A 57,006-nucleotide genomic window follows, 5' to 3' on the forward strand; every position below is an offset into this window, starting at 1 on the left:
GGCCGGCTACCTGTCCAGCGTGCCCGTCAACTGGGGCCTGGCGCTGGCCGTCACCGCGGCCGCCGTGCTCGGGAGCGTCCTCGGCGGGCGGCTCGCCGGACGGGTCCCGGCCAACCTGCTCCGGCAGGCGTTCGGGTGGTTCGTCGTGGTGATGGGCGTCTTCGTCCTCGCTCAGCAACTGCCGCCACGCATGGGACTCGGCCTGGCCGCGCTCGGGACGGTCGTCGGAGCCGGTACGGTCACGATGGTGGTGTGGGGCCGCCGGAGGAGGAGACAGAGTGGACAGCAGCGCCTGGGACGCCCGGTACGCGAGCACGTCGGGTCTGGTGTGGAGCGCTGAGCCGAACCGCTTCGTCGTCGAGTCGGTCACCGCGCTGCCCCCCGGCGCGGCGCTCGACCTGGCCGCCGGCGAGGGGCGCAACGCGATCTGGCTGGCCGAGCGGGGCTGGCGGGTGACCGCCGTGGACTTCGCGCCGGCGGCCGTCGAGCGGGGTCGCGACCTGGCCGGCCAGCGGGGCGTGACGGTCGAGTGGCGGGTCGCGGACGTGACCGCCTACCGGCCCGTGCCGGGCAGCTACGACCTGGTGCTGATCAGCTACCTGCACCTGCCCGCCGCCGACCTGGCCGCGGTGCTCGACTCGGCCCGGCGGGCGCTGCGCCCCGGCGGCGCCCTCGTCGTCGTCGGCCACGACCTCGCCAACCTCACGGGTGGCACCGGCGGCCCGCAGGACCCGAAGATCCTGCTCACCCCGGAGACGGTCGTCGACGGGCTCGCCGGGCTGCACATCCAGCGCGCCGAGACCGCCCGCCGCCCGGTGCCCAGCGCCGACGGCGGCACCGTCGACGCCCTAGACACGGTCGTCGTCGCCACCCGGCCCGCCGCCTGATCCGGAGCCGCTCTCGCCGGGCGCCCGGCTCACGGGCGCAGGACCAGGCGGATCGGGTTGCCCTGCTTCTCCTGCACCCGGCGCACCGCCGCCGGCGCGTCCGCCAGCGGCAACACGTCGCTGACCGACCCGGACAGGTCGAGCCGGCCCAGCCCGGTGAGCGTCACCAACTGCCCGACGTGCTCGGCCTCGGAGCCGTAGTGGCCGAGCACCGCCTGCCGGTTGTAGGTGAACCGGCTGTCCGAGGGGATGCTGACCGGCTGGTTGGCGATGCCGGCGAGCACCAGCCGGCCGTGCCGGCCGAGCACGGTCATGGCCTGCTCCCGCACGGCGTTGGCGCCGGCGAAGTCGAGCGCCACGTCGAGCCCCCGCGTGCCGACCAGTTCGAGCACGGCGTCCTTGAACCCGTCGTCCTTCGGGTCGAGGGCCAGGTCCGCGCCGAGGGCGAGCGCCCGGTCCCGGGCGGCCGGCAGCGGGTCCACGGCGATCACCGGCGCCGCGCCGACCAGCATCAGCAGCTGCACGGCGTGCGCGCCGAGGCCGCCGACGCCCCACACTCCGACCGCCTCCGCCGGCCGGACCCGCGCGGTGTCGGTCACCGCCGCCCAGGGCGTGGAGACCGCGTCCGGGATGATGCACGCCTGCTCGAACGGGAGCAGGTCCGGCACGGGGACCAGGGTGTCCTCGCGGGCCAGGGCGTACTCGGCCCAGCCACCGTCGTAGTCGACGCCCCGGGTGAGCACGAGGCCGAAGCGGTCCCGCTCCCCCGCCTGGAGCAGCACCCGCTGGCCGGTCTGCCAGCCCCGCACCCCGTCGCCGAGCGCGTCCACGGTGCCCGCGACCTCGTGACCGAGGGTCACCACGTCGCCGGACAGATACAGCGGGCTGAGGGTGCCGTCGATCAGGTGCACGTCCGACAGGCACACCCCGGCCGCGGCGACCCGGATCCGGACCTGCCCGCGTTCCGGCTCGGGCACCGGCACCGACTCCATCCGCAGCGCCCGCTCGGTCAGGTGCAGCCGTCCGGCCAGCATCTCCGCCACGCTCGGCTCCTTCCTCCGACGTCCTCGACCCGCGACGACTCCAGCTCGCCGGGCGTAGGCGTACCCGGGACGGGCCGGCCGATGCGGGAAATGCCGGAAAAAGGGACGAGGCCGACGGCGGGGCGGGCGGCCGGTAACATCCCGTGACGGGATCGGCGGAGAGGACCACCGGGTGGGCGCGCGATTCGAGGAACTGGCCTGGCGGGAGACCCCGATCGGCGAGATCAGCCTGCGCCGGCGCCGCGACCCTTCGCTCGACGTCGAGGTGTACGAGGTGAAGCTCGACGACGAGTTCCTGATGTCCAGCCTCTTCCCGGTCGCGGAGATCGAGCTCGCCCGGCTAGGCCTGGCGCCGCTGACCGGGGCGTCCCTGGACGTGGTCGTGGGCGGGCTCGGCCTCGGCTACACCGCGCGGACCGCGTTGGAGGACCCCCGGGTCCGCTCGCTGCTGGTGGTCGAGGCGATCGAGGACGTGATCGACTGGCACCGCCGGGACCTGCTGCCGTTCGCCGCCGGGCTGGCCGCCGACCCGCGTACCCGGTTCGTCCAGGCCGACTTCTTCGCGGCGGTCGCCACCGGGGCCGGGTTCGACCCGGAGTCGCCGGGCCGACGGTTCCACGCGGTGCTGCTCGACGTGGACCATTCACCCCGCCAGGTGCTGCACCCCAGTCACGCCGCCTTCTACACCGTCGAGGGCCTGCGCCGGCTCGCCGCCCTGCTGCACCGCGACGGGGTCTTCGCGCTCTGGTCGAACGACCCGCCCGACCAGGCGTTCCAGCGGGTGCTGACCGAGGTGTTCCCGACCTCGGTGGCGCACGTGGTCCGGTTTCCCAACCCGTTGCAGGGCCGCGAGGCCGCGAACACCGTCTACGTGGCCCGGCACTGACCGGCGCCCGGCGGGCATGGCGCGCCCCGGAACGGGAAAGCCCGGGCGCGCACGCTGGCGTGCGCACCCGAGCGAAATCTCAGCCCAGCACCCGTTCGGGGTTCGCCCGCAGGGCCGCGACGAGCGGCGCCGGGGCGGTGTGCGGGGACCCGGCCGGGTAGGGCGGCCGCGGGTCGTACTCGATGCCGAGCTGGACCGCCTGGGCGACTGCGTCCCCGGCGACCCGGCCGGCCAGCGCCAGCGCCATGTCGACGCCGGCCGACACCCCGGCGGCCGTGACGTACTTGCCGTCCACCACCACCCGCCGCTCGGTCGGCTCGGCACCGAACGCGGGCAGCTGGTCCACGGCCAGCCAGTGCGAGGTGGCCCGGCGGCCGGTGAGCAGCCCGGCCGCGGCGAGCAGCAGCGAGCCGGTGCAGACCGAGGTGGTCCAGGTGGTGGTGGCGTCGACGGCGCGCAGCCAGTCGAGCAGCCGGGCGTCGGTCATCCGGGCGATCTGCCCGGGACCGCCGGGGACCACCAGCACGTCGGGGCGGGTCACCTCGTCCAGGGTGGCGGTGGCGGTGAGGGCGAGGCTGCCCACGTCCGTGGTGACCGGGCCGGGCCGATCGGCCACGAAGACCGTACGGGCGCCCGGGAGGCGGCCCAGCACCTCGTACGGGCCGACGGCGTCGAGGGCGGTGAACCGGTCGAAGAGGAGGACGGCGATCTGCATGGCGTGTTCCTTTCCGGGGTGTGGGTCGGTCAGCGGGCGTCGACGGTGAACGGCACGGTGATCACGTGGCCGTCGGCGAGGCGGAACTGGCCCCAGAGCCGGTAGCGGCCCGGGCGGGGGAAGTCGACGTGCAGGTCCAGGTCCGGCCCGTAGGTCTGACCCGGCAGGGCGAAGACGGGCCGGCCGTCGGCGTCCTCGGTCTCGGCGTGTTCGTGGGCGAAGCTGTCACCCACCGCCGACATGATGACCACGTGCCCCGCGGCGGCCAGGTACGGTCGCAGCCCGGTCAGCGGCCGGCCGGTGGCCGCGTCGGCGAAGCGGTAGGTGAAGCGGCTGCCGCCGACCTCCGCGGTCCCGTCCAGGGTCACCCGCACGCCGTCGACGACCTGCTGCCGCCCGGACACCACCGGCCGCTGGTGGATGACCTCCGCGGGGTCGCCGATCACCACGTCGTGCCGCTGCAGCACGTCGGTCAGCTCGCCCTTGCGCCGGAACTCGGTGTGCACGATGTACCGGCCGGGGGTGGGGAAGGTGAGCGTCACGTCGAACTCGCCGGGCCGGCCCGTCGGCTGCGGGTGGACGTGGGCGAAGCTGGCCAGGTCGTCGCGGACGGCGATCAGGTGCATCCACGCCTCGTGGCTGCGCCCCACGTCCCGGACCGGCCGGCCGCTCTCCGCGTCGGTGACCCGGATCCGCAGCGTGGCGGGCCGGCCGGGCACCACCGCGGCGGGCATCGCCACGTCGACCCGGACGCCGGCGTCCGCCGCGGGCACCGGTTCCGTCTCGGCGATCATCATGGTGCTCATCGCCGGCCGCATCGGCATGCCGGTGTTCTGCGTCCAGGCCAGCACCCCGTTCATTCCCCGGGCGGCGGCGTCGGTGCGGCTGAGCGCGGTGAAGCCGGCGCCCACGGCGAGCGCGAGCGCGGCGACTCCGGTCAGGTACGCCCACTCGCCGAGCCGGGCACCGAGGCCGGGCCGCAGCGCGGCCGCCGTCTCCGGGCGGCGGAAGCGGCGCAGCCGCAGCGCGTTGGTGACGACGCTGACCGAGCTCATCGCCATCGCGGCGGCGGCCAGCGACGGGTCCAGCAGGATGCCCCAGGTCGGGTGGAGCACCCCGGCGGCCACCGGGATGAGCAGCAGGTTGTAGCCGAACGCCCAGCCCAGCCCCTGCTTGATCGTGGTGACCGTGCGCCGGGACAGCGCGATCGCCGAGACGATGCCGCGCAGGTCCCCGCCGACCAGGGTGATGTCGGAGGCGGCGATCGCCACGTCGGTGCCGGTGCCGATGGCGATACCCAGGTCCGCGCGGGCCAGCGCCGGCGCGTCGTTGATGCCGTCGCCGACCATCGCCACCACCGCGCCCTGCTCCTGCAGGGCGGCGACCCGGGCGGCCTTCTCCTCCGGCCGCACGTCGGCGATCACGTGGTCGATGCCGACCTCGCCGGCGACCACCCCGGCGGTGACCGGATTGTCGCCGGTCAGCATCCACACCTGAAGGCCCAGCGCCCGCAACTGCGCCACCGCCTCGACGGACTCGGGCCGCAGCGTGTCGGCGACCCCGGCGACGCCGGCGAGCCGGCCGTCGAGGGCGACGTACACGGGGGTGCCACCGGCGGCCGCGACGGCGGTGACCTGGCTGGCCAGGGCGGTCACGTCGACGCCGTGGCGACGCATCAGGGCGGCGTTGCCGATGAGCACGCCGCGGCCCTCGACCCGCGCCTCGACGCCGTGCCCGGGCACCGCCGCGAAGGAGTCCGCCGCCGGCACGGCGAGGTCGCGGGCGCGGGCGTGCCGGACGATCGCCTCGCCGAGCGGGTGCTCCGAGCCGGTCTCGGCCGCCGCCGCCCAGGCCAGCAGCTGGTCGGCGTCGACACCGGCGACGGCGTGCAGCACGGTGACGTCGGGACGGCCGCGGGTCAGCGTGCCGGTCTTGTCCAACACCACCGTGGTGATCCGCCGGGCCTGCTCCAGCGCCTCGCCCCCGGAGATGAGGATGCCCAGCTCGGCGGCCTTGCCGGTGCCGACCATGATCGCGGTCGGGGTGGCCAGGCCGAGCGCGCAGGGGCAGGCGATGATGAGCACCGCGATGGCGGTGCCGATGCCGAGGGTCAGCCGCCCGTCGGCGGGTCCGGCGACCGCCCAGACGGCGAAGGTGAGCAGCGCGAGCCCGAGCACCGCCGGCACGAACCAGGCGGAGACGGTGTCGACCAGCCGCTGCATCGGCGCCTTGCTGCCCTGGGCCTCGCGGACCAGGCGGACGATCTGAGCGAGAGTGGTGTCCTGGCCCACCGCGGTGGCCCGGAACACCAGGGAACCGGTCCGGTTGACGGTCGAGCCGATGACGGCGTCCCCGGCGGTCTTCGACACCGGCATGCTCTCGCCGGTCAGCATGCTCTCGTCGACGGTGGAGGCGCCCTCGGTGACCGTGCCGTCCACCGGCAGCTTCTCGCCGGGTCGGACCCGGACCAGGTCGCCCACGACGACCGAGTCGACCGGCACCTCGATCTCGACCCCGTCGCGCAGCACCCGGGCGGCCCGCGGGCGCAGCCCGAGCAGCGCCCCGATCGCCGCGCCGGTCTGCCGGCGCGCCCGGGCCTCCATCCAGCGCCCGGTCAGCACCAGCGCGATGACCACCACGGAGATCTCGAAGTAGACGTGCAGCGGCAGGCCGAGCCGTTCGGCCGTCGCCGGCCACAGCGTGACGAAGGCGCTGTAGGCGTACGCGACCGTGGTGCCCAGGGCGACCAGGGTGTGCATGTTGACGCCGCCGTGCCGGGCCGCGGCCCAGGCCGCCCGGTAGAAGGGCCGGCCCGCCCCGAACTGCACCACGGTCGCGACGACCAGCAGCGCCGGCATCAGCCAGTCCATCGCGTCGATGGACAGCGGCAGGTACATCAGCACCATCATGGACAGCCCGGTGGCCAGGGTGAGCTGCCAGGTCCGCTTGAGCCGGGTGACCTCCCGCTCCCCGGCCCGGTTCCGCTCGGCGTCGTCATCCGCGCTCTCGGGGGCCGGGAAGTCCGGCCGGCGGGGCTCGTCGGCATGGACGGTGGCCGTGTAACCGGCCCGCTCCACCGCCGCGATCAGCGCCGGCGGGGTCACCCGGGCCGGGTCGTAGACCACGGACGCCGTCTCGGTCGCCAGGTTGACCTCGGCCCGGGTCACCCCCTCGACCCGGCTCACCGCCCGCTCCACCCGCCGGACGCAGGACGCGCAGGTCATCCCGCCGATGTCCAGGGTGCCGGAGACGACCGTCGGTGTCGTCATCGCACTGCTCCTCTCGTACCGGGCGTCGCAGGCGCCCTCACTGGTCCGGCGGCCCTCGCCGGCCGGTGACGCCACGCTCCCGGCCGCCGCTGTCCGGCCGCTGTCCGCGACCCGTCGGCCCGTCCCGGCGTACGTGACAGGGCGCGGACAGCGCTCCCCGGCACGGTTCGAACCGCCGGGTCGCCGGGAGGGCGGCCCGCCGAACGAAGGAGTGAACCGTGAACCAGCTCGTGCTCTCCGTGCCGAAGATCAGCTGCGGCCGCTGCGTCGAGGCGATCCGGGAGGAGGTCGGCCTGGTCGCCGGGGTCCGCGCCGTGGCGGTGGACCTGGCGACCCGTACCGTCCGGGTCGACGGCGACGCCGACCGGGCCGCGGTGGTGGCCGCCATCGGCGAAGCCGGCCACCAGGTCGCCTGACCGGCACGAGGGGAGACGGACCGATGGACCTGGACACCGTGATCGTCGGGGGCGGTCAGGCCGGGCTGGCGCTCGGCCACCACCTGCGCCGCGCCGGCGTGCCCTTCGCGATCCTCGACGCGCACGCCCGGGTCGGCGACGCCTGGCGGCACCGGTGGGACTCGCTGACCCTGTTCACCCCGCGCCGGTTCTCCGCCCTGCCGGGCCTGCCCCTCCCCGGCGACCCGGACGGGCACCCCGGCAAGGACGAGGTCGCCGACTACCTCGCCCGGTACGCCGCGCACTTCGACCTGCCGGTCCGGCTCGGCTGCCGGGTCACCTCGGTCCGCCCCGGCACGGCGGGCGGCTTCACGGTCGACACGTCGACCGGAACCCTGCGCGCCCAGCGGGTGGTCGTCGCCGCCGGGGCGTTCCACACGCCCCGGATCCCCGACGTGGCCCGGACGCTCGCGCCACGGGTCGCGCAACTGCACAGCAGCCGGTACCGCCGGCCCGGCCAACTGCCGGGGCACGACGTGCTGGTGGTCGGCGGCGGGAACACCGGGGTGCAGATCGCCGCCGAACTCGCCGACGACGGCCGCCGGGTGGTGCTCGCCGCGCCGACCCTCGGCCCGGTGCTGCCGCAGCGCTGGCTGGGCCGGGACATCTTCTGGTGGTTCTCCCGGCTGGGCACCATGCGGTTGAGCCCGGAGAGCCGGCTGGGCCGCCGGATCGCCGCCCAGAACCCGGTCATCGGCACCGATGTGGCCGGGTTGCTGCGCCGGGTGGACCGGGTCGGTCGGGTGGTGGACGCCGACGGGGACACCGTCCGGTTCGCCGACGGCGGGCGACGGCGGGTGGACGCGGTGGTCTGGGCCACCGGCTTCCGCCCGCACTACCCCTGGCTGGAGGTGCCGGTGCTGGACCCGTCCGGCGCGCCCGTCCAGCGGGATGGCGTGACGGACTGGCCGGGGCTGTACTTCCTCGGCCTGCCCTGGCAACGCGCCCGGGGCTCGGCGGTGCTCGGCTGGGTCGGCCGGGACGCCGAGGTGCTGGCCGCCCGGCTCGCCGAGGACCGGCGGCCCGCACCGGCCCGGCCGGTGGTCCCGGCCTGATCGGGGTAGCTCACCGCCGCTCGGATGATCGTTCCGAGGACGGTCGGGACGTACCATGGGGCCCGCCCGGGCGGTCGTCCGGCGACCGGAGCGGGCCCCGGGGCGTCCGCCGCGGCGGACGGGAGTGCGATGAGCCGGGACAGCGAGCCCACGGTGAGCTTCGGGATGCTCGGCACCGTCGAGCTCCAGGTGGCCGGCCGCCCCGCCACGCCGCTCGCCCCGGCGGTCCGCGCGCTGCTGGCCCGGCTGGTCCTCGCCGCGGGCCGGGTGGTCTCCGCGGACGCGCTGACCGACGCGCTCTGGGGTGAGCAGCCCCCGACCGACGCCACGAACGCGCTGCAGCTGCGGGTGTCCAAGCTGCGCCGCGCCCTGGTGGCCGCCGGGGCGGGCGGCGATCTGCTGGTCACCCGCGCCCCCGGCTACCAGCTCGCCGTCGCCGCGGACGCGGTGGACGCGAACCGCTTCGAACGGTTGCTGGAAACGGCGCGCAGCGCAACCACCGGCGCCGGGCCGGCCGCGGCGCTGGCCCGCTTCGACGAGGCGCTGCGGCTGTGGCGGGGGCCGGCCCTGGCCGACGTCGGGGACGCCGAGTGGGCCCTCGCGGAGGCGGCCCGCCTGGAAGAGCTGCGGCTCGGCGCGGTGGAGGACCGGCTGGAACTGTTGCTGGCGGCCGGCCGGCAGGCCGAGGCGGTGGCCGACCTGGAACGCCTGGTCGCCACCCACCCGCTGCGTGAGCGGCTGCACCGGCTGCTGATGCTGGCGCTCTACCGGGGCGGGCGGCAGGCGGACGCGATCACCGCGTACCACGCGCTGCGGCACCGCCTCGCCGATGAGCTGGGCATCGATCCGGCACCCGAACTCCAGGCGCTCGCCGAGGCGATCCTGCGCCAGCAGGTGCCCGCCCTGGCACCGGCCGCCGCGCCGGTGGCCGAGCCGGCCGGGCCGCCCGCCGCGGTGCCGGCCCGGACGGTGTCGGCGCCCCGGACGGCGGCGGCGGCGAACCCCACCCCCCGGGCGCCGCAACGCGGCGACCTGCCCCGCCGGCTCGCCTCGGTCATCGGCCGCCAGGACGACGTGCACCGGGTCCTCGACCGGCTGCGCGAGGCGCGGGTGGTGACGCTGACCGGACCGGGCGGCGTCGGCAAGACCACCCTCGCCCTGGAGGTGGCACGCCACGCCGACGACGCCCTCGCCGACCGGGTGCACCTGGTCCGGCTGGCCGCCCTGCCGACCGGGACGGACCTGCCCGAGGCGGTCGCCGGTCAGCTCGGCGTGACCGCCGGTGGGCCGGGACCGGCCGCGAGCGCCGCGCTGGTGGCCTGGCTCGGCGCCGACCGCACGCTGCTCGTGGTCGACAACTGCGAGCACGTCATCGACGACGCCGCGGAACTGGTCGAGCAGCTCGTCGCGGCCTGCCCGGCGGTGACCGTGCTGACCACCAGCCGGGAGGCGCTGGCCGTACCCGGCGAGACCCAGCTCGCGGTGGCGCCGCTGGGCGTACCCGACGGGCCGGCTGATCTCGCCCGGCTGGGCGACAGCCCGGCGGTGGCCCTGTTCGTCGATCGCGCGCGGGCGGTGCGTCCCGGGTTCGTCCTCGACGAGACGACGGCGCCGGTGGTGGCGGACATCTGTCGGCAGCTCGACGGCATGCCGTTGGCCATCGAGCTGGCCGCCGCGCGGGTCAAGGCGCTGCCGCCCGGGGAGATCGCGGCCCGGCTGCACGACCGGTTCGCGCTGCTCAGCGCGGGCGCGCGGACCAGCGAGGCCCGGCACCGCACGCTGCGGGCCACCCTCGACTGGAGCCACGACCTGCTCTCCGAGGCCGAGCGGGGGCTGCTGCGCCGACTGGCGGTGTTCCGCGGCGGCTGGGACCTGGCGGCCGCCGAGCAGGTCTGCGCGTTCGACGGCCTGGCCGCCGACGAGGTCCTCGACCTGCTCTTCCGCCTGGTCGACCGGTCCCTCGTGGTGCCGGACCCGACGACCGGGCGGTTCCGGCTGCTGGTCACCATCCGGGAGTACGCCGCCGCCCGCCTCGCCGAGGCGGGCGAGACGGAGACGGCCCGCGACCACCACCTCACCCACTTCACCGAGTTGGCCGAGCGGTACGGACCGCACGCCCGGTCCGACGCCGATGCCTGGGCGCGGTTGACCGAGGAGCACGACAACTTCCGCGCCGCGATCGACCGCTGCCTGGACCGGCGCGACGGGGTCGACGCCGGCCTGCGGCTGGCGGACGCCCTCTTCCTGTTCTGGAACTACGGCCCCCGGTACGAGGGGGTTCGCGCGCTGACCGCGCTGCTCGCCGCCGGTGTCCCGGCGCCCGCCGCACGGGCCGCCGCCCTGCAGCGGATCGGCCTGCTCGGCGTCTACTACCCCACCGCGCAGACCCGGGCCGCGGCCCGGGAGAGCGTGGTGGCGTTCGAGCGCCTGGGCGACCCGGTCAACACCGCCACCTCGCGGCTGGTCGTGGCGTGGGAGGGCCAGTACGACGGCGACCCGGACCGGTACCGGGCGATGGTCGCCCAGGCGATCCGCGAGCGGGGCGGCACCGACGACCCCTGGTGGCACGGGACCGTCCACTACGTCGAAGCGCTGCTGGATCTGCGGACCGGCGCCTTCGAGCGGTCCGCCGAACAGTGGGCCCGCAGCCTCGAGTGGACCCGGAAGGCGGGCGACCTGCTGCTGCCCGCCGGGATCCTGGCGCACCTCGGCATCGCGCTGCGCGAGGCCGGCCGGCCCGACGAGGCGATCGCCACGCTGGAGGAAGCGGCGGCCGAGGCGCGGCGCAACCCCTCCCCCCATGCGACGGCGTTCACCCTCGTGCAGCTCGCCCACACCCGGCTGGACCGCGGCGAGGTCGACGGGGTGGCGGCGATGCTCGTCGAGGCGGACGAGACCGCCCGCCGCAGCGGCAACCCGCGCTGCCAGGCCTGGGCCGCCTGGGGCCGGGCCCGGATCGGGTACGCGGAAGGCGACGCGGTCGGCGCGGCCGACGAGTGCCGCCGCGCCCTGGACCTGCTCCAGGAGCGGGAGTTCCCGTGGGCGCGGCGCCGGCTCTGGTCGCTGGCGGCCGACGCGGCGACGGCCGCGGGGCGGCCGCAGGAGGCGGACGCGGCCCGGCGGGCCGCCGCGGACCTGGCGGCGGGCCGCTAACCGGGACGGCGGCAGTCCGGGCCGTCCGGGCAGACCGCCAGGCCGGCGCGGCGCAGCGCGGCCGGATCCACCTCCCCGCCCACCCGCAGCGTGCCGGCGTCCACGTCGAACTCCAGCGACACCACCCCGGGCAGGTCGCTCACCCGTCGGCTGACCGCGCGGACACACCGCCGACACATCCCGGGCGGCAGCCGCACGGTTGTCACCCGCGTTGACGCCCCGGGGTCGTTCCGTTCCACCATGCCGCCAGCCTGGCCGGGGCCGCTGGCGACCGGCTGTCCATCCGCTGTCCGCCCCCGCCCGATCGACAGCCAGCGTCCGGACAGCGCGGCGGGCGACTCTCCTCAGGTCACCGATCCACACCTGACCGAGGAGTTGCCATGAACCACCTGCTCACCGCCGAGCTGTTCCAGCTGGAGCGCGCCGAACTGGTCCGCCAACTGCGCCGGGACCGGCACGCCGCCACCGTTCGCGCGACCCGCACCCCGCTGCACCGCCGAACCGCCCGCTGAGCCACCCGACCCGACGCACCAGCCAGGAGACCTCCGATGACCACGAGCATCGCCCCCGCACCCGCCACCACCGCCGCCGTGCAGGCCCGCGACGTCGTTCGCACCTACGGCCGAGGGGACGCCGCCGTCCGCGCCCTCGACGGCGCCACCGTGTCCATCCCGGCCGGCCGGTTCACCGCGATCATGGGTCCGTCCGGCTCCGGCAAGTCGACGCTCATGCACGCGCTGGCCGGCCTCGACACCGTCGACGCCGGGCAGATCCTGCTCGGCGGGACGGACCTCGGCCAGCTGACCGAGCGGCAGCGGACCCTGCTGCGCCGCGACCGGATCGGCTTCGTGTTCCAGGCCTTCAACCTGGTGCCGACCCTGACCGCGCGGGAGAACATCGTCCTGCCGCTCACCCTGGCCGGCCGCCGGCCCGACCCCGCGCGCCTGGCCCACCTGGTCGCCACCCTCGGCCTGACCGACCGGTTACGGCACCGACCCGGGGAACTCTCCGGTGGCCAGCAGCAGCGGGTCGCGGTGGCCCGCGCGCTGGTGACCCGCCCGGAGATCGTCTTCGCCGACGAGCCGACCGGGAACCTCGACTCGCAGGCGGCCGAGGCGTTGCTCGGCTTCCTGCGACAGGCCGTCGACGAGCTCGGGCAGACCATCGTGATGGTCACCCACGACCCGCACGCCGCCGCGTACGCCGACCGGGTGGTGTTCCTCGCCGACGGCCGGATCGACGGCGAACTCGACGCACCGACCGTGCCGGCCATCCTGTCCCACATGGCGCGCCTGGCCGCGCCCGCGGCCACCGGAGGGAACTGACATGTGGCGGCTGACCCTGCGTACCACCCTGGCCCGCCGGGCCCGGCTGGCGCTGACCCTGCTCGCGGTCGTCCTCGGCGTCACCTTCGCCACCGGCGGCCTGATCCTCACCGACACCTCCGGCCGGCTGCTGGACGACCAGTTCCGCACCGCGACCGCCGGCGTCGACCTGACCGTGCGGGACGCGGTCGCCTTCGACTCCGCGATGGGCGTCGAGGTCGCCCGGGACCCGCTGCCGGCGGGCCTCCCGGAGGAGATCGCCGCGGTGCCCGGCGTGGCCGCCGCCCGGCCGCTGGTCCGCGGCCAGGGCCTGCTGGAGGTGGACGGCACGGCGGTCGTGCCGAGCGGGGCCTCCGTGCTGTCCTCCTGGGTGCCGGCACCGATCGGCGCGTTCACCGTCCGCAGTGGCCGACCCCCGGCCGCCGACGACGAGGTGGTGATCGACGAGGACACCGCCCGCGGTCACCACGTCGGGCTCGGCGACACCGTGACGGTCCGGGCGACCGACATCGCCCGGCTTCGGGTGGTCGGACTGGCCGGGTTCGGCGCCCGGGGCGGCCTGCCGAACAGCACGGTCGCCCTGGTCACCCTTCCGTCGGCGCAGCGCCTGCTCCGGCTCGGCTCGGACGTCTCCGAGGTGGCGGTGGTCGCCGCGCCCGGCGTCGCCCCGGCGGACCTGCGGGTCCGCATCAGCAGCGCCGTCGGCGCCGGCTACGAGGTGGCCCCGAGCCGGGACATCGCGGCGGCCGGGGCGGCGGCCGCGCGGGACCAGCTCAGCTGGCTGCAACTGGTGCTGCTCGCCCTGGCGGCGGCGGCCCTGCTGGTCGGCGCGTTCCTGATCGCCAACACGTTCTCGATCGTCATCACCCAGCGCACCCGGGAGCTCGCCCTGCTGCGGGCCGCCGGCGCGACCGGCGGGCAGGTGCTGCGTTCCGTTCTCGGCGAGGCGCTGCTGGTCGGGTTCGCCGCCTCGGCCGTCGGGCTCGGCCTCGGCGTCGCCGCCGCCACCGGCATCCGCGACCTGGCCGGGGCGTTCGGCGTACCGCTGCCGGCGGGCGGGCTGGTGCTGACCGGCCGGACCGTGCTGGTGGCGTTCGCCGTCGGCGTCCTCGTCACGGTCGGCTCGGCGGTCGGCCCGGCCCGGCGGGCGGCCGCGGTGGCGCCGGTGGCGGCGCTGCGGGAGGCGGCTGCCGCCCGTACCGGACGGGTCCGGGCGGTCGCCGGTGCGCTGGCCGCCGCGGCGGGCCTGGCCGCGACGGCCGCGGTGCTCGTCGCGGACGCGCCGGTCCCGCTGCTCGGCGTGGCCGCGCTGGGCGCGGTCGGCGGCCTCGCGCTGCTCGGCCCGTCCCTCACCCCCGCCCTGGTACGCCTGGTCGGCCGGCCGCTGGCCGCCGCCGGGGTGACCGGCCGGCTGGCCACCGCGTCGGCGGCCCGCACCCCGCGGCGCACCGCGGCGACCGCCCTGGCGCTGGCCCTCGGGCTCGCGCTGATCAGCTTCATGGCCGTCCTCGCCACCTCGGTCAACAGTTCGGTCCGGGCGTCCTACGCCGAGGTGATCACCGCCGACCACGTGGTCGAGAGCGCCCGCAACGAGATGCTCGGTGGCCTCTCCCCCGTCGTGTACGACCGGGTGAGCCGGCTGCCCGAGGTGGCGGTCGCGTCCCGGCTGCGCTACGGCCACTGGCGCGACGGGGACGCCACCCAGGCCCTCACCGCCGTGGACCCGGCCACGCTGCCCCGGGTGACGTCCCTGCACTTCACCGCCGGCAACCTGGCGGCGCTGACCGGCGGGGGCGTCGTGCTGGCCGAGCACGTGGCCCGGGACCGGGGCCTGGCCGTCGGGGACGAACTGCCCATGACGTTCTCCCGCACCGGCACCCGCAGCCTTCCGGTGGTTGGCCTGCTGCGCGACGGGGACGCCCGGGCGCTCTCCACCGACTACCTCATCTCGCTGGACACCTTCGCCCGGCTCTACAGCGAGGAGATGGACGCGAGCGTGCTGATCCGCACCGCCGACGGGACCGACCGGGCGGCCGCGGAGCGGGCGATGAAGGCGGCCCTGGCCGACACCCCGACCGCCCAGCTGCGCGACCAGGCCGCCGCGGTGGCCGGCCGGACCCAGATGATCGACCAGGTGCTCGGGCTGGTGACGGTGCTGCTGATGCTGGCCGTGCTGATCGCCCTGCTCGGCATCACCAACACCCTCGCCCTGTCGATCACCGAGCGCACCGCGGAGATCGGGCTGCTCCGCGCGGTGGGGATGACCCGCCGGCAGCTCGCCTGGATGATCCGCAGCGAGGCGGTGCTGGTCGCCGCGCTGGCCAGCGTCCTGGGGATCGTGCTGGGCGTCGGTTTCGCCGCCGCCACGGTCCGCGCGCTGGGCCGGGACGCCCCGACCGTGTTGGCGGTGCCGGCCGGCCGGCTGCTGCTCGTGCTGGCCGTCGCCCTCGCCGCCGGCCTGCTCGCCGGCCTGCTGCCCGCCCGGCGCGCCGCCCGGCTGGACGTCCTCGCCGCCATCGGCACGCCCTGACCCGTCACCCCCGGGTGGCGTCGGCCTTCCGCCGGCGCCACCCGTCCGGTAAGGAGTAGACCATGACCGAAACCGTTACCATCCGACCGGCCGGCCCGGCCGACGCCAGCACCGTCGACACCCTGGTCCGCGAGATCGCCGCCCACGAGGGCGACGCCGCGCACGTCACCGTCACCGTGGACGGGTGGCGCACCCTGCTCGGCCGCAGCGACGTCACGGTGCTGCTCGCCGAGCGGGCCGGCGAGCCGCTCGGCTACGTCTCGGCACTGCGCCGCGTGCACCTGTGGTCGGGGCGCGACATCCTCGCGCTGGACGACCTGTGGGTCCGGGCGTCCGCCCGGGACGGCGGGGTCGGGCGGGCGCTGATGCTCGCGCTGGCCCGTACCGCGGCCGACGACGGGCTCGTCATCCGCTGGGAGGTCAAGCCGGAGAACGCCGGGGCGCAGCGGTTCTACCGGCGGCTCGGTGCGCGGCTCTTCCCCAAGGTGATCGCCGGCTGGCGTCCCGAGAGCTACCAGCCGGCGCTGTCGGCGGAGTGACGAACAACCTAAACCGCCGTAAGTTACCGGCGGGTTAAGGTGAGGGTGGCCGGCGGAGCGCGTCCGGCCACCATCACCCGACGAGGAGACGGCGAATGGACGCGACCGCCGAGCGGCCCTGGACGCGCAGCTACGCCCCCGGCGTACCGGCCACCGTGGAGGAGCCGGCCGGCTCGCTGGTGGACCTGCTCACCGACGCCGCCCGCCGGTTCGGCCCCCGGGTCGCGCTGGACTTCTACGGCGCCACCACCAGCTACGCCGAGTTGGCCGACGAGGTCTCCCGGGCGGCCGAGGCGCTGCGCCGGCTCGGCGTCGGCCGCGGCGACCGGGTGGCCCTGGTGCTGCCGAACTGCCCGCAGCACGTGGTCGCCTTCTACGCGGTGCTGCGCCTCGGCGCGGTCGTGGTGGAGCACAACCCGCTCTACACCGCCGACGAGCTGGAACATCAGCTCGCCGACCACGGCGCCCGGGTCGCCGTGGTCTGGGACAAGGTCGCCCCGCTGGTCAGCGGGCGCGGCGCGGTGGAGACCGTGATCGCGGTCGACCTGACCCGGGCGCTGCCGCGGCTCAAGCGCTGGGCACTGCGGCTGCCGCTGCCCAAGGTCCGCGCCGCCCGGGCCGCGATGACCGCCCCGGCGCCCGGCGCGCACTCCTGGTCCACCGTGGTCGCCGCCGCGCCGCCGCTGTCCGCCGACTATTCCGGGCCGGGCGTCGACGACATCGCACTGCTGCAGTACACCGGCGGCACCACCGGCGTCCCCAAGGGCGCCGTCCTCACCCATCGGAACCTGCGGGCCAACGCCGCGCAGGGCCGCGCCTGGGTGCCCGGCCTCCGCGATGGCGAGGAGACCGTGTACGCGGTGCTGCCGCTGTTCCACGCGTACGGTCTGACGCTCTGCCTGACCTTCTCGGTGAGCATCGGCGCCACCCTGGTCCTCTTCCCCCGCTTCGACCTCGACCAGGTCCTCGACGCGGTCCGGCGGCGGCCGCCGACCTTCCTGCCGGCCGTGCCGCCGATCTACGCGCGGCTCGCCACCGCCGCCCGGGAACGCGGCGTCGACCTCACCTCCATCCGGTACGCCATCTCCGGCGCGATGGCGCTGCCGCCGGCCACCGTGGAGCTGTGGGAATCGGTGACCGGCGGCCTGCTCGTCGAGGGCTACGGGATGACCGAGACCTCCCCGATCACGCTGGGCAACCCGGTCTCCCCCGCCCGCCGGCCGGGCACGGTCGGGGTGCCGTTCCCGTCCACCGAGGTACGCATCGTCGACCCGGAGGACCCGACCCGGGACCGCGCCCCGGGCGAGGCCGGCGAGCTGCTGGTCCGCGGCCCGCAGGTGTTCGCCGGCTACTGGAACCGTCCCGAGGAGACGGCGGCCGTGCTGCTGCCGGACGGTTGGCTGCGCACCGGCGACGTGGTCACCATGGACCCGGACGGCTTCGTGACCGTGGTGGACCGGATCAAGGAGCTGATCATCACCGGCGGGTTCAACGTGTACCCGTCCGAGGTGGAGGAGGCGCTGCGCCGCATCCCGGGCGTGCTGGACGCCGCCGCCGTGGGCCTGCCCGCCGCTTCGGGCGGCGAGGACGTGGTCGCGGCCGTGGTGCTGGACCCGGGCGTGGGTGCCGACCCCGACTCGGTCCGGTCCGCCTGCCGGCAGCACCTCGCCGGCTACAAGGTGCCCCGCCGGGTCGTGGAGCTGGACGACCTGCCCCGCTCGCAGATCGGCAAGGTGCTGCGCCGTCAGGTCCGGGACCGCCTGCTCGCCGAGAGCTGACCGCTGTCCTGCCGACATCAGAGCCGATGACAGTCAGGTCGAGCTCGGGCTGAATCTTGAAGTTGGGTCGGCGGCACGGACCGGCTCGGCCGGCCCACGATGCCGAAGGCGTCCGGTATCCGGCTGACCGTGGTTCCTATTCGCCTTTCCTGCTGGACCGCCGGTGGCTAGTGTGGGGCGGCGAGTGACCCACGAGGAGCTGAGACATGGTCGGTCGTCCGAGCACGCGTTGACGTCTTAGGCCGTGATCGGCCAGTCATCGCGTGCTGCCCTTGAATCGCGCAGCACAGCGAGCCTTCCCCACCTGCACCGTCAGTGCGTTTGTCGTACGGCGGTCGGTGCGCCTCGTCCGCAGCAAACCAAGGGGCTTCTGTGCCGTCCGGTTACTCTGCCGCCGTCGCCGATTCCGCTCGAACCGTCACGCCGCGCCTGTGGCGCAATTCCGACTTCCGCCGGCTTTGGGCAGGCCAGACAGCCTCGCAGCTGGGCGAGCAGGCGAGCCTGGTGATCCTGCCGCTGATCGCCGTCCTGACGCTCAACGTCGGCGGGGACGAACTGGGCGTTCTACGCGCGGTGGGGCAGGCACCGCTGCTGCTGCTCGCGCTGTTCGTCGGCGTGTGGGTGGACAAGTGGCGGACCCGAACCGTCATGGTCCTGGCGGACCTCGGCCGAGCCCTGGCGCTGGGCGGAGTCGCCGTGGCCGGCCTCGTGGGCGGCCTCGGCCTGCCGGCGCTGTTGGCTGTCGCCTTCGCCATCGGGGCTCTGTCGGTGTTCTTCGACGTCGCCTACCAGGCCTCTCTCGTACGCCTGGTGAAACGCGATCAGCTGCTGCTGGGCAACAGCGCGATCGAGGGAAGCCGGTCCGCGGCCCAGATCGGCGGTCCCGCCCTCGGCGGGATGATGACGTCCCTGCTGTCGGCGCCGATCGCCGCCGCCTCCAGCGCCCTGTTCTTCGTGGTGTCGTTCCTGAGCATCTCCCGCATCCGTCACCGCGAGTCGATCCCGGAGCACCCGGGCGGTCCCCAGCGGATCTGGCGACAGATCGATGAGGGCCTCCGCTTCGTCGTCCGCGACACCTCACTCCGTGCCGTGTGCCTCGCCTCGGCCGCATTCCAGTTGTCCTTCGCGGCCATGATGACCACCTACCTGCTCTTCCTGCCGCGGGAACTGCGCCTGTCGGGCACCGCGATCGGGCTGGCGCTCGCCGCGACGGGGCCGGGCGCGCTCGTGGGCTCCCTGCTCGCCGCCCGCCTCCCGAGCCGCCTCGGTTACGGAGCGGTACTCGTCGCTGCGGCGATCATCGGTGACGGCGTGATGCTGTGCGTGCCCGCGTTGCACGGCACCCCTGCGGCCACCATTCCCGCACTAATCGCGATCAACATCGTGTTCGGAGCCTTCGGCCAACTGGTCAACGTCGCTATCATGGCCGTCCGGCAGGCCGTCACCCCGGACACGATGCAAGGCCGCGTCGCCGCGACGATCACCTTCGCCGGCATGGGCCTGACGCCACTCGGCTCGCTGCTCGGCGGCGTCCTCGCAGAACACCTGGGGATACGCACGGCTCTCCTGGTCACGGCCGCCGGCATGATGCTGTCACCCGTACTCATGGCGCTGTCCCCACTCGCCCACCTGGGGCCGGCGCTTCCACCACCAGATACGGCTCATGATCAGACGCACTGATCTGCCGCTGACACGGGCGGTCCCCGACGATCCGGCCAGCTCGGCACCAGGAAAAATGGGTGGCCTCGCCAGCCCCTCCCGCCCTACCTTTAACTGGATCTTCGTCTCCGACCCACTCACGAGAGGACTTCACCCCGCGTGACGCCGCCTGCTCTTTAGCCCTGACACCTTCTCCGCGCATCGGTCGCCGACGTCGCCGTCGGCTCTTTTCCCATGCCTTCCGTCAGGTCTTCAGAGAGATCATGTCTACGCGTCCTCATATCGTGCTGTCCTGGACCCTTCGACGCACGCGCCTTCCCCTGCTCGAAACGTGCTGCGTCCACTGCCATTCCGGCCCCGCCAACACCGGCGACGGGAAGCTCCGCGTCAATGCCAACGACAAATTCCTCGACATCTGGCCCCTGGCCGCCTGCGTTTCCTGCAACCACACCAGCAAAATCACCGTTCACGATCGCGTCCCGGTCCGGTATCTGAATCCGATCATCGCCCAAGGGGCTGGGCATCAGCCGCGGGGAGATCGCTCGCCCCGTCAAGATCGGCATTCCGCTGAACCGCAGAACTCACCGGGACTTCTCGTTCCTCCTGCTATGAGCCGCCGCCGTGGGCCTGAGCCGGCGCGAGAGGCAAGGTGGCGGCCTTGCCCCGGACTGCATCACGCCGCGGTCCGCGCGCGGTCGCTCATGACCGGGCGCGAACGGAGGTCAGGGCCGGCCCGATACCGGCGACGAAGGTGAACGCCCCGACTCCATCGTCGACCCTGACGGGGTCGGGCCACGGATCGGGGGTTGAGACTGACTGACGACTGGCAGGCTCCGTTGAAGCGGGATCGGCGTCCGGTGCAGAGCCGGACGCCGATACCGGTCAGGTCAGGCTGGTGACGCGCCGGCCCGGGCGAGATGCCGGGCCAGGAATTCTCTGTCGACCCCGACCCAGCGCATGGCGCGGTGGGTGCCGGGGTTGGCGAGCAACGTCCTGTCCTTCGAGGCGAAGGCGTCGAACAGTGCGAGAACGGATTGGCGGTCGACGTACTCCTCGTCCAACGGGAGCAGGAACTGGATCGGGACGGTGATGCGTTTCGCCGCCTCGATCAGCGCCTGGTGCACGAAGAACCCGCCACCGAAGATGGCGGCGGTGATCCTGGGTTCGACCGCCGTCAGCGGGATTCCGATCGCGGTGCCCAACGACATACCGCCGCCGTAGCCGATCGGCGCTTCGGTGCCGATCTCGGGCAGTCTCTGGAGGGCGTCCAGGGTCGCCTGCCATTCCGGGACGGCACGCTCCGCCAGTGACGTGACGTAGCGGACGCTGACCGACTCGAAGCGCTCGGTGTCGCCTGCCGCCAGAGCCTGCTGGAGATCGGCGCGGGCCTGCTCGTCTTCGGCCGTGCGCGGGCGGTCGCCGTGTCCGGGCGCGTCGATGGCGACCACGGTGAAGCCCCAGGTGGTCACGGTGTCGTGGGCGCGGGCCAGGAGGCCCGGTGTCTTCTTGTGCAGGCCGCCGCCGTGACCCATCAGCACCAGGGGCGCGTGATCGAGGCCGGATGCGGGCGACCAGAGCACGCCGGGGACCTCGCCCACGGTGAAGTCGCGTTCGACGACACCGTTCGACGAGGTCTCCGCGGTGAAGCGCACAGAATGCATAGGTTGGTGCCTTTCGGGAGTGCCGTGATGTTGAGGCGCTCCCAGCGACCCCTACGTCAATCGCCTGACCGTGACGACGGGGGGAGCACCCACGTGCGTACAGCGTTCATGGGTCTCACCTCCTCGCGCGATGCCACGGTGTCGCGCACGGTATCAGCCCGAGCGTCGTCCCGCCCAGACCATTTCCCCGCCAAATACCTTGGCGGGGCGCCAGTCAAGCGCTGCCCGGGGCGGCTGGGAGCACTATCGTTCTGCCGTGCACATCCGTTTTGACGTCCCAGCCGATCCCGCCTACCCAGGCCGCGTGGCCGCTGCGCTCAGCAGTGTTCGGCTGCGCAAGTACGGTTATGTCGGCGCGGTGCTGGCGGCGGTCGGGGCGATCGGTTTCGCCGTCTCGCGGTGGTTCGCGTGGGGCGACCGGATCTCGCCGCTGTGCATGGCGATGGTCGTCGGTGGCCTGCTGTCGATGCTGTACTCGCCGTGGGTGCGGTTGCGTGCCCGGCGCCGCTCCAGTCGCTACGCTGTCGAGGGCGCCTACGACATCACCGACGACAACATCATGATGCGCAGCGGCTCGGAGTCCGGCGGCATCGCCTGGGACGGGGTCGCCCAGGTCAGGGACACCCCTGAGTTCTGGATCGTGTACGTCGGCCGGATGCCGGCGACCGTGATCCCACGCCGCTTGATGTCCGCCGAGGACGCCGAGACGTTGCGAAACTATATGGCCAAACGTGGGCTGCTCCAGCTTCGGTGAACTCATCTGCCACGAAGCGCTCGTCACGGACGATAACCGGATCGCGGGTGCCCGCATCCGGACGTGCCGATGAGGATCGGCCAGGCCCGAGGACCGGGCTTCGTCCCACGCCCGATACTCGCGGTCACCGCCTCGCGTTTCCAGTTCAGGTCGATGCGCGGATCCGCGTCGTCAACTGCGGCCATGCAACTCTTGCTCTAACATCGCGGGTCCCCCGCGATCAGTCGTCGTCGGGGGTCACCATCGCCGGTCAGCCTGGCGGAGCATCGCGTCTGTTTCGGGGTCGGGCATGAGCTGCCGGACCTCTTGCGCGCAGCGGCAAGCGCCGGCGATCTTGGCAGCCCACGTCAGCGCCTCCTCGTGTGAGGCCACGTCGACGACCACGAATCCGCCAATGACCTCCTTGGTCTCCGGGCAAGGGCCGTCGGTGACCATCCCGTCCGTGGCTACGACGCTCGCCCTCTGGCGCTCCAGTCCGGCGCCGAACACAAACACGCCGGCGTTCACGGCGTCCTGGACCACCGCGTGCGAGGCCTTGCCCACGTCGGGCATCTCCTCGTCGGGGATGTGGTCCATCGCGCCGTCATTGAACGAGATCAAGTACCGCGTCATCCCATGACTCCCTTGTCCCGGCGGCCTCTCCCGCCGCCTCTCACCTGTTCTACGAACGATCACCCTGGATCCGACGCTATGCCAGAGGAATTTCTCACGGGACCTCCGCCACTCGGCGCCCACAGGCGTCATGTCGCCCGTGTTCGTGGGGATCATTGCCGCCGCCACCGGCTACGAGTAGTCGCCGACCTGGGCGAGGAGCACGGCCACCGGGTACTGCGCGTGCGCGGCAAGGGCGGCAAGGTCGTGCTCGTCCCGCTACCACCCGCGGTGGCCCGAGCCATCGACCGGGCCGTTGACGACCGCACCAGCGGGCCGATCCTGCGCAACACCCACGGCCTGCGGATGGACCGGCACGCCGCCACCCGCCGACTCAAGCACCTGGCCCAAGCCGCCAGGATCCGAATGCCGAGGATGCATCGCCACATGCTGCACCACACATTCGTGACGACCATGCTCGACGCCCGCGTCAGCCTGCGCGACGTGCAGATCGCCGCCCGCCACGCCGACCCGCGAACCACCATGCGCTACGACCGCGCCCGCAAGAACCTCGACCGGCACCCCAACTACATCCTGGCCGCGTGCATGGCCTACGGGACATAGCCAGCACTCGCGGCTTTGCCGATGTCCGCTGGTTGCTCCTGGGCGACGGTCTGGAATGCTTCGCCCATGCCTTCCTACCCGCCCACCTTCGCCGACCAAGTTGTCGCACAGCCAGCCCGTGCCCAGTTCGAGGCGTTCCTCGACGAGCACCGCGGCGCGCTCAATGGCTGCTTGGACGGGCTGACAGAGGAACAGGTGCGCCGATCGTTGGTGGCCTCCCGGACCACGCTGCTGGGTCTTGTGAAGCACGCGACTTTCGTCGAGAAGGTCTGGTTTGACGAAGCCGTCACGTGCCGGTCGCGCGCTGAGATCGGCATCCCGGCGACGCCAGAGGAGTCGTTCATCCTTGATGACGACGACACGATCGCCACCGTCCAGCACGCACACCGCGAAGCTTGCGAAGCATCACGCCGTGCGACGTCATCCCTGGGTCTGGACGACATCCTTCACGGGCACCGGCGAGGCCCGCTTCCGCTGCGGTGGGTGTATCTCCACGTGCTGCGCGAGCTCGCCCAGCACTGTGGGCACGCAGACATTCTTCGAGAGCAGCTCATCAACGAGTAGTGGGCGGACGTCGCTCATAGCCGACAAGAGGGTTCCCACGGCGAATCCGTGCCATCGAGCGTGTGGCCATCCGTCGGGCCGGGTCGGGCAGCCCACGTAACAGTGATGAACAGCGATGGGATCTTGGTTGTACTAGTCTTCACACCATGGCCTTGCGCCCCGACCAGTTCTATGACCACGCGACGGCTGTCGCTGACAGCGAGCGGCGGCTTCCGCTGGCGCGCATGACGGGATGGGACATCAGCCCGTTCGAACAGGATGGACTGCGCGTCGCTCCGCTGCGCCCGCCGGTGCTGCCCGAGCCCGCCAGGCACGGCGAGGATCCGGCGGAGTGCCGGAACTGCCAGGAACGCGACCAGGGAATCTGGTTCAACGATCACTGGCGGCTGGCCCGTGTCCCGGGAGTGGGCGTACCGCTGGTGCTGATGCTGTACCCGCGCGATCACTATGACATGGCGGACCTCCCCGACGATCTCGCCGCGGAGCTCGGACTGCTGACCACGCGCATCGTCCGCCACGTGCAGGCTCTGCCGCACATCTCGCGAGCCCACGTCTACCGCATCGGCGACGGCGGCGCTCACCTGCACGTCTGGTTCTTCGCCCGGCCGGAGGGCCAGGCGCAGCTCTACGGATCCTGGCTGGTCGTCTGGGACGACCTCCTGCCGGAGTATCCCGCCGACGTCGCCGAGGCGGACGCCGCGATCGTGGCTGATGCCCTGGTCGCCTCGCATGGGGGCCGCCGATCGGCCGCCACCCCACCGCGTGCCTGACCGGCTGATCCGCAGCAGCAACCGCTCCCGTCACCGCCGCGCCGCCAGCCTCATCTGCAGCCGACCGAGCGTCAGGTTGCGTGACGAGGCACGGTGAGGTCGAACGCACCGCCGTGCCGATCCGGGTTCCTCAGGTCGTGCCCTCGTTGGACCGTGGCCTAGGCTGCGTCGTCATGGACGAGTCGCGCGGGTCAGGAGTCCTCCGTCACCAGGCGCTGCACGACGGGTTCGTACCGGCACAAGGGCCGCAGCAGGCCTTCGCCGATGCGATCGACCGGCACATCGAGGAACACTTCGGACCTGTCGAGTTCGTCTACCATGAGATCGCCTCGCACCTGGTCGGTGTGCATGTCTACGTCGTGGCACCGACCGAGGAACGCCCGTACCGGACGCTGATCACCTCTGGGATGAGTGAGCTGCCGATGACGGTCCCGGAGGGTCACGACATCAGCCCGTACGCCGAACTGATGCTCAGCCTGCCGGCCGATTGGCCGCTGACTGAGGTAGCCGGGATTGACGACGCAACCGGGTGGCCGCTGCGAATCCTCAAGCAGGTTGCTCGACTGCCGCACGAGTACGGAACCTGGATCGGCGAATGGCATTCCGTGCCGAACGGCGACCCCGCGCAGCCGTACGCTCCGGGCACCCCGTTCGCCGGAGTCGTCGTCACACCCATGCTGCGTGTGCCACCCGAGGCCCGGACGATCGAAGTCCGCGGCGGCAGCCGAATCGCGTTGCTCGCGCTGATCCCTCTACATCCGGATGAGATGGCGGTCAAGGTCGAACGCGGCAGCGACGCACTCATCGAGGTGCTCGATCGTGGTCGCGTCACCGAATTGCTGGACCCGCGCCGGCCCTCGTACGCCTGACCGCTCGATCGTGCGCGCTGACCAAGATCACGTGCGCGCTTCTGCCGCTGCCCGAGTGTCTTGACGGCCTCATCGAAGGGCGCGGTACGCCGGCATCTTGTCCGTCAGCACCCGGCGCCAGGGCTCAGAACCACGTGTCCCGGGTGTCCAGGGTGGTCCGGTCCAGGCTCTCCAGCAGATCGAACTGCGGCCCGGTGCGGGGCAGCTCGTACCGGAAGAAGTACCGCGCGGCCTGCCGCTTCCCGGCCAGGAAGTCGGCGTCGGGCCCGTCCGGGCTGCCCAGCGCCTCCACGGCGAGCAGCTGCTCCAGCCACATCCACGCGATCACCACGTGCCCGACGGCCTCCAGGTAGAGGCTGGCGTTGGCCAGGGCCAGTTCCGGGTCGCCGGTGCCGTGCAGCCGCCGGGTGGCCCGGGCGATCCGTTCGACCGCCGCGCCGAGGTCAGCGGCGAGTACCGCGGCCTCGCCCTCGGCTTTCCAGGCCCGGCTGACCGTGGCCTGGACGGTCTGCAGCAGCAGTTCCAGCCCGGCGCCGCCGCGCATGGTGACCTTGCGGCCGAGCAGGTCGAGGGCCTGGACGCCGTGGGTGCCCTCGTGGATCGGGTTGAGCCGGTTGTCCCGCCAGTGCTGCTCGACGTCGTAGTCGCGGGTGTAGCCGTAGCCGCCGTGCACCTGGATGGCCAGGTCGTTGGCGGCCAGGCACCACTGCGACGGCCAGCTCTTGGCGATCGGGGTGAGCAGGTCCAGCAGGAGGTGCGCCCGGTTCCGGTCGGCCTCGGCGGGGGCGGTCTTCTCCTCGTCGAGCAGCCGCCCACAGTAGAGGATCAGGGCGAGCGCGCCCTCCACGTAGCTCTTCTGCGCCAGCAGCATCCGCCGGACGTCGGCGTGCGCGACGATCGGCACCTGCGGCGCGGTCGGGTCCTTGTCGGCGGTCGGCCGGCCCTGGGGGCGCTGGCGGGCGTACTCGACGGACTTGAGGTAGCCGGTGTAGCCGAGGGCGGTGGCGCCGGCGCCCACGCCGATCCGCGCCTCGTTCATCATGTGGAACATCTGCGCGAGGCCCTGGTGCGGCTCCCCCACCAGGTAGCCGACCGCCCCACCCCGTCCGTACGGCCGGTACACCCCCTCGCCGAAGTTGAGCAGGGTGTTGGTGGTGCCCCGGTAGCCCATCTTGTGGTTGAGCCCGACCAGTACCACGTCGTTGCGCGGGCCGAGCTTCGCGTCGGTGTCGAGCAGCACCTTCGGCACGATGAACAGCGAGATGCCCTTGACCCCGGGCGGCCCGCCGGGGATCCGGGCGAGGACCAGGTGGACGATGTTCTCGGCCAGTTCGTGCTCGCCGCCGGAGATCCACATTTTGGTGCCGACGAGCCGGTACGTCCCGTCGTCCTGCGGCTCGGCCTTGGTGGTGATGTCGGCCAGGGAGCTGCCGGCCTGCGGCTCGGACAGGCACATGGTGCCGAAGAATCGGCCCTCGACCATCGGCCGGACCCAGGTGTCGATCTGCTCGGCGCTGCCGTGGGTGAGCAGCAGGTTGGCGTTGCCGAGGGTGAGGAACGGGTACGCGGCGGTGGCCACGTTCGCGGCCTGGAACCAGGCGAAGCAGGCGGCGGCCACGGCGTGTGGCAGCTGCATTCCGCCGACCGACTCGTCCAGGCTGGCGGCCAGCAGCCCGGTCTGGGCGAACACGTCGAGGGCCGCCTTGACCTGCGGGATGGTGTGTACCCGGCGCCCGTCGAAGCTGGGTTCGGCGGCGTCGGCGGCCTTGTTGTGGGTGGCGAAGTGCTCGGCGGCCACCCGGGCGGAGAGGTCGAGCGCGGCGTCGAAGGTCTCCCGCGAGTGCTCGGCGTAGCGGGGCCGCTCGGTCAGCCGGGTCACGTCCAGCCAGTCGTGGAGCAGGAACGCCAGGTCGCGGCGGGACAGCAGGGTGGACGACGACACGATGCTCCTTCCGTCGTGCCGTCAGCCGCGGCTCAGCCCGGCGACGGCGTCTCGAAGGTCATCCTGGCTGATCGGGGCGGCCGGCGCACCCTCCGTGGCCTCCCGCATCGCCTTGGCGAGTTGCACCCGGCGCAGCACCTCACGCAGGTCGGCCCCGGTGAGCCCGGGCGTGGCGGCGGCCAACGCGGCCGGGTCGACGTCGGCGGCGAACATCCGGAACCCGGGCCGCTCGTGCCGGTCGATCAGCTCGCGGATCATCTTGGCGATGATCTCGGCGCGGCCGGTCTCGTCCGGTGCCGGGATGGCGATCTTGAGGTCGAAGCGGCCGGAGCGGATCAGCGAGGCGTCCACCCGCTGCGGGAAGTTGGTGGTGGCCACCACGATGACGTCCGGGTTCTCCTCGAACAGGGTGTTCATCTCCTGCTTGAAGATGCCGGCGACCGCGTTGACCGCCTGGCTGGCGGCGTCCCCGCCGGCCCCGGCGTAGCTGATGATGCTGTCGAACTCGTCGAAGAGCATGACGGTGGGCTGCCGGTAGCGGCGCGCCTCGCGGAAGATCCGCTTGATGTTCCGCTCGGAGCCGCCGAGGTACTTGTCGAGGATCTCCGGGGTGCGGATCTCCACGAAGTCCGCGCCGATCTCGTTGGCGAGGGCCCGGGCCAGCATGGTCTTGCCGGTGCCCGGCGGGCCGTACAGCAGGATGCCCTGCGGTCGGCGCGCCCCCCAGCGGGCCATCACCTGCGGGTGCCGGAACGACACCGCGACCTCGCGGAACCGGGCGACCACGTCGGTCAGGCCGCCGACCTGGTCGAGGGTCACCGCCGCGCTGCGCGGCACGGCCGCGGGCGGGGCCACCCGCCGGCCCACGGTGTACGACCGGCCGCGCAGCACGGTCGGCTCCGGGCTGTCGCCGGCCAGTTCCCGGACGGCCTGGAGCACGACCCCGACCATGGCGTGCAGGTGCGCCGGGGTGACCTCGGCGCTCGGCACGGCGGCGCGGACGGTCACCGCGCCGTCGTCGTGGCTGACCTCCGGGTGCAGTCCCGCCGCCGCGGCCTGCCGCAGCACGTCCTGGCCCGCCTGGTCGCGGGGCGGTTCGGCGAGCGCGGCCCCGGCGGGGCGCAGCCCGAGGCGTCGGCCCGCCTCCGCCGCCACCCGGCCGACGCCGGCGGCCAGCCCGTCGCCGCCGCGCGCGGCCAGCCGCTGGGCGAGCAGCAGCCCGGCCGGGCCGGCCAGGCCGAGGGCGAGCAGCGTGACCGCCGCCCCCGGCCCGTCCGCCCGCAGGTACGCCTCGAAGCGGTGCACCCCCTCGCCGGCGCGGACCGTGCAGCGGACCTCGCGCACCGGCGCCGGGAAGTCGGCGCCGGCCAGCAGCTCGACGGGCCCGGCCTGGGCGGCGGCGAGCAGCCCGGCCGCGTCGACGACGGTGACCCGGGCGCCGAGCAGCGGCACCGTCTCCTCGTCCGGTCTGACCTCGTACTCCGTCATGCGTCCACGTCCCTCGCTGCGGCGGTCCCCGCTGCCGAGTCTGGCACCGGGTGACCGCCGCTGCCACCGGCGGCGCCGCCCGGCTGGGCGGACCGCGCGGCGGCCGCGCCGAGCGTCGCCGCCCGGTGCCGGACCGGCGGCCCGCGGCCCACCGGTCAGCGCGCCTCGGCGAGCAGGCCGTCGACCAGGTCGCGGGGCAGCCCGTGGGTGTCGTGCAGCCAGTGGTAGTCCTGCTCGGTCAGCGGGCCGCGTGCCCGGACCCGGTCCACCACCGGTCGGCCCCGGCGCAGCAGCCCGCGGAAGCGCCGCTCCTCGTCCAGGAGCAGCTCACGCAGCGGCCCGACCTCCGCCCGCTGCCGGAACCGGCGCAGCGCGTCGAGGTACGGCTCGACGGGCAGCTCGGTCAGGCTGCGCTCCGGGTCGTCCCGCCACAGCACGGTGAGCGCCCGCCGGACCAGCCGCCGCAGCACGTAGCCGCGACCGGTGTTGCCGGGGCGTACGCCGTCGCCGAGCACGACCACGGCGGAGCGCAGGTGGTCCGCGACGACCCGCAGGTCCACCTCGTCGAGGGTCCACCGGTCCCGGACCGCCGCCACCCAGGGGCGCAGGCCCGCGCCCGCGTAGACGGAACGGCCGCCGGTCAGGACCATCTCCAGGCGTTCCAGGCCCATCCCGGTGTCGATGCTGGACAGCGGCAGCGGGGTCAGCCGGCCGTCGTCGTGCCGGTGGTGGCGCATCTGGACGTGGTTCCAGACCTCCATCCACCGGTCGTCGGTGCCCGGCGTGCCGACCGGTGGCCCGTCCCCGGTCCAGACGAAGATCTCCGAGTCGGGCCCGCACGGACCGGTGGGCCCGTTGGACCACCAGTTCTCCGTGCCGTTCGCCTCGACCGGTACGCCCAGCTCGGTCCACGTCCGCCAGGCCGTCTCGTCCGGGCCGACCTGGTCGTCGCCGCCGAAGACGGTGGCGTGCAGCCGGCCGGGGTCCACGCCGAAGCCCTCGGTGAGCAGCTCGTGGCCCCAGCAGAGGCTGGTCGCGATGTCGTAGTCGCCGAGCGACCAGGACCCGAGCATGTCGAAGACGGTCAGGTGGGTCCGGTCACCCACCTCGTCCAGGTCGGTGGTGCGCAGGCAGCGCTGCACGTCGACCAGGCGCCGGCCGGCGGGATGGGGACGGCCCAGCAGGTACGGGGTGAGCGGGTGCATGCCGGAGGTGGTGAAGAGCACCGGGTCGCCGGGCGGCGGGATCAGGGAGCTCTCCGGCGCGTCCCGGTGCCCGAGGCGGTGGTAGTGGTCGAGGAACGTGCCGAGGATCTGGTCGGGTGTCATGGCGTGGCCTTCCGGGTCGGGTGCGACCGGAAGGGTCCGCCGCGCGGGCGGTGGCGTGGACACGACGACGCCGGCGGACCGTTTCCGGTCGCCGGCGAGGAGTGGGTCGGTCAGGCGGCGGCAACCGGCGAGCGGGAAGCTCGCGCGGCCGCGACGGTGGTGCGCCTGATCTGCATGCCTCGACGGTAGCCCGGGCCGGTTGCCGCCGCCCAGCCTTTTTCCCGCCGGATTGATCGACGTATTGACATACGAAGGCAACTCGCCGGTAACATTCCGGCACCTCGGGCGGCCCGGGCCACCCCCGTACCCGTGTCGTACCCCCTCCGAGGCGCCGGACAGGCACGTGGACGGCCCGTGGGCGACCCGCCGACACCCGGCGTCGCCGCCCGTCATCCCCGGAAGGAACCACCCCCGTGAAATCGCTGATGTCGCGCTGGCTGCTGGCCCTCACGGTCGCCGCGGCGACCCTGGTCGGCTTCCCCGCCGCCGCTCACGCCGCCGTCTTCACGTCGTCGAGCAACCCGATCCTGTTCGTGCACGGCTGGAACAGCAGCGCCTCCACCTGGAACACGATGGTCAGCCGATTCCAGGCCGACGGCTGGCCGTCGAGCTACCTGCGGGCCTTCTCGTACAACACCAGCCAGTCCAACGCGACCAACGCCCAGCAGGTCAGCCAGGAGGTCGACAACCTGCTTGCGACGACCGGCGCGACGAAGGTCGACATCATCACCCACTCGATGGGCGCGCTCTCCTCGCGCTACTACCTGAAGAACCTGTCCAGCACCGGCAAGGTGGACCGCTGGGTCTCCCTCGGCGGCCCGAACCACGGCACCAGCTCGGCGAACACCTGCGTCAGCACCGCGTGCGTGGAGATGCGGGTCGGCTCGACCTTCCTCAGCACCCTCAACTCGGCCGACGAGACGCCGGGCGCCTTCGTCTACGGCACCTGGCGCTCCCCCTGCGACGGCGTGATCAACCCGGTGGACAGCACGATCCTCTCCGGCGCCACGAACACCCAGACGGCCTGCGTCTTCCACACCAACCTGCAGAACGACGCCACCATCTACGGCCAGGTCCGGGCCTTCATCAACCCCTGACCGTCCCCGAACGCGAAGCGGCCGGCGCCCGTCCCGGGTGCCGGCCGCGATCCGCGTCAGGGTCGCCGTCAGGCGCTGGCCGTGGAGACCAGTGGCGCCGGGGCGAGGGCCTCGGGCGCCTTGCTGCGCCGGTTCGGCAGCGACAGCCGGATCACCTTCCACCAGGCGGAGGCGACCTGCTTCGGCAGCGGGCCGGTGGTGTACTTCAGCCCGTACCGGTCGAACAGCGCCCGGACCTGCGGGGCGATTTCCTGGTAGCGGTTGCTCGGCAGGTCGGGGAAGAGGTGGTGCTCGATCTGGTACGACAGGTTGCCGGTCATGATGTGCAGCAGCCGGCTGCCGCTGATGTTGCCCGAGCCGAGCATCTGCCGCAGGTACCACTCGCCCTTGGTCTCGCCCTCGATGGAGGTCTTCTCGAAGGTCTCCACCCCGCTCGGGAAGTGCCCGCACATGATCACCGAGTGGCTCCACACGTTGCGGATCAGGTTGGCGGTGAAGGTGGCGGCCAGGGTGGTGAGGAACGACGGGCCGGACAGCAGCGGGTGCACGACGTAGTCCTTGAGCACCTGGCGACGGATCTTGCGGCCGACCGCCCGGAGCCGGGCCCGGAACTCCGGGCTCTTGTGCCGGCCGTCGCGGAGGCTCTCGCCCAACTCCAGGTCGTACGCGGCGATGCCGTACTCGAAGAAGCACGCGTTGATCAGGTTCCACAGCGGCTGGCCCAGGTGCATCGGGCGCCACTCCTGGTCCTCGTCGACCCGCATGATGCCGTACCCGAGGTCGTTGTCCTTGCCGACCACGTTGGTGTAGCGGTGGTGCAGCTCGTTGTGCGACTGCTTCCACTGGTCCGCCGGGGAGACGTGGTCCCAGTCCCAGGTGGTGGAGTGGATCTTCGGGTCGCGCATCCAGTCCCACTGCCCGTGCAGGACGTTGTGACCGATCTCCATGTTGTCCAGGATCTTGGCCACCGCGAGGCCGGCGGTGCCGACGATCCAGGCCGGCGGGAACAGCGAGAAGAGCAGCACCGCGCGGCTGCTGATCTCCAACGTCCGCTGGGTCTTGATGACCTTGCGGATGTAGCGGGCGTCCCGCTCGCCCCGATCGGCGATCACCCGGTCCCGGATCGCGTCCAGCTCCTTGCCGATGATCTCGATGTCCTCGGCGGTGAGGTGCGCGATCGGGTTGTCGAGCTTCTTCTGGATCACGGTCACGTCGGGGGGCCTCCTGTCAGATTTCGATGTCGCAGGTACCGGCGGCCGCCGACACGCAGGTCTGGATGAGCACCCCGTCACCGGGGACGGCGGTGGTGAGGTCACCGTTGCGGAGGTCGCGCACGGCGCCCTGGCGCAGCGGCACCACGCAGCCGAAGCAGATCCCCATCCGGCAACCGGACGGCATGAGCACCCCCGCGTTCTCACCGGCGTCGAGGATCGGAGTTGCCCCGTCGGCCTCGACCGAAACCCCGGCGCCGGTGAAGGTCACCGTGCCGCCCTCGCCCGGCGAGATCACGGTGGGCCGGAACCGCTCGGTGTGCAGCCGCTCCGCCACGCCCCGGGCCGCCCAGTGCTCCTCCGCCGCGTCGAGCAGGCCCACCGGGCCGCACGCCCAGGTCTCCCGTTCGGTGTGGTCGGGCACCAGGTCGTCCAGCTCGTGGACGCCGAGCAGCCCGGCGCTGTCGGTGTGCCGCTCCACCAGCCGCAGCGCGCCGCTCGCGGCGAGCCGCCGCAGCTCGGCGCCGAAGATGACGTCGTCCCGGCCGGGGGCGGAGTGCACCAGCACCACGTCGGCCCGGGCCGGCAGGCCGGCGCGGAGCATCGCCATGACCGGGGTGATGCCGCTGCCGGCGGTGAGGAACAGGACCCGCTCGGGGGTGGCCGCGGGCATCGTGAAGTCGCCCTGCGCCTGGTCGAGCTGGACGATCGTGCCGGGCCGGACCCGGCGGACCAGGTGGTTGCTGACCTTGCCGTCCGGGATCGCCTTGACGGTGATCGTGATCCGCCGGTCCGTGGCGCCCGGCGCCGAGGTGACCGAGTAGGCGCGCCACTGACGCACCCCGTCGACGTCCACGCCGAGGCGCACGTACTGGCCGGGCAGGTGGCCTCGCCAGCCGCGGCCGGGCTGGACGACCAGGGTCGCCGCGTCCCGGGTCTCCGGTCGGACGGCGACGATCCGGCCGCGCAGCGCGACGCCGGAGTGCAGCGGCGCGACCAGGTCGAGGTAGTCCGCCGGCAGCAGCGGCGTGGTGACCGTCTCGGCCAGCCGCAGCAGCCTGTCCCGGAAGGAGACCTTCTGGGGGCGGCGGGGGACAGTTGCGGTCATATGACCAGGGTGGCCGCGTGATCGCATAACATCTTGACCGGCAAAGGTGAAACAGCCGCAGGTTTTTGTTCGGGGAGAACAAGATGTCGGACGAGTCCGGGATGAACCACCGCGCCGCCCGCCTCGAACTCGACGAGCAGGTGGCCGCCCTGCTCCGCGACCGGCTCCCCGTGGTGGCCGAGCGGACGGTCAGCGCGATCACCGCCGAGGTGCCCGACTACTCCGGCGCGCTCACCGGCACCATGCGCGAAAAGATCGAAAACGCGGTACGCATCGCGCTGGGCACCTTCCTCCAGCTCATCGAGCGCGCCCAGTCCTCCACCGACCCGAGCACCCCGCTGGCCCCCGCCCTGGAGGCCGCGTACGCGCTGGGCAGCGGGGAGGCCCGCTCCGGACGGAGCATGGACGCGCTGCTGGCCGCGTACCGGGTGGGGGCGCGGGTGGCGTGGCGGGAGGTCTCCACCACCACGGTACGCAGCGGGCTGGCCGCCGAGACGGTGGCCGAGTTCGCCGAGCTGATGTTCGCGTACATCGACGAGCTCTCCGCGGCCAGCGTTGCCGGGCACGCCGACGAGCTGGCCAGCGCCGGCCGGGTGCGCCGCCGCTACCTGGAACGCCTCACCCAGCAGCTGCTCGCCGGCGAGCCGGAGGAGATCCTGCGCCGCAGCGCCGAGCGGGCCGACTGGCCGCTGCCGCACACGCTCACCGTCGTACTGCTGCCCCGCCGCAACCTGCGGGCGGTGCTCGCCCTGCTCGGCTCGCACACCCTCGAGAGCGGCGAGGACCTGCCCGGCATGGCCCCGGCCGAGGAGCTGGCCGTCCTGCTGGTGCCGGACATGCACGGCGGCCGGCGTCGCCAGCTCACCCGGCTGCTGCACGGCCACCGGGCGGTGCTCGGGCCGGCCCGGCCGTGGCACCGGGTCGCCGCCTCCTACCAGCGGGCCACCCGGGCCCTCGCGCTCGGCCTCGGGGAGCCGGACGCCGCGCCGGTCGACACCGAGGAGCACCTGGCCGAACTGCTGCTCAGCATGGACCCGGAGGGGCTGGCCGACCTGCGCGCCCAGGCGCTGCGCCCGCTGGCCGCACTCCCCCCGGCCACCGCGCACCGCCTCGCCGAGACGCTGCGCGCGTGGCTGCTGCACCAGGGCCGCCGCGAGGACGTGGCCGCCGAACTGTTCGTCCACCCGCAGACCGTCCGCTACCGGATGGGCAAACTGCGCGAACTGTACGGGGACCGGCTGCACGACCCGGCCACCGTGCTCGCCCTCACCATCGCCCTGGCCGTCCCACCCGCACCCCCCGAGGCCGAGGAAGGAAGGGGCCCTTCTTAACGCCTCGAGCGGTCCCCCGACGGGTGACCGTCCCCGTTCGGCGCCCTCCGCCCGCCCCGCCCCGTCTACCGTCCGATCGGAGGCAGGTGACGTGGGGAGGCGGGCGTGGACAAGTACCCCGCCATCGAGGACCACGGGCTGATCGGCGACCTCCAGACGGCCGCCCTGGTGACGTGCGACGGCACCATCGACTGGTTCTGCGCGCCGCGCTTCGACTCACCCAGTATCTTCGCTGCCCTGCTGGACCTGACGAAGGGCGGCTACTTCCGGATCGCCCCGGACGGCGTCCGGTACGTGACCAAGCAGCTCTACCAACCCGACACGCCCGTCCTGATCACCCGCTTCATCAGCGCCGACGGCGTCGCGGAGATCATCGACTACATGCCGGTCGCCGGCGAACGGCCCACGAACCAGCACCGCCTGGTGCGGATGGTCCGCATGATCCGGGGCAGCATGCACTTCAAGCTGGAGTGCCGACCCCGGTTCAACTACGGCCGGGACCGCCACGAACTGGAGGTGCATCCCGAGGGCTACGTCTTCCGCAGCCCGTCGCTGAGCCTGACACTCAACCCGGTCCGCCCGGTCCCGCGGCTGCTGCGGGAGCGTGAGATCGACAACGACGGCCGGGATCTCGTCGGCCGGGTCACCCTCCAGGAGGGCGAGACCGGCGGCGTCGTCGTGGAAACCGGCTCGGTCCGGGCTCCCCGCATCATTTCGGCCGAGGAGGTCGGGGCGATGTTCGAGCAGACCATCGAATACTGGCGCCACTGGCTCGAACGCTCCTGCTACGGCGGGCGCTGGCGGGAGATGGTGGAACGGTCGGCAATGACCCTGAAGCTCATGACCTACGCCCCGACCGGCGCCATGATCGCCGCCCCGACCGCCGCCCTGCCCGAGCAGATCGGCGGCACCCGCAACTGGGACTACCGGTACACCTGGATCCGGGACACGTCCTTCTCGGTGCACGCGCTGCTGGGGCTCGGCTTCACGGAAGAGGCCAGCCGGTACGTGGACTGGCTCGACGAGCGCATCCGGGAGGCCGGCGACAACGCCGTACCGCTGAAGATCATGTACCGGGTGGACGGCTCGTCCGACCTGCACGAGGAGGTCCTCGACCACTTCGAGGGCTACCGCGGCTCGGGGCCGGTGCGGATCGGCAACGGCGCGGCCGACCAGCTGCAACTCGACATCCACGGCGAGTCCCTGTACGCCATGCACCTCGCCGACGAGCAGGGCATCCGGCCCTCGCACCAGGTCTGGCGCAGCACCGTCAGACTCGTCGACTGGCTCTGCCAGAACTGGGACCAGCCCGACGCGGGCATCTGGGAGAGCCGCCACCATCCCCGCAACTACACCTACGGCCGCTTGATGTCCTGGGTCGCCTTCGACCGGGCGATCCGCCTCGCCAACCGCCACGGCCGGCCGGGGGACGTCAACCGCTGGGCCCAGCAGCGCGACACGATCTACAACCAGATCATGGACCGCGGCTACCACCTGGGGCGCCGCTCGTTCGTGCAGAGCTACGGGGAGCCGGTCCTCGACGCGGCCCTGCTCATGATGCCGGCGGTCGGCTTCATCACCCCCACCGATCCGCTGTGGCGGTCGACCCTGGAGGCCATCGAGGAGGACCTGGTCTCCGACAGCCTGGTCCACCGCTACGACCCGGCGACCGCCCCCGACGGGCTGCCCGGCGACGAGGGCACCTTCAACATGTGCACCTTCTGGTACGTCTCGGCCCTCGCCGGCGCCGGCCGCCTCGAGGACGCCCGGCTCACCTTCGAGAAGATGTTCACGTTCAGCAGCAACCTGCGCCTCTACGCGGAGGAGATCGCCCTCACCGGCGAGCAGATCGGCAACTTCCCCCAGGCGTTCAGCCACCTCGCGCTGATCACCACGGCGCTGCACCTCAACGAGCTCCTCGACAACCAGCGCCGGTGAACGCCGGCTGGTCGGTCGGCGCGTGAGCACCCCCTCGCGCGGGAGGAACTCCCCGACGTGGGGGATGCCCGCCGCACGCCGACGGCAGATCCTGGGGTGAGGGCGGGACCCGAGCAGAGGGGAAGATCCCATGACCGCGCACCCCGTGGACGACCTGCCGTTCGTGGACGAACACCGGATCCTCACCCCGGCACCCGTGCCGGCCGTGTGGCGGGCCCTCGCCCGGCAGTTGGCCGGCTCCCGGCAGCGCGGCACGGTGGCCCTGGCCCGGCTGCTCGCCGCGACGCCGCACGCCCGGTCCGGGACGCCGCTCGACCAGGGAGCCACGCTGCCCGGGTTCGCGGTGACGGCCGCGGTGCCCGGGCGGCTCGTCCGGCTCACCGGCCGGCACCGCTTCTCCCGGTACGCGCTGGTCTTCACCCTGGTCGGGCGTCCCGACGGCACGCTGGTCAGCGCCCGCACGTATGCCGAGTTCCCCGGGCCGCACGGGCGCCTCTACCGCCTGCTGGTGATCGGCTCCGGCGGACACCGCGCCGTGGTCCGGCGCATGCTGCGCGACATCCGCCGCCGGGCCGAACGCGACTCCCCGGCCTGACCGTCGAACAGAGTCTGTCGACGACCACGCTGCGCGTTCGGGTCCCCTCCGGCAGCCGGCATCACGCTCCCTGACTGGGGCGCTGCCGGCTGGGGCGGGGGGTCAACGATGCTGGTCAAGCCGTTTGGTCAGCGGCCGGACGATCCGTCAGCGAAGAGCGCTCCGGTCAAGCTCCTCGGCCGGCTCCGATCTGATCAGGAATCGAGAAGCGCCACGGGTGTCGTCGGACCTAGCCTTCCTTCAGATGGCCGGCACCTCGCCGAGCCCCGAACGTCGAAAGGCAGCCCGGAATGCCCACGAAGAACTCCACGACCGAGTCCAACGGCTTCAGCGCCGAGGAGCGCGCCGCGATGAAGGAGCGGGCCGCCGAGCTGCGCGCCGAGGGCAAGAAGGGCGCCAAGAAGGCCGACGAGCTGCAGGCGCTCCTCGACCGGATCGCGCAGATGGCACCGGAGGATCGCGCGCTCGCCGAGCGCGTGCACATGACGATCACCGCCACCGCCCCCGAGCTGTCGCCGAAGACCTGGTACGGGATGCCCGCCTACGCGAACGCCGCCGGCAAGATCGTCGTCTTCTTCCAGGACTCGGGCAAGTTCAACTACCGGTACTCGACCCTGGGCTTCCAGGACGCGGCCAACCTCGACGACGGGGACCTGTGGCCGGTGTCGTACGCGCTCCAGCAGTGGAGCCCCGCGGTGGAGAAGAAGGTCGTCGAGCTGGTGAAGGCTGCGGTCTCCTGACCGTTGCCGCGATCGTGCCACATCCCTGGGCGCGGGAGAAAAAGAGGTTCGGCGGGATGACGTTCGGCTGGGAGCGTGCGCGAGACCGTGACCGACCGCGAGGTGGTGAGCCTCCATGAACGCGGTGTCGAGGTGGGCGCTCCCCCTCGTCGTCACGGTCGGACGATTGACGTAGGGGTCGCCGGGAGCGCCTCGACAAAAGGCACTCCGCGAAGGGCAACAAACTCTGCGCTCTCTGCGCTTCACTGCGGAGACATCGTCGAACGATGTCATCGAACGCGACTTCACGGTGGGTGATATCCCCGGCTCCTCTGGTCGCCCGCCTCCGGAGGCAGGCGCGACACCGCTCCCGCATTCACCGACGTCGCGGACGTGGGTGATACTTCCTTGCCCGATGATCAAGCGGGGAGCAAGGAGCAGCCGCATGGAGCCGCAGCCGGGAAACGGCGATGATGCGGTCGCCCGCGCGCGCGAGCTCGTTCTGGCCGAGCAGTTCGAGCCCGCCATCGCGCTGCTGCGCAAGCATCTGGCGACGCATCCGGACGACGGCGTCGCCTGGCGTCGCCTCGCCGGCGCGTTGATCGGGCTCGGCCACAATGCCGTCGCGGTCAAGGCGGCGGGTCGAGCGATCGACGTCAACCCCGAGGATGTGGCGGCCTACCGCCACCGGGCGCTGGCTCATCACCTGCGTCGAAGGCACCGGGAGTCGTATGCCGACGCGAAGCGCGCGGTAGAGCTTGCACCCGATGATCCCGAGGCGCTGACCCTGCTCGCGTTCAACGTCCTCAACGTCGATCGCGACGTGGCCCGGTTCAAGGAGCTGTTCCAGCGGGCGCTCACCGTGACTCCAAGCAGCGCCCCTGCGAGGGACGCGGCCAGGCACTACCGAAGGATCCGCCGCCGCAGCACGGCGGTCGCGCTGTTCCTTACGGCTTTCCCGTCCGCGATAGTGCTGCTGTTTCGCTGGCTCGTCATGGTCGACCCCAGCAGCGCGGGCGACGCTCGCTGGGTGATCTGGCCCGGGGTCGTCGCAATGGCCGTCAGCTTTGTCAGCGCCCTGCTCGGGTGGTCGGCGCGCGGCGCGGGGCCGATGCTCACGCTGCCCCTGGTGGCCACAGCGATGAGCGCCGCCGGAATTGTCACGGCGGGTGCGGAGTACGGCGCCAGCCGCGGAGTCCCCACCGCGGCCGCCCTCGGCCTGGCCTCGGTCGCGATATCGGGCTGCTACGCGTTCGCCCTGTTCCGTCGCGGCGCTCGGTACGGCGGCGCCTGACCTCACCCGGCGGATCGGGCTGGTTTGATCACAGCATGGGCACCGACACGGCCGTGGAGCGAGCATGGCGCCGGATCGAGGATTGGCTGTCGCGATTTGCCCCCCGATTCCGTGCGGAGCTGAACCCGCCGGCAACGGCAGCCGAGATCGACATTGTGGCAACCGCCCTCGGTGTGGCGCTCCCGGCCGACCTCCGGACCTGGTGGAGCCTGTCCAACGGAGTCCGGCACGGTATCGGCCTACCGAGCGCAAGTCTGATCCCTGACTTCTCGAGTCCATACCCCACGTCCATCGCGCTGGAGCGTTGGCGGATGCACCTGAAGGTCCAACAGGAGTCGTACCCGCCGGGGCCGCGTGAGGAGATGGCACGATTCGTGGCCGGCCAGAACACCCAGCCGGCGGGCACCCTCCAACCCCAGTTGTACTGGCTCCCCCGATGGCTGCCCATCGCTGGTGACGGTGGGGGAGGTGGCCTATTCATCGACCTACGTAAGGGTCCGCTACACGGGTGCCTGGTGGAGTTCTCCCGGGACCACCAGGGCACGACACCGCGGTGGGAGTCCGTGACGCAGCTGTGGGTAGACGTCGCCGACCAGCTGGAAGCCGTCGATGCTGACTCGCTCCGCAGCGACCGCATTGACGACCGGTGGCTACCGCCCCGCTCCTGACCGGTGGTCAGTCGACGCGGCGCCCGCCGAGCCAGCTGACCATCGCGGGGTCGTGGTGGTCGAAGAACACGGTCGCGCCGGCGTCCAGTGCGGCGATCCGGGTCATCTCGTCGCAGCTTGTCCACCACCCGTCAACTCCGACATGAGCCGCCAGCCTTTCGGTCCTTTCCCGCATCGGCGGGTGGTCTTACCTTGGCTGTGTGACGGTGCGCCGGCGGGCGCTGCCGATGTGGCTGACCGCCGTGTTGATTTCTGCGGTTGCCGGTTGCGGGACCGGCACGTCACCCAAACACGATCAGGTTGAGGAGCGCCTCCACGAGATCGCCGCCGAGGCCGAACGGCCCGTCTACTACCTCGGCCCACGGTTCCGTGATTGGTCGCTGACCGAGGTGGGCGCGGACGACACCGGCCGCGTCGACGCGATCTACGGAACCTGCCTCGCGGTCGTCGACGGGTGTTCGCCCCCGCTCGAGGTCATCAATCAACCGCTCGACTTCTCAGCGTGGAGTATGGCCGTCGGTTGCACGCGCCTGCCGCCGGTCCGCGGTGTCCCAACCATGCACTTCGGCGGTGCGCTCGTCCTGCTCACCGGTGACTCGCTGGTCACCGTCGCCGTCACCGGTGATGACACGGCGACCGCCGTCGCCGCGACGGAGCAGCTTCGGGAGGTAGGTGCGGAGCTTTCCCGCGCGGCGCTTCCGCCGCCGGACGCCCCGGCCCTACAGGCCATCGAAGCTGCCTGCGGGAAGAACCCGGGCGACACCGGTCGCAGGGAACCTGACGAGGGACCGGAACCGGTCGGGGAGATGCAGGTGCCTGACTTCACCGTGGGCCGGCTCGGCGGTGGTGACCTCCGTTGGGGGGCGTACCTCGGCAAGCCCGTGGTGGTCGTGGTCGGTGACGTGCCGCACGTGCTCACGGGGATCAAGCGCGTCCTCGCACTCACCCCCGGTTCCCGGCCGGCCGTCATTGGCCTCGTATGGAAGCCGTTCGGGTCCAAGGACGCCCCGGCACCGATCGCCGAGATCGAGCAGGAGGCCGGCCAGGTTGCCGTTCCGGTCGGTTATGCCGCGATCCCCCGGCCGGCGGTCTGGTTCTTCGACATGGCAGAGGTCGACGCCGCGCAGTCAGGCGTGATCGCGTTCGTGAACGCCGACGGCACCCTCATCCGCCATGTCCGAACGGACGCGCCCGACAGCGCCATAGCCGACGCTCTGGGCAGGCTCGCACGCTGACCGGCGTTGCTTGCCCGCCGCACGTGGGTAGCACCTGACGGTTGCCTGTCGGGTCAGTGACAGCCTAACTGCCCACCGTTGACAGAACGCTTCGTTCGCGACCACCGTCGATGGCATTGGAGGGCATTCGCGGCACGCCCCACCTGTTGAACCTGCGCCATTCCTCAGTGGCGTTTCGCCTCGCCGAGAAGGAGGCAAATCCATGCGGTTAAGTCCAGTTGTTGCAGCCGTTCTCGTCGCTCCCTTGGCGGCGCTCGCGGGCGCGGTCGGCAGCCATCCCGTCCCCCACCAACAGACTCTCCGGCTGCTGGACACGGGTGCCACCATCGACGTGTTCCTCAACGGTGGCGACGCCAGTCACACGGGCGACCGGGAGGTCTTCCGCGACACACTCGTCTGGGCCGAGGATCAGCGCCCTGCGGGCAAGGCGGAGGGCCACTGCACGGTGATCGACGCATTCACCGCGACGACGACCTGCACGATCGTCACCACCTTGCACGAGGGAACCCTTACCACCGAAGGTGTTGGCACTTTCGTACCAGGCACGACCAGCACCGCGGCGATAACCGGGGGCACCGGCGCCTACGAAGGCGCCAAGGGCCACGCCACGTTCCTGTTCAACCCCGCCGGTCATTCCCCGGTGACCTTCGTCCTGTCCCGGCCCTGACGGGTCCAGCTGGTCCGGGACCATCTCGTCACGCTCGCGATCGAGCACTGACTGCCGCTCGGAGGGCCTCGCATGCACGCGTCGATGAGCCTGCAGGGTCCTGCGCTGTTGCTGGTGGTCTTTTGGTCGGCGGCGTTGACCTTCGTTGTCCCCAGGCCGCGGCTGTTGTGGGCAGCCCTGCTCGCCGTGGTCTGCGGGTTCTGCGAAGGGCGACTGGGTCACGTCGAAGAGTTTCCGTTCGACACGGCGGCTGAGGCTTGGTTCGTGCTGTTGCTACCCGCGGTTCTGGTGGGCGCGGGATTCGCGTCGCGGATGCCTGGTTGGAGAGCCATGGCAGCCGGATGGCTCGGGATCCCGTGGGGGCTCGCGCTGACGGTAGGCGTGTATTGGGGTCCCTGCTGGAACTGCGGCGAGCCGTACTACATGCAGTGGGCGCTCGGCTTCAGCGTCGCCGGAGTGGTCCTCGCCGTTGTGGGAGCTGCGCTCACCCTGGCCCTTCGAGTCCTGACCCGCCGATTGCGGTCCTGACGAGAAGCCAACCGTGATGATGGCGTGCGGTCCCCGCCTGGTCCCCGATCCTCCTGGCGCGGATCTGGCACGCCCGGCCCCTGTCGGCCTCCTGTATCGGCGCCGGACAGTGGTCAGGCTCGGCCGGCTCAGACGCGACCTTGGAAGTCGCGTCGCGGGTCGAACAGGCTGGTGGGGTGTGGCGTCGAGCCGCTCGTCGCCAGGTCGGCGAGGATCTCGCCGACGACCGGGACGAACTTGAAGCCGTGGCCGGAGAATCCGCATGCCACGGTGACCTGCGGGTGCTCCGGGTGCGTCGCGATCACGAAGTGCTGGTCCGGCGTGTTGGTGTACATGCAGGTCGCCGCCCTCAGCAACCGCCCCGGAAGGGCGGGCAGGACTCCGGCCAGGTGTTCCCGCATGTCCTGGATCTCCTCCGGGTGCACCTGCCGATCGATGGTCTCCGGGGTGCAGACCTGACCGCGCCGGAAGAACGCCACCTTGGCACCGCCGCCGGGCCCGTCAATGGCCGGGAAGCCGTAGATCTGCGTGCCGGCGCCGTCCTCGTGGATATAGATGGGATGCCGCTCGGGTTGGAAGGGGCCCACCCCGGCCTCCGGCTGGAACCAGTACATGACCTGCCGCTCGACGGTGAACGGCACACCGAGGTCGGCGAGGAGTTCCGGAGCCCAGGCCCCGGGGCAGACGACGAGCCGCCCGGCGGTATAGGAACCCTCCTCCGTCGTCACTCGCACTCCGCCGTCGGGCAACGCCTGCCATCGCAGTACCGGCTCGTTGTAGCGGAGGTCGGCGCCGTGCCGCCCCGCCAGCTCGAGGTGAGCGGACACGGTCGCCTCGGGGCGAACGAAGCCCGCTTTGGCCTCGAAGAGCGCCACCTCCTCGTCCTGCGGGCTGAAGGTGGGGAAGCGGCGACGCAGCTCGCTTGCGTCGAGGATCTCGTGCGGCAGGTCCCACTCGCGCGAAGCGCGCAGACTGCCGGCGAAGGTGTGGCTCTCCGGCCGGCCGACAAACACTCCGCCGGTGAGCGAAATGATCTCCCGTTCGGCATCGCGTTCCAGCTTCTCCCACAGCTCGTACGCTCGAAGCAGGAGCGGCACGTAGGACGGATCCTCGAAATACGACTGCCGGGTGATGCGCGAGCCGCCGTGGCTGGACCCGCGGTCGTGCGCCGGCCCGAACTGCTCCAGACCGAGCACGCGCTGCCCCCGCGCGGCCAGGTGGTAGGCGGCGCTGCTACCCATCCCACCAAGCCCCACGACGATGACGTCATGGACCGCCATTTCTACGCCTCCAGCCCGCGTGCCTCATCGACCAGGACGCTACACGCCCGGCACGCGGCTGCCGAACAAGATCCAAACGGCGCCCCCCGCATCGGGAAACGACCGCTGAGTTGGTGAAGCCGCGGGGAATTGATCTGCCGCACATCCTGACCGCGCGGCTTGGCGGACGCCTCATACCACCGCACAGTCCGCGCCGAACCTCTTTGTCCGTACCTTGTTGCGCACCGCGCGCAGGGTGCTACGACTGGCCGAGAGGCGGGAACCGCAGAACCGCAGCTCCTAGTCCGGCGCGGGCTGGTCCTGACGCCTGACCGTCTGGTTACCGCTCCGGGCCTGCGCTAGCGCACTGGACCGGCCGGCAGGACGGGGCGAATCGGTGGCAAGACGTGATGTGACGCATCTTGTGAACAAGGGTGAGGCCACGCATCGAGCGACGTTCCTGGAGCTCTTCTTCGACCTGGTCTTCGTCTTCGCGTTCAACCGGATCACCGCTCGGGCGGTCGGGGAATTCGCCACCGATCCCGGCAAACGGGGCGTGATTCTTAGCGACGTCGGGAAGACTGTCGTCCTGCTGCTTGCGCTCTGGTCCATCTGGCACGTCACGGCCTGGACCACCAGCCGGTACGACCCGCGCAACGAGACGATTCAGCTGGTGGTCATCGTGCGGCTGATAGCCGCAATGGTGATGGGCGTGGCGATAACGGGGGCGTTCAGCGACCGGGGCCTCGCCTTCGCCGCCGCCTACGTGACCGCACAGGTGTTACATCCCCTGGTCCTAGCGATCATGCTTCGCGGTTCGGAGCGTAAGAATCTCAAGCTGCGGATGTTGATCACGTTCAGTATCACCGGGATCTTGTGGATCGTCGGCGCGCTGGTGCCGCCAGGATGGGGTCGGGGTGTCCTTTGGGCGCTTGCCCTGAGCATCGAGTTTGGGTCCGCGCGACTCGGCTGGCCGGTGCCCGGCCTGGGCCGCTCTCCCACCTGGAAGTGGGACCTCTCGGGCGAGCATCTGGCCGACCGCTACCAGTCGTTTTTCCTCATCGCCCTCGGCGAGACGGTGCTGGTGGCCGGCCTGACCTACAGCGGCGAACGCGTCAGTGCCGGCCGGACGATCGCGTTTGCGGCGGCGCTGGCCACCACGGTGCTGTTCTGGCGAATCTACTTTTACCGGGCCGGCCAGATCCTGCCGGAGGCGGTGAGCAAGGCAAAGCAGCCCGCCATATTCGGCCGGTCGACCGCCGACTCACACATGATCATGCTAGCCGGCATCGTGGCGACCTCCATCGGCTACGAACTCACCATCGACCATCCGTACGGGGAGGTGCCGCCGCCGTGGCTCGCGGTGGTTCTCGGCGGACCAGCGCTGTTCATGATCGGGCGGTCGCGCCTGGAGCACGAGGTGTTCGACCGAGTATCGCCCGCCCGGATCGTCGTGCTGGTCGTGTTGGTCGCTCTCTTCCCGGTCTTGATGCCGACGAGACCGCTGGTCGGACTCGTCGCCGCCACCCTGGTGCTCGCCGGGGCTGCGATCGCCGACTGGCGGCGGGCACGAGGGGCGCCCCCCGAGCCGGCAAAGCCAGGCAAATAGGAAGCTGGGTTTCTGACGTGATTGGACTGCCGGACGCGTCTGTCACCGTCGCTACACGTCGTAACTACCTCATGGCGGTCGGCCCGTACCGGGTTCGGGCGGCCCCGGTGCTCAGCGCCCAGTAGCGGTCGCCGAACGACCAGTGCCACCATTCGGTCGGGTAGTTGACCATGCCGGCAGACGACAGCGCCCGGCCCAGGATGCCGCGATTGGTGCGGGCCCGCGGGGAGATGTGGGGTGATCCGGTGAAGCAGGCGTTGGCGCTGTCCACCGGGCTGGCGTTGACGATCGTGCCCAGGTCCAGTTCGATCCCATCGGCCGTGCAGAGCGTGAGGTCGACCGTCCCGCCGGTGCTGTGCGGAGCCACCTCGGGCGGCGAGACGTACTTGCTGGCCTCCACGTGCCGGCGCGCCGAGTCCCACTCCGGGTACCTGCGACGCAGTTCGTCCTGGTAGCTCTCGAAGTAGGTCGTCTGCAGGCTGAGCGGCCGGTACCCCTCGATGACCAGCAGCCGCAGCCCTCCGGGCAGGGTCCGCTGGACGGCGAGCAGACGCTGCACCGTCGCCTCGCGCAGGTGCGCGTACGCGCCGGCCTCGTCGGCCAGCCGGTCGTCCACCCGAAGGTCGGCGACCTGGCGTACGTCGACCAGGGCCTCCCCGTTGTCGCCGAGCGGGATGGCCGAGATTCGCCGATCAGACAGCAGGATCATGACCGGTACCGCCCAGCGGCATCGATGATCGCGCTGGCCACGGCCGTGGCCGCCTGGGTCCGGCCGTGTCGACGGGCGGCGTTGGCCAACTCCTGGCGTCGTTCCGGGTGGTCGAGCAGCACGATGATCTCCTCGTAGAGGCGGTGGGCGGAGGCGTCGGGGCCGGCGAGCATCCGGGAGGCACCGGCGTCGGCGAGGTGCCGGGCGGTCCGCCGCTGTTCGTCGCCGCCGGTGGGGATGAGCGGGATGAAGACGCATGCCTTGCCCAGGGCGGTGAGTTCGGCGACGGTGCCGGCGCCGCTGCGCGCGACCACGATGTCCGCGGCGCTCAGGACGTCGGGCAGCTCGCCGTGGACGTAGTCGACCACCCGGTACCTGCTGCGCAGGTGTTCCGGGAGGGCGGCCGCGACCTGCCGCATCCGGTCGAGGGAGTAGTCGCCGCACTGGTGCAGCACCTGACATTTCGCCAGGAGTCCGGGGAGGATGTCGGCGATCAGGTTGTTGACCTGGACGGCGCCCTGGGCGCCGCCGGTGACGTACACCAGCGGCAGGCGCGGATCCAGGTGGTACGCGGCGAGCGCCCGGTCGCGGTTGCCCGTGAGGATCTCGGGCCGGATCGGGTTGCCGGTGACCACCGCGCGGGTTCTCGCTCGGGCGGGCAGCTGGTCGATGGAAGACTCGTGACTCAGCAGGACTCGATCGGCGAGGCGGGCGAGGATCCGGTTCGCCAGCCCGAGCGTGAGGATCTGCTCGTGCATGACGAGAGGGCGGCGGGTCATCCAGGCGGCGATCCCGATCGGGACGGCGACGTATCCGCCGGTGGAGAAGACCACCTCGGGCCGGGTGCGCACCACGATCATGATGGCCTGGAAGATGCCGAGCGGCACGCGGAAGGCGTCGGCGACGTTGCGGGCCCACTCGTGCAGGTTCGGCGAGCGGCGCAGTTTGCCGGTGGTGATCGCCGTGAAGGGAATGCCCTCCTGCCGGGCGATTCTGGCCTCCAGTCCGTGGGCGACGCCCACCCAGCGGACGTCCGGTGCGGTGCCGGCTGCCGCTAGCCGGTCGCGGAGCGTACGGATCGTGGTCAGCGCCGGGTAGGTGTGCCCGCCGGTTCCCCCGCCCGTGACGATCATGCGGAGACCACGGAGACGTTCCGCGGTGTAGACGGCCATCAGCAGGGGCTCGGGCAGGGGGACGAGGTGTCGCGTCGGTGCAGTGCGCCCTGGATGAGGAGGTCGAGCAGTGCGGAGAAGCCGACGCCGGCCCGCTGCCAGATCTGCGGGTACTGGGAGGCGGCGGTGAATCCGGGGAAAGTGTTGACCTCGTTGATCACCGGCTCCCGGTGGTCTCCGGTCCACCCTGTGCCGTGCTCGGCGTCCGGATCCGGGAGGAAGAAGTCGACGCGGAGCAGCCCACGGCAGCCGAGCGCGTGGAACGCCTGCACGGCCCGGTCCTGCAGTAGTCGGGGGGTGCCGGGGTCGAGCTGGGCCGGAATGTGGAAGACGGCACCGCCGTCGTACTTGGCGTCGTAGTCGAAGAAGGCGGCGTTCGCCACCCGTATCTCCAGCGGCGGCCCGGCCTCGACGCGACCGTCGGGGTGCTGAAGGACGCCGACGTCGATCTCGCGCCCGCGCACGGCGCGTTCGACGAGAACTGTCGCGTCGCTCTCGCGCGCGAGCCGCAGGGCGGCGGGCAGTTGCGCCCATTGTTCGACCTTGGAGACTCCCAGGCTGGAGCCGGCCCGGGCCGGTTTGACGAAGACGGGCAGCCCCAGCCGCTCCTGATCCCGCGACGACAGATCCTCGTCGGGCCGCAGCGTCACCCCGTCGGCCACGCGCAGGCCGTCGGCGGCGAGGAGTTTCTTCGTGACCGGCTTGTCCATTCCCGCGGCGCTGGCGAAGACACCGTTTCCGACAAACGCGACGCCGAGCCACTCCAGCATCGACTGGACGGTGCCGTCCTCACCGTACGGGCCATGCAGCGCCGGGAACACCACGTCCTGACCGCCGAGAGTCCCCAGCGCCTGCGCGAACGTGGCCCGGTCGCCGTTCACCCGCCACTGGCCGTCCCGCTCGATCAGCACCTCAGTCACGTCATACGTGTCACGGTCGAGATGGGCCAGGATGCTCTCCGCCGAGCGCCGGGAGACGTCGTGCTCCCCACTGCGCCCACCGAACAGCACCGCCAAACGAACAGTCATGATGTTTCCGCTTCCCCGTGCAGGTGTACGCGCGCCACTCGCGCGCCGATTCCGGTCAAGACTTCGTGCGGGTTGGTGCCGACCCACTGCGCCCACTCCGCGGCCGTCGGCTCGGCCGGGTCGGGCGAGCCCGGCTCGGCGCCGGGGCCGAAGACGACCACGGGATCGCCGAGCGCCACCGGTAGATCCCCGACATCGACGACGCACTGATCCATGGCGATGCACCCGACGATCGGGCAGCGCCGGCCGGCGAGCCAGACCCACGCGCGGCCCTCGGCGGTGCGCGACAGACCATCGGCGTACCCGAGCGGCAGCAGAGCGAGTGTGGTCGGCCGACCGGTCACGTGATCGGGGCCGTAGGACACGCCGGTCCCGGCGGGCACGCGCTTCAGGTTGATCACCCTTGACCGCAGGATCATGGCGGGTCGCAGGCCGTAGCGGCGGGGACCGGTCGCGCCGAACGGGTCGACGCCGTACATGGCCAGGCCGATCCGGCAGAGATCGAACCGGGTCTGCGGGGCGGCCAGTGCCGCCGCCGAATTGGCCAGATGCACCACTTCAGGGTCAAGCCCAGCATCCCGGGCGATCCGCAGCGCCTCCCGGAACGTTGACAGCTGCCGCGCGATGCTCTGGCATCGAGGCACGTCGGCGTTGGTCAAGTGGGACCACACCCCGCGTACCCGGACGGCGCCCTCCGCCTCGTGCTTGCGAGCCCAGGCGACCAGTTCGGGCCATTCGTCGCCGCCGGCACCGTTGCGTGACAGACCTACGTCCGCCTTGAGCTGGACCGCGGCGGGCACACCGAGCTCCGTGGCCGCGTTGGCGATCGCGCGCAGATGAGTCAGGGTCGACACCGCGATGTCGACGTCCCCGGCGATCAGGCGGGTGAAGTCCTCGTCCGGCCGGTGCAGCCAGCTCAGGACGGGCGCGTCGAGGCCCGCCGATCGCAGCGCCAGCGCCTCCGTCGTCGAGGTCACGCCCAACCAGACCGCGCCGGCCCCCAACGCAGCCCGCGCCACCGGCACCGCGCCGTGCCCGAACGCGTCGGCCTTCACCACGGCCATCAAGCCGGTACGGGCGATCGCCGCGATCGTCCGGATGTTGTGCGTGATCGCCGCAAGATCGACCACGGCCTCGGCCAGCTGGGCACTCTCATTGATCACACCGGTCCCCGCGCGCCGACCGCGCGTACCCAGCGTCACCCGGCAGCCCTGGGGTCGACGGGCGGGGCATCCGGCGGTTCGGCGGCCCCGTGCCCGCCGACAGCGGCTGCCCGGCGCACCGCGAGCGTCTCCCGGATCCGCCGCCGGACCGCCCGCCGCTGTTGCTCGTCTCGGCGGCCTGGGCGTGCTGGTTCGAAGATCATGTCCGGCTCCTGACTGACATGACTGGCACGGTAGGCAGCCGGTGGTGAAGAAACCTTGAAGAAGCCGTGGGCCAGCTGTGCGGATTTCCCGCCCGCCGCTCTCCGGAGCCCGCCCACATCAGTTCTTCACGGGTTTCGGGTTTACTTGACCCCCGCCACCACCAGGCAGATTGGGGAAACATGAGCGCGCGGATCCTGGTCGCCGAGGACGACCCCAAGCAGGCCAACCTGGTACGGGTCTATCTCGAACGCGAGGGGCACAGCGTGCTGCTGGTCGGCGACGGGCGGGCCGCGGTGGACGAGTGCCGGTCCCGCCGGCCGGACCTGGTGGTCCTCGACGTGATGATGCCGGTCGTCGACGGCCTCGACGTGTGCCGGATCCTGCGCGCCGAATCGGAGATTCCGATCCTGCTGCTGACCGCCCGTACCACCGAGGACGACATCCTGCTGGGCCTCGATCTCGGTGCCGACGACTACCTCACCAAGCCGTACAGCCCGCGGGAGCTGGCCGCTCGGGTACGGGCGCTGCTGCGCCGGGCCCGGGTGGTGAGCGCCGACAACCGGGCGGTGCTGCGCGTCGGCGAGCTCGAGGTGGACGCCGGGCGGTTCGAGGTACGCGTCGGCGGCCGGCCGGTCGCCCTGACGGCCAAGGAGTTCGGCATCCTCGAGGTGCTCGCCGGCGCGCCCGGGCGGGCGTTCACCCGGGCGCAGATCATCGACCGGGCCTTCGGATTTGATCATTTCGTGCTCGAACGCACCGTCGACGCGCACGTGATGAACCTCCGCCGCAAGATCGAGGACGACGTTGCCGAACCCCGGTACGTGCAGACCGTCTACGGCCGCGGCTACCGGCTCGCCGAACCGGAGCCGGAACCGGCGGCGACGCCGACGCCCGAGGGCACGCCCGGAGCCAGCCGGTGAGCTTTCGGCTACGGGTGCTCTGGCTGGTCATCCTCGTCGCGGTGAGCGCGACCGCGGCGACCGCGTGGCTGACCCTGCGGCAGGCCTCGCAACAGATCAACGACTCGGCCACCACCGACCGGGCGCAACTCGACCAGGTCGTCGCCCGACTCAAGATGTACGGCAGCCGGCACGGCACCTGGGAGGGCGTGCCCGACCTGGTGCAGGACCTGCGCGCCCAGACCGGTCAGCGGATCCACCTGCTCGCCGACACGGGCGACGTGATCGTGGACACGGACACCCAGGAGAACCGCACCGCCCGGCCGCTCGGCACGATGGTCGGGTTCGTCGACCCGCGGCCGGTATTGAATCTGGCCGCATTGCCAGCGGACCCGGCGGGCCGGGAGAAGGGCGTGGTCGGTGAGATCGTCGCCTACCGCACCGGCGTGCTGTTCGCGGCCTGCCTGACGCGGGCATCCGTTCCCGTTGCCGTTTCACCCGCCAGCACGGGAGTTCCTCGTTTCGAGGCCAACCTGAGCGGGGCCGACGTACGCGATCGCCAGGATCTCGACGAGATCGTCGGCGGCTGTCGCGACGCCGCAGCCCGGCCGGGCCGTGACCCGGCGGCCGACGCCACCCGGGTGCAGGACTGCCGCGCCCTGACGGCGGTGGAACCACTGGATTCCTGCCTGACCCAGGCCTTCACCACCCAGATCAGTGACGTCGCGCCGGTACCCGCCCGGGTCTACCTCGGCGCTCGCGGCGAGCCGGCTTCCGTGTTGACCGCCGGCCCACTGCTCGCCGCGGCAGCGGGCGTTGCGGCGGTCGCGGTCATCGGCACCGTGCTGCTGAGCCGGCGGGTGCTGCGCCCCATCGACACGCTCACCGCGGCCGCTCAGCGGCTCGGCCGGGGCGACCTCACCGGACGGGTTCCGGTGCGGGGCAACGACGAGCTGGCGGAGTTGGCCCGGTCGTTCAACCGGATGGCCGACTCCCTGCAGCGCGGGGAGGAGCGGCAACGCCGGCTGGTCGCCGACGTCGCACATGAACTGCGCACCCCGCTGGCCAACCTGCGCGGCTATCTCGAGGCGCTCTCCGACGGCGTGATCACGCCGGATCAGGATCTCTTCGCGTCACTCCACGAAGAGGCGGTGCTGCAACAGCGCATCGTCGATGACCTGCAGGACCTGGCCCTGGCTGAGGCCGGCAAGCTGGCGTACCACCGGGTCACGGTGGATCTGGCCGAACTCCTGGAGACCTGCGGCACCGCCCACCACGCCCGGGCGGAGTCAGCCGGGGTGTCGTTGCGCGTGGCGGCCGAGCCGGTTGCGGTACACGCCGATCCCGACCGGCTCCGCCAGGTCGTGGGCAACCTCGTCACCAACGCACTACGGGCGACCGCTGCGGGCGGCAGCATCCGGCTGGTCGCGAGCCGCACCGACACGCAGGCGATCGTCCGGGTCGTCGACACCGGCTCGGGGATCGCAGCGGACGCGCTGCCGCATGTGTTCGACCGGTTCTGGCGGGCCGACGCCGCACGGGGCCGCCGTACCGGGGGCAGTGGCCTCGGCCTCGCCATCGCCCGGCAGATCGTCACCGATCACCAGGGCACCATCACGGTCGCGAGTGAGGTCGGCGCCGGGACGACATTCACCATCGCGCTTCCCCGCGTCGACTAGCTTGATCTTCAACCGGTGCGGCGCGGCCGGGGATTGGCCGATTTCTTCTTTCTGGAAGTCGTCTTCCGGCTTGAGCCGAACCGCAACCGACGGGAGATGGCGGCCGTTCGGCCGCCGAGCCGGCGAGGACGTGGGCCACGTGGTGATGGCCAGGTTGCTACCTGGCCTCGGTGGACATCACGGTGACGGCTCTGCCCGCACGAGGACTGTCTGACCGCCGCTCTGCCCGGTCAGCGTAGCCCGGCGAAGAGATCGTCCTCCGGCGTCGGCGCACCGGTGGTGTCGCGGACCCGGACGAAGGTCTCCACGCCCATGAGCTCGGTGAACCGATCCTGGCCGAGTTGCAGGAAGAAGATGTTCTCGGCCTGGCTGGCGTGCGCGGCCAAGGATTCGAACTTCTGCCCGGCGACGGCGCTCGTGTCCACCCACGTGGTGATTTCGTCGTCCGGCAGACCAAGCTCCGGCATCTCCTCGGACGGCCCGTCCGGCTCGGGAAACTCGACGCCGATCTCCTTCATCACGCGGCCGAACTCCTCGAACGCGCTACGCGGCACGGTGGTCCAGTACACCTTCGCGGGGATGTCCGTCCGCTCGACGGCGGCCATCGTGACGCGGTGGGCCTGGATGTGATCCGGGTGGCCGTAGAAGCCGTTCTCGTCATAGGTGACGACGACGTCGGGCCGGTAGCGCCGGATCAACTCGGCCAGCCGGTCGGCCGCCTCCCCCACCGGGATGTTCCAGAATGCGCCGGGCGCGTCGTTGGTCGCCCAACCCATCATTCCGGAGTCGGCATAGCCGAGCGTCTCCAGGTGCGTGACCTTCAACGCCTCGCAACTGGCCGTCAACTCGGCCTGGCGCATTGCCACCACCGCCTCCGGGTCGTGGCCGGGGTCGCCCGGCTTGACCCCACCAGGCCCGTCGCCGCACCCCCCGTCCGTGCAGGTCACGAGCACCGTCGTGATTCCCTCCGCCGCGTACCGGGCGAGGATGCCGCCGGTGCTCGTCGCCTCGTCGTCGGGGTGGGCGTGCACCGCCATCAGGGTCAGGGATCGCTCAGCCACCCCACCACCATACGAGGGAGGTCCGACGCACTGGCATCTGCTGCGGGACGACCAGTCGGACGAGCGGCCAGGCCTGTTGTGCCGCGAACGCATCCACGGGGTTGGAGCGGCGGGAGCATGTCGGGTCAGCGTTTGGGGCGGAGAGAATCCACTCGCGTGACGGACTGGTCGATGCGGTCCTCGCTGATGCGCCCGGTCCGGACGAGACCCATTATCGTGTCGACTGTCTCGTCGACGACTCGCGGGTTGTACACCTGCTGGTTGGCGAAGACGAGCAGGTCGAGGCCGGCCTGCAACGCCAGGGCGACGGCCGCGGCGGCGCCGTACCGGTCGGTGATCGCGACCGCCTGCATGTCGTCGCTGACCACCGGCCCGCGCCAGCCGAGCCGGCCGCGGAGCAGATCGGTCACGGTCGCGGTCGACAGGGACGCCGGATACGCCGGGTCCAACTGCCTGTTGAGTACGTGGGCGGCCATGACCGAGTCGGCGACGCCGGCCTGGATCAGCCGCTGAAACGGTTCGAGTTCCCTTTCCTGCCAGGTGTCGCTGACGTCGACGACCTCGAAGTCGGTGTTGCCGGCGGCGCTACCCAATCCGGGAAAGTGCTTCAGGACTGTTTTCACGCCAGCCGCGCGATGGGCCTGGATCTCCTCGGTAGCGTTGCTGACCACGACGTCCGGGTCGGCGGAGAAGCTGCGGCCGAGCTTGCCGATCGCCCTGCTGTCGGGGTTGACGTTCAGGTCGACGACCGGGGCGTAGTTCAGGTTGGCCCCGATCCGCGCCAGACTGGCGACCAGTCCCCGCGCCCAGTCGCGGGTGGCTGCCGAGGAATCCTCCGCGCCGATCTCGGCCTCCGACCTGGTGGCCGGGAAGCCGTTGCTCCGGTTGAGGCGGGAGGTACGGCCGCCTTCCTGATCGATGGAGACGATGAGCCGGCCGGGCGAGGCATCTTTCAAACTCTTCACCAGACGCGTGACCTGCTCGGGCGAGCGGATGTTACGCACCGACTTGGTCTCCAGGTCCTGATCAAAGAGGATGACCCCGCCCAAGCCGCCTCTGACCGCCTTCACGATCCAGTCACGGTCGCTCACCCGGTCACCGCGAAAGCCGACCACGAGCAGACTGGCGATCTTTCGCCGCAGCGCAGCTTCGCCCCCGCGCGCTGCGGTACGAGAGGGCCGCGCGGTGGTGGTCGGCCGTGGCGTGGCCGGCGTGGCACCCGGCGACTGCGACTCGCAGCCGGCCACGGTCGCCAGCGCGGCTGAGCCGATTCCGGCGAGCAGCAGCCGGCGGGGCAGGTGCACGCTGTCCACCCCCGGCACGCTACAGCCCACCCCCACCCCATCCCCGCTCACCAACGAGACGTCATCCACCGGTGGGACGGCCCCGGCGATGCTGGCCATGAGGCATCGCATGCCGCCGCTGCGGCTGCGGCGCGGTCACCACCGCGCAGGCACCATTCGTTCGGGCCGTCACCGCATCCGACCGGCCGGAGGGCAGGTCGACGTCCGCCACGTTACGACCCAACGGTGCGTCCCGGGATCGCTGCCGGCGATCCCGGGACGGTCCGTCAGACACCGGCGGGCTCGCGCTCCTCGGCCGGCGTGTTGCCCGGTAGCAACCTCGCCAGCGACGGTCCGGCCACCAACAGGACGGCCAGGGCGAGCACGACGAGCGCGATCGGGTGGGAGAGGACGATCAGCAGGTCACCGTCACCCAGGGCCGACGTCTGGGTGAGCGCCTTCTCGAAGAGGGGTCCGATGACCAGGCCGAGGACAAGGGGAGCCACCGGCAGGTCGTAGAGCTTCATGAAGTATCCGGCGACGCCCGAGACGAAGACGATCCAGACACTGAACATGTTGTTGTCGATCGAGTACGCCCCGACGAAGCTCGTGAACAGGATGATCGGGTACAGGTACGCGTACGGGATCCGCAACATCTGGGCGAATATCGGGGCCATCGGCAGGTTGAGCACCAGGAGCATCACGTTGCCGATGAAGAACGAGACCAGCAGCCCCCACACCAGCGTCGGCTGGTTCTGGAAGAGGAGCGGGCCCGGCTGCAAACCGTAGATGGTGAATGCGCCCAGCAGGACGGCGGTCGTGCCGCCGCCCGGGATGCCGAGCGTGAGAGTCGGCACGAAGTTGGCGTTGGCCGCCGCGTTGTTGGCGCTCTCCGGCGATGCCACCCCTTCGATGGCCCCTTGACCGAGCTGGCCCTTGTTCCTGGAGACCCGCTTCTCTACGCCGTAGGCGATGAAGGAGGCGAGGGTCGAACCGGCGCCGGGCAGGCAGCCGAGGAGGAATCCCAGGACGCTGCCGCGACCGATCGGACCCACGCTGCGCCGAAGTTCGTTTCTGGTGATGAGCAGGTCCCGGAAGCGGGTCCGGATCGGCGCCGCCGCGCCGATCCTGATCTGGTACATCACCTCGCCGACGGCGAACAGCCCGATCATGACCTCGACGAACGGCACACCGCTGAGCAGGTTGACGCTGTCGAACGTGAACCGTGACGTGCCCGTCCCGGCGTCCAGCCCGACGGTCGCCAGCAGCAGGCCGGCCGCGGCCATCGCGAACCCGCGGATCCGCGAATCCCCCGAGAAGCTGACGATGGTGGCCAGGCCCAGGATCATGATCGCCAGGTTCTCGACGGGACCGAACTTCAGCGCGAAGTCGGCGAATGGCGGCGCGACCACCATCAGGAGGACCAGCGAGAAGATGGCGGCCACGAAGGAGCCGATGGCGGCGATGGACAGAGCCGCGCCGGCCCTCCCCCGCCTCGCCATCTGGTAGCCGTCAAGCGTCGTCACGACGCTCGATGCCTCACCTGGAGTGGAGATCAGCACCGACGTGATGGTTCCGCCGTACTGCGCGCCGTAGTAGATCCCGGCGAGCATGATGAGCGCGGTCACGGGCTCGAAGTCCAGGGTCAGTGGCAGGAGCACCGCCACGCCGGTGGTCGACCCCAACCCCGGCAACAACCCGATCACGGTGCCCGCGAGAACGCCGACGAAGCACCAGAGCAGGTTCTGGGGCGTCAGCGCGGTCTGGAACCCGAGAATGACGTTGTCGATCACCGCTCAGCCTTCCGTTCCGACTCCGAGCAGCCCTCCGGGAAGGGGGACGTGGAGGAACAGCCCGAACACGCCGTAGATCAGCCCGGTGGCGACGGCCGCGATCACCGCGGACTTCAGCAGCGGCTGCCGTTCGACCCAGGTGGAGATCACGAAGACAAGGCCGCCGAACGCGACCAGAAAGCCGACCACCTGCACGAGTAGGATCGCGCCGAGGGTCAGTCCGAAGACCTTCCAGAGGTTGCGGATCCGCTCCCGCCTGGTGCGCCCGCTGATGTCGACGTCGTCGTCCGCACCGCTCTCCGTCAGGTCGGTGCCGCCGGCAGCGTGCGGCCCGGCCCCGGCAGCAGCCCCGCCCGGACGGTGGCTCGGCTGGCCGTGCCCCGACCGGAGGGCGACCCAGCCGCAGAGGACCGCGGTCAGCCCGCCGGCGAGAACCGGCAGGAAGCCGGGACCCACTCGACCGCCGTCGACGAACACGCCGTAATGGATGCCTCCTGCCGCGGCAGCGAGGCCGACCACGGCGAGCACGGCATACGCCGTCGCCTCGCCGTTGCTGCGGATGCGAGTCAGCGTGCTCACTTGCCCTGGGCCTTCTTGAGCATGTCGTTGTTCTCCTTGAGGTACGCCGTGAAGTCGTCACCGAACAGCGCATTCGGCTGCAGGTAGTTGCTGGCGATGTACTGCTTCGCCTTGTCGGACTCGATGAACTTCCTGCTCGCGTCGATCCAGAACGTCCTGGCTCCGTCGCTGATCCCGCCCGGCGCGATCAGGCCACGGAACTGGGCGAACGCGACGTCGATCCCCTGCTCCTTCGCGGTCGGGATGTCCTTCAGCTCGGGGTACTCGTACCGCTTCTCGGAGAACGCGCAGA

Annotated in this window: 52 protein-coding genes (2 of these 52 cut by a window edge); 31 read left to right on the forward strand and 21 right to left on the reverse strand. The window is 72.0% G+C overall.

The window, feature by feature from the left end:
• Positions 1 to 340 carry the 3' portion of a sulfite exporter TauE/SafE family protein gene (locus Q2K19_RS30345; RefSeq protein ID WP_302765630.1) on the forward strand. It extends 569 nt beyond the left edge of the window, so only the last 340 of its 909 coding nucleotides appear in the window; its start codon lies beyond the left edge, outside the window; its stop codon occupies positions 338 to 340.
• Positions 279 to 887, forward strand: coding sequence for a class I SAM-dependent methyltransferase (locus tag Q2K19_RS30350; protein WP_302765631.1), 609 nt, complete (start codon positions 279 to 281; stop codon positions 885 to 887). The genes Q2K19_RS30345 and Q2K19_RS30350 overlap by 62 nt, the downstream gene beginning before the upstream one ends.
• 29 nt (positions 888 to 916) lie before the next feature.
• Here the strand turns inward: Q2K19_RS30350 and Q2K19_RS30355 are convergent, their stop codons facing one another.
• The gene (locus tag Q2K19_RS30355) at positions 917 to 1,921 is read right to left on the reverse strand and encodes a zinc-binding dehydrogenase (RefSeq protein ID WP_302772842.1); all 1,005 of its coding nucleotides are present in this window, start codon (positions 1,919 to 1,921) and stop codon (positions 917 to 919) included.
• A 181-nt stretch (positions 1,922 to 2,102) separates the two neighbouring features.
• On the opposite strand from Q2K19_RS30355, the gene Q2K19_RS30360 reads away from it, so the two are divergent.
• Complete coding sequence (locus Q2K19_RS30360; protein WP_302765633.1) at positions 2,103 to 2,816, forward strand: polyamine aminopropyltransferase; 714 nt, start codon at positions 2,103 to 2,105, stop codon at positions 2,814 to 2,816.
• A 79-nt stretch (positions 2,817 to 2,895) separates the two neighbouring features.
• On the opposite strand, the gene Q2K19_RS30365 is transcribed toward Q2K19_RS30360, so the two are convergent.
• A complete protein-coding gene (locus tag Q2K19_RS30365) occupies positions 2,896 to 3,531 on the reverse strand; it encodes a DJ-1/PfpI family protein (RefSeq protein ID WP_302765636.1) in 636 nt (211 codons plus the stop codon).
• A 29-nt stretch (positions 3,532 to 3,560) separates the two neighbouring features.
• Complete coding sequence (locus tag Q2K19_RS30370; protein WP_302765639.1) at positions 3,561 to 6,800, reverse strand: heavy metal translocating P-type ATPase; 3,240 nt, start codon at positions 6,798 to 6,800, stop codon at positions 3,561 to 3,563.
• A 218-nt stretch (positions 6,801 to 7,018) separates the two neighbouring features.
• Here Q2K19_RS30370 and Q2K19_RS30375 point away from each other — a divergent pair, with 218 nt between their 5' ends.
• From Q2K19_RS30375 to Q2K19_RS30385, 3 genes are all read left to right on the forward strand, one after another.
• Positions 7,019 to 7,216, forward strand: a complete 198-nt coding sequence (locus Q2K19_RS30375) for a heavy-metal-associated domain-containing protein (RefSeq protein WP_302765641.1) — start codon at positions 7,019 to 7,021, stop codon at positions 7,214 to 7,216.
• A gap of 23 nt (positions 7,217 to 7,239) precedes the next feature.
• Positions 7,240 to 8,310: a flavin-containing monooxygenase gene (locus tag Q2K19_RS30380; RefSeq protein WP_302765644.1), complete on the forward strand. Its 1,071-nt coding sequence runs from the start codon at positions 7,240 to 7,242 to the stop codon at positions 8,308 to 8,310.
• 129 nt (positions 8,311 to 8,439) lie between these two features.
• The gene (locus tag Q2K19_RS30385) at positions 8,440 to 11,463 is read left to right on the forward strand and encodes an AfsR/SARP family transcriptional regulator (protein ID WP_302765647.1); all 3,024 of its coding nucleotides are present in this window, start codon (positions 8,440 to 8,442) and stop codon (positions 11,461 to 11,463) included.
• On the opposite strand, the gene Q2K19_RS30390 is transcribed toward Q2K19_RS30385, so the two are convergent.
• Entirely contained in the window at positions 11,460 to 11,606 is a 147-nt protein-coding gene (locus Q2K19_RS30390; RefSeq protein ID WP_302765648.1) for a hypothetical protein, read from the reverse strand. The two genes, Q2K19_RS30385 and Q2K19_RS30390, sit on opposite strands and share 4 nt — an antisense overlap.
• A 237-nt stretch (positions 11,607 to 11,843) precedes the next feature.
• Between Q2K19_RS30390 and Q2K19_RS30395 the strand changes: the two genes are divergently transcribed.
• From Q2K19_RS30395 to Q2K19_RS33430, 7 genes are all read left to right on the forward strand, one after another.
• A complete protein-coding gene (locus Q2K19_RS30395) occupies positions 11,844 to 11,975 on the forward strand; it encodes a hypothetical protein (protein WP_302765649.1) in 132 nt (43 codons plus the stop codon).
• Between the two features lie 36 nt (positions 11,976 to 12,011).
• Positions 12,012 to 12,788, forward strand: a complete 777-nt coding sequence (locus Q2K19_RS30400) for an ABC transporter ATP-binding protein (RefSeq protein WP_302765651.1) — start codon at positions 12,012 to 12,014, stop codon at positions 12,786 to 12,788.
• Position 12,789: 1 nt separating this feature from the next.
• Positions 12,790 to 15,318, forward strand: a complete 2,529-nt coding sequence (locus Q2K19_RS30405; protein WP_302765653.1) for an ABC transporter permease — start codon at positions 12,790 to 12,792, stop codon at positions 15,316 to 15,318.
• 62 nt (positions 15,319 to 15,380) lie between these two features.
• The gene (locus Q2K19_RS30410) at positions 15,381 to 15,857 is read left to right on the forward strand and encodes a GNAT family N-acetyltransferase (RefSeq protein ID WP_302765654.1); all 477 of its coding nucleotides are present in this window, start codon (positions 15,381 to 15,383) and stop codon (positions 15,855 to 15,857) included.
• 95 nt (positions 15,858 to 15,952) lie between these two features.
• A complete protein-coding gene (locus Q2K19_RS30415; RefSeq protein WP_302765655.1) occupies positions 15,953 to 17,635 on the forward strand; it encodes a long-chain-fatty-acid--CoA ligase in 1,683 nt (560 codons plus the stop codon).
• A 372-nt stretch (positions 17,636 to 18,007) separates the two neighbouring features.
• Positions 18,008 to 19,315, forward strand: coding sequence for an MFS transporter (locus Q2K19_RS30420; protein ID WP_302765658.1), 1,308 nt, complete (start codon positions 18,008 to 18,010; stop codon positions 19,313 to 19,315).
• Positions 19,316 to 19,557: 242 nt separating this feature from the next.
• Positions 19,558 to 20,049, forward strand: a complete 492-nt coding sequence (locus Q2K19_RS33430; protein ID WP_368046116.1) for a DUF1062 domain-containing protein — start codon at positions 19,558 to 19,560, stop codon at positions 20,047 to 20,049.
• A gap of 132 nt (positions 20,050 to 20,181) precedes the next feature.
• On the opposite strand, the gene Q2K19_RS30425 is transcribed toward Q2K19_RS33430, so the two are convergent.
• Positions 20,182 to 20,955 carry a dienelactone hydrolase family protein gene (locus Q2K19_RS30425; protein ID WP_302765659.1) on the reverse strand — a complete coding sequence of 258 codons (774 nt, stop codon included), beginning with the start codon at positions 20,953 to 20,955 and terminating at the stop codon, positions 20,182 to 20,184.
• Positions 20,956 to 21,211: 256 nt separating this feature from the next.
• Here Q2K19_RS30425 and Q2K19_RS30430 point away from each other — a divergent pair, with 256 nt between their 5' ends.
• The gene (locus tag Q2K19_RS30430; protein WP_302765661.1) at positions 21,212 to 21,709 is read left to right on the forward strand and encodes a YcxB family protein; all 498 of its coding nucleotides are present in this window, start codon (positions 21,212 to 21,214) and stop codon (positions 21,707 to 21,709) included.
• Positions 21,710 to 21,946: 237 nt separating this feature from the next.
• Here the strand turns inward: Q2K19_RS30430 and Q2K19_RS30435 are convergent, their stop codons facing one another.
• On the reverse strand, positions 21,947 to 22,321 hold the full coding sequence (locus tag Q2K19_RS30435) for a YciI family protein (protein ID WP_302765663.1): 375 nt from the start codon (positions 22,319 to 22,321) through the stop codon (positions 21,947 to 21,949).
• Between the two features lie 222 nt (positions 22,322 to 22,543).
• Here Q2K19_RS30435 and Q2K19_RS30440 point away from each other — a divergent pair, with 222 nt between their 5' ends.
• The 4 genes from Q2K19_RS30440 (at position 22,544) to Q2K19_RS30455 (ending at position 25,127) form a co-directional block, all read left to right on the forward strand.
• Positions 22,544 to 22,924, forward strand: a complete 381-nt coding sequence (locus Q2K19_RS30440) for a tyrosine-type recombinase/integrase (RefSeq protein WP_302765664.1) — start codon at positions 22,544 to 22,546, stop codon at positions 22,922 to 22,924.
• A gap of 66 nt (positions 22,925 to 22,990) precedes the next feature.
• Positions 22,991 to 23,488, forward strand: coding sequence for a DinB family protein (locus Q2K19_RS30445; RefSeq protein ID WP_302765665.1), 498 nt, complete (start codon positions 22,991 to 22,993; stop codon positions 23,486 to 23,488).
• Between the two features lie 146 nt (positions 23,489 to 23,634).
• The gene (locus Q2K19_RS30450; RefSeq protein WP_302765667.1) at positions 23,635 to 24,258 is read left to right on the forward strand and encodes a hypothetical protein; all 624 of its coding nucleotides are present in this window, start codon (positions 23,635 to 23,637) and stop codon (positions 24,256 to 24,258) included.
• 173 nt (positions 24,259 to 24,431) lie between these two features.
• On the forward strand, positions 24,432 to 25,127 hold the full coding sequence (locus Q2K19_RS30455) for a suppressor of fused domain protein (RefSeq protein ID WP_302765669.1): 696 nt from the start codon (positions 24,432 to 24,434) through the stop codon (positions 25,125 to 25,127).
• Between the two features lie 124 nt (positions 25,128 to 25,251).
• Here Q2K19_RS30455 and Q2K19_RS30460 read toward each other — a convergent pair whose 3' ends face one another.
• From Q2K19_RS30460 to Q2K19_RS30470, 3 genes are all read right to left on the reverse strand, one after another.
• Positions 25,252 to 27,072: an acyl-CoA dehydrogenase gene (locus tag Q2K19_RS30460; protein ID WP_302772844.1), complete on the reverse strand. Its 1,821-nt coding sequence runs from the start codon at positions 27,070 to 27,072 to the stop codon at positions 25,252 to 25,254.
• A gap of 18 nt (positions 27,073 to 27,090) precedes the next feature.
• Positions 27,091 to 28,557 (reverse strand): ATP-binding protein, encoded by a 1,467-nt coding sequence (locus Q2K19_RS30465; protein ID WP_302765671.1) that lies wholly within the window; start codon positions 28,555 to 28,557, stop codon positions 27,091 to 27,093.
• Positions 28,558 to 28,712: 155 nt separating this feature from the next.
• Positions 28,713 to 29,885: an alanine--tRNA ligase-related protein gene (locus Q2K19_RS30470; RefSeq protein WP_302765673.1), complete on the reverse strand. Its 1,173-nt coding sequence runs from the start codon at positions 29,883 to 29,885 to the stop codon at positions 28,713 to 28,715.
• A 413-nt stretch (positions 29,886 to 30,298) separates the two neighbouring features.
• On the opposite strand from Q2K19_RS30470, the gene Q2K19_RS30475 reads away from it, so the two are divergent.
• On the forward strand, positions 30,299 to 30,982 hold the full coding sequence (locus Q2K19_RS30475; protein ID WP_302765675.1) for an esterase/lipase family protein: 684 nt from the start codon (positions 30,299 to 30,301) through the stop codon (positions 30,980 to 30,982).
• 68 nt (positions 30,983 to 31,050) lie between these two features.
• Here the strand turns inward: Q2K19_RS30475 and Q2K19_RS30480 are convergent, their stop codons facing one another.
• On the reverse strand, positions 31,051 to 32,193 hold the full coding sequence (locus Q2K19_RS30480; protein WP_302765677.1) for a fatty acid desaturase family protein: 1,143 nt from the start codon (positions 32,191 to 32,193) through the stop codon (positions 31,051 to 31,053).
• A gap of 16 nt (positions 32,194 to 32,209) precedes the next feature.
• Complete coding sequence (locus Q2K19_RS30485) at positions 32,210 to 33,301, reverse strand: ferredoxin reductase (protein WP_302765679.1); 1,092 nt, start codon at positions 33,299 to 33,301, stop codon at positions 32,210 to 32,212.
• Positions 33,302 to 33,384: 83 nt separating this feature from the next.
• Between Q2K19_RS30485 and Q2K19_RS30490 the strand changes: the two genes are divergently transcribed.
• From Q2K19_RS30490 to Q2K19_RS30530, 9 genes are all read left to right on the forward strand, one after another.
• Entirely contained in the window at positions 33,385 to 34,632 is a 1,248-nt protein-coding gene (locus tag Q2K19_RS30490) for a PucR family transcriptional regulator (RefSeq protein ID WP_302765680.1), read from the forward strand.
• Positions 34,633 to 34,737: 105 nt separating this feature from the next.
• Entirely contained in the window at positions 34,738 to 36,570 is a 1,833-nt protein-coding gene (locus Q2K19_RS30495; protein WP_302765681.1) for a glycoside hydrolase family 15 protein, read from the forward strand.
• 130 nt (positions 36,571 to 36,700) lie between these two features.
• Positions 36,701 to 37,165: a hypothetical protein gene (locus tag Q2K19_RS30500; RefSeq protein WP_302765682.1), complete on the forward strand. Its 465-nt coding sequence runs from the start codon at positions 36,701 to 36,703 to the stop codon at positions 37,163 to 37,165.
• 290 nt (positions 37,166 to 37,455) lie between these two features.
• Positions 37,456 to 37,905 carry an iron chaperone gene (locus tag Q2K19_RS30505; protein WP_302765684.1) on the forward strand — a complete coding sequence of 150 codons (450 nt, stop codon included), beginning with the start codon at positions 37,456 to 37,458 and terminating at the stop codon, positions 37,903 to 37,905.
• Between the two features lie 424 nt (positions 37,906 to 38,329).
• On the forward strand, positions 38,330 to 39,178 hold the full coding sequence (locus tag Q2K19_RS30510; RefSeq protein WP_302765686.1) for a tetratricopeptide repeat protein: 849 nt from the start codon (positions 38,330 to 38,332) through the stop codon (positions 39,176 to 39,178).
• Positions 39,179 to 39,213: 35 nt separating this feature from the next.
• Positions 39,214 to 39,846, forward strand: a complete 633-nt coding sequence (locus Q2K19_RS30515) for an SMI1/KNR4 family protein (RefSeq protein ID WP_302765687.1) — start codon at positions 39,214 to 39,216, stop codon at positions 39,844 to 39,846.
• Between the two features lie 200 nt (positions 39,847 to 40,046).
• On the forward strand, positions 40,047 to 41,081 hold the full coding sequence (locus Q2K19_RS30520) for a hypothetical protein (RefSeq protein WP_302765689.1): 1,035 nt from the start codon (positions 40,047 to 40,049) through the stop codon (positions 41,079 to 41,081).
• A gap of 244 nt (positions 41,082 to 41,325) precedes the next feature.
• Complete coding sequence (locus Q2K19_RS30525) at positions 41,326 to 41,748, forward strand: allene oxide cyclase barrel-like domain-containing protein (protein ID WP_302765690.1); 423 nt, start codon at positions 41,326 to 41,328, stop codon at positions 41,746 to 41,748.
• A gap of 72 nt (positions 41,749 to 41,820) precedes the next feature.
• Entirely contained in the window at positions 41,821 to 42,276 is a 456-nt protein-coding gene (locus Q2K19_RS30530; protein WP_302765691.1) for a hypothetical protein, read from the forward strand.
• 128 nt (positions 42,277 to 42,404) lie between these two features.
• Here the strand turns inward: Q2K19_RS30530 and solA are convergent, their stop codons facing one another.
• Entirely contained in the window at positions 42,405 to 43,517 is a 1,113-nt protein-coding gene (solA, locus tag Q2K19_RS30535; protein ID WP_302765692.1) for an N-methyl-L-tryptophan oxidase, read from the reverse strand.
• Positions 43,518 to 43,932: 415 nt separating this feature from the next.
• On the opposite strand from solA, the gene Q2K19_RS30540 reads away from it, so the two are divergent.
• A complete protein-coding gene (locus tag Q2K19_RS30540; RefSeq protein ID WP_302765693.1) occupies positions 43,933 to 45,144 on the forward strand; it encodes a low temperature requirement protein A in 1,212 nt (403 codons plus the stop codon).
• Between the two features lie 64 nt (positions 45,145 to 45,208).
• On the opposite strand, the gene Q2K19_RS30545 is transcribed toward Q2K19_RS30540, so the two are convergent.
• From Q2K19_RS30545 to alr, 4 genes are read right to left on the reverse strand one after another with little or no spacing between them, the layout of a single operon-like run.
• Positions 45,209 to 45,853 (reverse strand): M15 family metallopeptidase, encoded by a 645-nt coding sequence (locus Q2K19_RS30545; RefSeq protein ID WP_302765694.1) that lies wholly within the window; start codon positions 45,851 to 45,853, stop codon positions 45,209 to 45,211.
• The gene (locus Q2K19_RS30550) at positions 45,850 to 47,025 is read right to left on the reverse strand and encodes a UDP-N-acetylglucosamine--N-acetylmuramyl-(pentapeptide) pyrophosphoryl-undecaprenol N-acetylglucosamine transferase (protein WP_302765695.1); all 1,176 of its coding nucleotides are present in this window, start codon (positions 47,023 to 47,025) and stop codon (positions 45,850 to 45,852) included. The genes Q2K19_RS30545 and Q2K19_RS30550 overlap by 4 nt, the downstream gene beginning before the upstream one ends.
• Positions 47,025 to 48,053, reverse strand: a complete 1,029-nt coding sequence (locus Q2K19_RS30555) for a D-alanine--D-alanine ligase family protein (protein ID WP_302765697.1) — start codon at positions 48,051 to 48,053, stop codon at positions 47,025 to 47,027. The genes Q2K19_RS30550 and Q2K19_RS30555 overlap by 1 nt, the downstream gene beginning before the upstream one ends.
• The gene (alr, locus tag Q2K19_RS30560) at positions 48,050 to 49,255 is read right to left on the reverse strand and encodes an alanine racemase (RefSeq protein WP_368046117.1); all 1,206 of its coding nucleotides are present in this window, start codon (positions 49,253 to 49,255) and stop codon (positions 48,050 to 48,052) included. The genes Q2K19_RS30555 and alr overlap by 4 nt, the downstream gene beginning before the upstream one ends.
• Positions 49,256 to 49,599: 344 nt before the next feature.
• Between alr and Q2K19_RS30565 the strand changes: the two genes are divergently transcribed.
• Positions 49,600 to 50,340, forward strand: a complete 741-nt coding sequence (locus Q2K19_RS30565; RefSeq protein WP_302765699.1) for a response regulator transcription factor — start codon at positions 49,600 to 49,602, stop codon at positions 50,338 to 50,340.
• Positions 50,337 to 51,998: a sensor histidine kinase gene (locus Q2K19_RS30570; RefSeq protein WP_302765700.1), complete on the forward strand. Its 1,662-nt coding sequence runs from the start codon at positions 50,337 to 50,339 to the stop codon at positions 51,996 to 51,998. Before Q2K19_RS30565 ends, Q2K19_RS30570 begins: the two co-directional genes overlap by 4 nt.
• A 230-nt stretch (positions 51,999 to 52,228) precedes the next feature.
• Here the strand turns inward: Q2K19_RS30570 and Q2K19_RS30575 are convergent, their stop codons facing one another.
• From Q2K19_RS30575 to Q2K19_RS30595, 5 genes are all read right to left on the reverse strand, one after another.
• On the reverse strand, positions 52,229 to 53,059 hold the full coding sequence (locus Q2K19_RS30575; protein ID WP_302765702.1) for a PIG-L family deacetylase: 831 nt from the start codon (positions 53,057 to 53,059) through the stop codon (positions 52,229 to 52,231).
• Between the two features lie 125 nt (positions 53,060 to 53,184).
• Positions 53,185 to 54,372 (reverse strand): glycoside hydrolase family 3 N-terminal domain-containing protein, encoded by a 1,188-nt coding sequence (locus Q2K19_RS30580; RefSeq protein ID WP_302765704.1) that lies wholly within the window; start codon positions 54,370 to 54,372, stop codon positions 53,185 to 53,187.
• 257 nt (positions 54,373 to 54,629) lie between these two features.
• Positions 54,630 to 56,135 (reverse strand): tripartite tricarboxylate transporter permease, encoded by a 1,506-nt coding sequence (locus Q2K19_RS30585; protein WP_302765705.1) that lies wholly within the window; start codon positions 56,133 to 56,135, stop codon positions 54,630 to 54,632.
• A 3-nt stretch (positions 56,136 to 56,138) separates the two neighbouring features.
• Positions 56,139 to 56,714, reverse strand: a complete 576-nt coding sequence (locus tag Q2K19_RS30590; RefSeq protein ID WP_302765706.1) for a tripartite tricarboxylate transporter TctB family protein — start codon at positions 56,712 to 56,714, stop codon at positions 56,139 to 56,141.
• On the reverse strand, positions 56,711 to 57,006 hold the final stretch of the coding sequence (locus Q2K19_RS30595; RefSeq protein WP_302765709.1) for a tripartite tricarboxylate transporter substrate binding protein. The gene runs 688 nt beyond the window's last position; 296 of the gene's 984 nt are visible here — the last part of the coding sequence; the start codon falls outside the window, past its right edge; it ends in the stop codon at positions 56,711 to 56,713. The genes Q2K19_RS30590 and Q2K19_RS30595 overlap by 4 nt, the downstream gene beginning before the upstream one ends.

Source organism: Micromonospora sp. NBRC 110009 (genome assembly GCF_030518795.1).
GTDB lineage: Bacteria > Actinomycetota > Actinomycetes > Mycobacteriales > Micromonosporaceae > Micromonospora.

Excerpts from the sequence above, each read along its gene's own strand:
- Q2K19_RS30550 (WP_302765695.1), bottom strand. The coding sequence starts at position 47,025 with ATGGCCGTCTACACCGCGGAACGTCTCCGTGGTCTCCGCATGATCGTC.
- Q2K19_RS30425 (WP_302765659.1), bottom strand. The coding sequence starts at position 20,955 with ATGCATTCTGTGCGCTTCACCGCGGAGACCTCGTCGAACGGTGTCGTC.
- Q2K19_RS30445 (WP_302765665.1), top strand. The coding sequence starts at position 22,991 with ATGCCTTCCTACCCGCCCACCTTCGCCGACCAAGTTGTCGCACAGCCA.
- Q2K19_RS30385 (WP_302765647.1), top strand. The coding sequence starts at position 8,440 with ATGAGCCGGGACAGCGAGCCCACGGTGAGCTTCGGGATGCTCGGCACC.
- Q2K19_RS30450 (WP_302765667.1), top strand. The coding sequence starts at position 23,635 with ATGGCCTTGCGCCCCGACCAGTTCTATGACCACGCGACGGCTGTCGCT.
- Q2K19_RS30370 (WP_302765639.1), bottom strand. The coding sequence starts at position 6,800 with ATGACGACACCGACGGTCGTCTCCGGCACCCTGGACATCGGCGGGATG.
- solA (WP_302765692.1), bottom strand. The coding sequence starts at position 43,517 with ATGGGTAGCAGCGCCGCCTACCACCTGGCCGCGCGGGGGCAGCGCGTG.
- Q2K19_RS30485 (WP_302765679.1), bottom strand. The coding sequence starts at position 33,301 with ATGACCGCAACTGTCCCCCGCCGCCCCCAGAAGGTCTCCTTCCGGGAC.
- Q2K19_RS30510 (WP_302765686.1), top strand. The coding sequence starts at position 38,330 with ATGGAGCCGCAGCCGGGAAACGGCGATGATGCGGTCGCCCGCGCGCGC.
- Q2K19_RS30435 (WP_302765663.1), bottom strand. The coding sequence starts at position 22,321 with ATGACGCGGTACTTGATCTCGTTCAATGACGGCGCGATGGACCACATC.
- Q2K19_RS30455 (WP_302765669.1), top strand. The coding sequence starts at position 24,432 with ATGGACGAGTCGCGCGGGTCAGGAGTCCTCCGTCACCAGGCGCTGCAC.
- Q2K19_RS30415 (WP_302765655.1), top strand. The coding sequence starts at position 15,953 with ATGGACGCGACCGCCGAGCGGCCCTGGACGCGCAGCTACGCCCCCGGC.
- Q2K19_RS30530 (WP_302765691.1), top strand. The coding sequence starts at position 41,821 with ATGCACGCGTCGATGAGCCTGCAGGGTCCTGCGCTGTTGCTGGTGGTC.
- Q2K19_RS30555 (WP_302765697.1), bottom strand. The coding sequence starts at position 48,053 with ATGACTGTTCGTTTGGCGGTGCTGTTCGGTGGGCGCAGTGGGGAGCAC.
- Q2K19_RS30400 (WP_302765651.1), top strand. The coding sequence starts at position 12,012 with ATGACCACGAGCATCGCCCCCGCACCCGCCACCACCGCCGCCGTGCAG.
- Q2K19_RS30470 (WP_302765673.1), bottom strand. The coding sequence starts at position 29,885 with ATGACACCCGACCAGATCCTCGGCACGTTCCTCGACCACTACCACCGC.
- Q2K19_RS30365 (WP_302765636.1), bottom strand. The coding sequence starts at position 3,531 with ATGCAGATCGCCGTCCTCCTCTTCGACCGGTTCACCGCCCTCGACGCC.
- Q2K19_RS30395 (WP_302765649.1), top strand. The coding sequence starts at position 11,844 with ATGAACCACCTGCTCACCGCCGAGCTGTTCCAGCTGGAGCGCGCCGAA.
- Q2K19_RS33430 (WP_368046116.1), top strand. The coding sequence starts at position 19,558 with ATGTCTACGCGTCCTCATATCGTGCTGTCCTGGACCCTTCGACGCACG.
- Q2K19_RS30505 (WP_302765684.1), top strand. The coding sequence starts at position 37,456 with ATGCCCACGAAGAACTCCACGACCGAGTCCAACGGCTTCAGCGCCGAG.
- Q2K19_RS30545 (WP_302765694.1), bottom strand. The coding sequence starts at position 45,853 with ATGATCCTGCTGTCTGATCGGCGAATCTCGGCCATCCCGCTCGGCGAC.
- Q2K19_RS30515 (WP_302765687.1), top strand. The coding sequence starts at position 39,214 with ATGGGCACCGACACGGCCGTGGAGCGAGCATGGCGCCGGATCGAGGAT.
- Q2K19_RS30465 (WP_302765671.1), bottom strand. The coding sequence starts at position 28,557 with ATGACGGAGTACGAGGTCAGACCGGACGAGGAGACGGTGCCGCTGCTC.
- Q2K19_RS30380 (WP_302765644.1), top strand. The coding sequence starts at position 7,240 with ATGGACCTGGACACCGTGATCGTCGGGGGCGGTCAGGCCGGGCTGGCG.
- Q2K19_RS30565 (WP_302765699.1), top strand. The coding sequence starts at position 49,600 with ATGAGCGCGCGGATCCTGGTCGCCGAGGACGACCCCAAGCAGGCCAAC.
- Q2K19_RS30405 (WP_302765653.1), top strand. The coding sequence starts at position 12,790 with ATGTGGCGGCTGACCCTGCGTACCACCCTGGCCCGCCGGGCCCGGCTG.
- Q2K19_RS30355 (WP_302772842.1), bottom strand. The coding sequence starts at position 1,921 with ATGCTGGCCGGACGGCTGCACCTGACCGAGCGGGCGCTGCGGATGGAG.
- Q2K19_RS30410 (WP_302765654.1), top strand. The coding sequence starts at position 15,381 with ATGACCGAAACCGTTACCATCCGACCGGCCGGCCCGGCCGACGCCAGC.
- Q2K19_RS30500 (WP_302765682.1), top strand. The coding sequence starts at position 36,701 with ATGACCGCGCACCCCGTGGACGACCTGCCGTTCGTGGACGAACACCGG.
- Q2K19_RS30490 (WP_302765680.1), top strand. The coding sequence starts at position 33,385 with ATGTCGGACGAGTCCGGGATGAACCACCGCGCCGCCCGCCTCGAACTC.